53 protein-coding genes (1 of these 53 only partly in view) are annotated in these 55,947 nt (G+C 61.4%); 23 read left to right on the top strand and 30 right to left on the bottom strand.

What is annotated here, in order from left to right; translation table 11 throughout:
* Positions 1-130: 130 nt before the first annotated feature.
* From HU767_RS00005 to HU767_RS00015, 3 genes are all read right to left on the bottom strand, one after another.
* On the bottom strand, positions 131-1,144 hold the full coding sequence (locus HU767_RS00005; RefSeq protein ID WP_186705354.1) for an alpha/beta hydrolase: 1,014 nt from the start codon (positions 1,142-1,144) through the stop codon (positions 131-133).
* A 36-nt stretch (positions 1,145-1,180) separates the two neighbouring features.
* Entirely contained in the window at positions 1,181-1,600 is a 420-nt protein-coding gene (locus HU767_RS00010; RefSeq protein WP_186728124.1) for an organic hydroperoxide resistance protein, read from the bottom strand.
* Between the two features lie 389 nt (positions 1,601-1,989).
* Entirely contained in the window at positions 1,990-2,451 is a 462-nt protein-coding gene (locus HU767_RS00015) for a MarR family transcriptional regulator (protein WP_186728125.1), read from the bottom strand.
* Positions 2,452-2,597: 146 nt separating this feature from the next.
* On the opposite strand from HU767_RS00015, the gene HU767_RS00020 reads away from it, so the two are divergent.
* Positions 2,598-3,347, top strand: coding sequence for a sulfite exporter TauE/SafE family protein (locus tag HU767_RS00020; RefSeq protein ID WP_186705351.1), 750 nt, complete (start codon positions 2,598-2,600; stop codon positions 3,345-3,347).
* Here HU767_RS00020 and HU767_RS00025 read toward each other — a convergent pair.
* Positions 3,337-4,191, bottom strand: a complete 855-nt coding sequence (locus tag HU767_RS00025) for a LysR substrate-binding domain-containing protein (RefSeq protein WP_027912697.1) — start codon at positions 4,189-4,191, stop codon at positions 3,337-3,339. The two genes, HU767_RS00020 and HU767_RS00025, sit on opposite strands and share 11 nt — an antisense overlap.
* Positions 4,192-4,288: 97 nt before the next feature.
* Here HU767_RS00025 and HU767_RS00030 point away from each other — a divergent pair, with 97 nt between their 5' ends.
* Together HU767_RS00030 and HU767_RS00035 are read left to right on the top strand one after the other, a co-directional pair.
* A complete protein-coding gene (locus HU767_RS00030) occupies positions 4,289-4,507 on the top strand; it encodes a DUF1127 domain-containing protein (protein WP_039588913.1) in 219 nt (72 codons plus the stop codon).
* Between the two features lie 64 nt (positions 4,508-4,571).
* Complete coding sequence (locus tag HU767_RS00035; protein ID WP_186705350.1) at positions 4,572-5,801, top strand: winged helix-turn-helix domain-containing protein; 1,230 nt, start codon at positions 4,572-4,574, stop codon at positions 5,799-5,801.
* Between the two features lie 134 nt (positions 5,802-5,935).
* Here HU767_RS00035 and HU767_RS00040 read toward each other — a convergent pair whose 3' ends face one another.
* Positions 5,936-7,282 carry a 3-deoxy-7-phosphoheptulonate synthase class II gene (locus HU767_RS00040; RefSeq protein WP_053183144.1) on the bottom strand — a complete coding sequence of 449 codons (1,347 nt, stop codon included), beginning with the start codon at positions 7,280-7,282 and terminating at the stop codon, positions 5,936-5,938.
* A 143-nt stretch (positions 7,283-7,425) separates the two neighbouring features.
* Between HU767_RS00040 and HU767_RS00045 the strand changes: the two genes are divergently transcribed.
* Positions 7,426-8,181, top strand: coding sequence for a spermidine synthase (locus tag HU767_RS00045; protein ID WP_186705349.1), 756 nt, complete (start codon positions 7,426-7,428; stop codon positions 8,179-8,181).
* A 486-nt stretch (positions 8,182-8,667) separates the two neighbouring features.
* Entirely contained in the window at positions 8,668-10,341 is a 1,674-nt protein-coding gene (locus HU767_RS00050; protein WP_014337279.1) for a DEAD/DEAH box helicase, read from the top strand.
* Positions 10,342-10,537: 196 nt separating this feature from the next.
* On the opposite strand, the gene HU767_RS00055 is transcribed toward HU767_RS00050, so the two are convergent.
* Complete coding sequence (locus HU767_RS00055) at positions 10,538-11,305, bottom strand: class III extradiol ring-cleavage dioxygenase (RefSeq protein ID WP_186728127.1); 768 nt, start codon at positions 11,303-11,305, stop codon at positions 10,538-10,540.
* A gap of 102 nt (positions 11,306-11,407) precedes the next feature.
* On the opposite strand from HU767_RS00055, the gene HU767_RS00060 reads away from it, so the two are divergent.
* Positions 11,408-12,061: a thiopurine S-methyltransferase gene (locus HU767_RS00060; RefSeq protein WP_186705347.1), complete on the top strand. Its 654-nt coding sequence runs from the start codon at positions 11,408-11,410 to the stop codon at positions 12,059-12,061.
* 92 nt (positions 12,062-12,153) lie between these two features.
* Here the strand turns inward: HU767_RS00060 and htpX are convergent, their stop codons facing one another.
* Positions 12,154-13,041, bottom strand: a complete 888-nt coding sequence (htpX, locus tag HU767_RS00065; protein WP_186705346.1) for a protease HtpX — start codon at positions 13,039-13,041, stop codon at positions 12,154-12,156.
* 303 nt (positions 13,042-13,344) lie between these two features.
* Complete coding sequence (locus HU767_RS00070; RefSeq protein WP_018603142.1) at positions 13,345-14,556, bottom strand: pyridoxal phosphate-dependent aminotransferase; 1,212 nt, start codon at positions 14,554-14,556, stop codon at positions 13,345-13,347.
* A 220-nt stretch (positions 14,557-14,776) separates the two neighbouring features.
* Between HU767_RS00070 and msrB the strand changes: the two genes are divergently transcribed.
* The 3 genes from msrB (at position 14,777) to HU767_RS00085 (ending at position 16,368) form a co-directional block, all read left to right on the top strand.
* Positions 14,777-15,169: a peptide-methionine (R)-S-oxide reductase MsrB gene (gene msrB / locus HU767_RS00075; RefSeq protein ID WP_186705345.1), complete on the top strand. Its 393-nt coding sequence runs from the start codon at positions 14,777-14,779 to the stop codon at positions 15,167-15,169.
* Positions 15,170-15,424: 255 nt separating this feature from the next.
* Positions 15,425-15,910, top strand: a complete 486-nt coding sequence (locus HU767_RS00080) for a glutathione peroxidase (protein WP_186728128.1) — start codon at positions 15,425-15,427, stop codon at positions 15,908-15,910.
* Positions 15,907-16,368, top strand: coding sequence for a MarR family transcriptional regulator (locus HU767_RS00085; RefSeq protein WP_072408019.1), 462 nt, complete (start codon positions 15,907-15,909; stop codon positions 16,366-16,368). Before HU767_RS00080 ends, HU767_RS00085 begins: the two co-directional genes overlap by 4 nt.
* Here HU767_RS00085 and HU767_RS00090 read toward each other — a convergent pair.
* Entirely contained in the window at positions 16,352-18,673 is a 2,322-nt protein-coding gene (locus tag HU767_RS00090; RefSeq protein ID WP_186728130.1) for a response regulator, read from the bottom strand. The genes HU767_RS00085 and HU767_RS00090 overlap by 17 nt on opposite strands.
* 163 nt (positions 18,674-18,836) lie before the next feature.
* Here HU767_RS00090 and HU767_RS00095 point away from each other — a divergent pair, with 163 nt between their 5' ends.
* Both HU767_RS00095 and HU767_RS00100 read left to right on the top strand, forming a co-directional pair.
* On the top strand, positions 18,837-19,727 hold the full coding sequence (locus tag HU767_RS00095) for a DUF815 domain-containing protein (protein WP_186728132.1): 891 nt from the start codon (positions 18,837-18,839) through the stop codon (positions 19,725-19,727).
* A complete protein-coding gene (locus HU767_RS00100) occupies positions 19,724-20,206 on the top strand; it encodes a GAF domain-containing protein (protein WP_186728133.1) in 483 nt (160 codons plus the stop codon). The genes HU767_RS00095 and HU767_RS00100 overlap by 4 nt, the downstream gene beginning before the upstream one ends.
* A 125-nt stretch (positions 20,207-20,331) precedes the next feature.
* On the opposite strand, the gene HU767_RS00105 is transcribed toward HU767_RS00100, so the two are convergent.
* The 7 genes from HU767_RS00105 to HU767_RS00135 all read right to left on the bottom strand — a co-directional run bounded on the left by HU767_RS00105 (position 20,332) and on the right by HU767_RS00135 (position 30,681).
* The gene (locus HU767_RS00105) at positions 20,332-23,280 is read right to left on the bottom strand and encodes an HD domain-containing phosphohydrolase (protein WP_186705341.1); all 2,949 of its coding nucleotides are present in this window, start codon (positions 23,278-23,280) and stop codon (positions 20,332-20,334) included.
* Between the two features lie 116 nt (positions 23,281-23,396).
* Positions 23,397-27,017, bottom strand: a complete 3,621-nt coding sequence (locus HU767_RS00110) for a transporter substrate-binding domain-containing protein (protein ID WP_186728135.1) — start codon at positions 27,015-27,017, stop codon at positions 23,397-23,399.
* Positions 27,018-27,025: 8 nt separating this feature from the next.
* Entirely contained in the window at positions 27,026-27,652 is a 627-nt protein-coding gene (locus HU767_RS00115) for a response regulator transcription factor (RefSeq protein WP_186705339.1), read from the bottom strand.
* A 458-nt stretch (positions 27,653-28,110) separates the two neighbouring features.
* A complete protein-coding gene (locus tag HU767_RS00120) occupies positions 28,111-29,439 on the bottom strand; it encodes a deoxyguanosinetriphosphate triphosphohydrolase (RefSeq protein WP_186705338.1) in 1,329 nt (442 codons plus the stop codon).
* Between the two features lie 203 nt (positions 29,440-29,642).
* Complete coding sequence (locus HU767_RS00125) at positions 29,643-29,978, bottom strand: hypothetical protein (protein WP_053120523.1); 336 nt, start codon at positions 29,976-29,978, stop codon at positions 29,643-29,645.
* Positions 29,975-30,364, bottom strand: coding sequence for a phage holin family protein (locus HU767_RS00130; RefSeq protein WP_060738527.1), 390 nt, complete (start codon positions 30,362-30,364; stop codon positions 29,975-29,977). Before HU767_RS00130 ends, HU767_RS00125 begins: the two co-directional genes overlap by 4 nt.
* Before the next feature lie 2 nt (positions 30,365-30,366).
* A complete protein-coding gene (locus tag HU767_RS00135) occupies positions 30,367-30,681 on the bottom strand; it encodes a YqjD family protein (RefSeq protein ID WP_092166820.1) in 315 nt (104 codons plus the stop codon).
* Between the two features lie 328 nt (positions 30,682-31,009).
* Between HU767_RS00135 and HU767_RS00140 the strand changes: the two genes are divergently transcribed.
* Positions 31,010-32,218 (top strand): ammonium transporter, encoded by a 1,209-nt coding sequence (locus HU767_RS00140; protein WP_186728137.1) that lies wholly within the window; start codon positions 31,010-31,012, stop codon positions 32,216-32,218.
* Here the strand turns inward: HU767_RS00140 and HU767_RS00145 are convergent.
* Entirely contained in the window at positions 32,215-33,927 is a 1,713-nt protein-coding gene (locus HU767_RS00145; protein ID WP_186728138.1) for a monovalent cation:proton antiporter-2 (CPA2) family protein, read from the bottom strand. The genes HU767_RS00140 and HU767_RS00145 overlap by 4 nt on opposite strands.
* Before the next feature lie 188 nt (positions 33,928-34,115).
* On the opposite strand from HU767_RS00145, the gene HU767_RS00150 reads away from it, so the two are divergent.
* The 3 genes from HU767_RS00150 to HU767_RS00160 all read left to right on the top strand — a co-directional run bounded on the left by HU767_RS00150 (position 34,116) and on the right by HU767_RS00160 (position 35,726).
* Complete coding sequence (locus HU767_RS00150; protein ID WP_186705335.1) at positions 34,116-34,352, top strand: glutaredoxin family protein; 237 nt, start codon at positions 34,116-34,118, stop codon at positions 34,350-34,352.
* 91 nt (positions 34,353-34,443) lie between these two features.
* On the top strand, positions 34,444-34,764 hold the full coding sequence (locus HU767_RS00155; protein WP_186705334.1) for a transcriptional regulator: 321 nt from the start codon (positions 34,444-34,446) through the stop codon (positions 34,762-34,764).
* A gap of 71 nt (positions 34,765-34,835) precedes the next feature.
* On the top strand, positions 34,836-35,726 hold the full coding sequence (locus tag HU767_RS00160; RefSeq protein WP_186728139.1) for a pseudouridine synthase: 891 nt from the start codon (positions 34,836-34,838) through the stop codon (positions 35,724-35,726).
* 306 nt (positions 35,727-36,032) lie between these two features.
* Here the strand turns inward: HU767_RS00160 and HU767_RS00165 are convergent, their stop codons facing one another.
* Entirely contained in the window at positions 36,033-36,254 is a 222-nt protein-coding gene (locus HU767_RS00165) for a YgdI/YgdR family lipoprotein (protein ID WP_186705332.1), read from the bottom strand.
* A gap of 75 nt (positions 36,255-36,329) precedes the next feature.
* Positions 36,330-36,932, bottom strand: a complete 603-nt coding sequence (gene mobA, locus HU767_RS00170; RefSeq protein WP_186728140.1) for a molybdenum cofactor guanylyltransferase MobA — start codon at positions 36,930-36,932, stop codon at positions 36,330-36,332.
* 78 nt (positions 36,933-37,010) lie between these two features.
* On the opposite strand from mobA, the gene moaB reads away from it, so the two are divergent.
* Positions 37,011-37,550: a molybdenum cofactor biosynthesis protein B gene (moaB, locus tag HU767_RS00175; protein ID WP_053120541.1), complete on the top strand. Its 540-nt coding sequence runs from the start codon at positions 37,011-37,013 to the stop codon at positions 37,548-37,550.
* Between the two features lie 22 nt (positions 37,551-37,572).
* Positions 37,573-38,760, top strand: a complete 1,188-nt coding sequence (glp, locus tag HU767_RS00180; RefSeq protein WP_186728278.1) for a gephyrin-like molybdotransferase Glp — start codon at positions 37,573-37,575, stop codon at positions 38,758-38,760.
* A 59-nt stretch (positions 38,761-38,819) separates the two neighbouring features.
* Here the strand turns inward: glp and HU767_RS28705 are convergent, their stop codons facing one another.
* A complete protein-coding gene (locus HU767_RS28705) occupies positions 38,820-39,128 on the bottom strand; it encodes a hypothetical protein (protein ID WP_225917545.1) in 309 nt (102 codons plus the stop codon).
* Positions 39,129-39,437: 309 nt separating this feature from the next.
* Here HU767_RS28705 and yegS point away from each other — a divergent pair, with 309 nt between their 5' ends.
* Positions 39,438-40,355 (top strand): lipid kinase YegS, encoded by a 918-nt coding sequence (gene yegS / locus HU767_RS00190; protein ID WP_186728141.1) that lies wholly within the window; start codon positions 39,438-39,440, stop codon positions 40,353-40,355.
* Here yegS and HU767_RS00195 read toward each other — a convergent pair.
* The 3 genes from HU767_RS00195 to HU767_RS00205 all read right to left on the bottom strand — a co-directional run bounded on the left by HU767_RS00195 (position 40,339) and on the right by HU767_RS00205 (position 42,576).
* The gene (locus HU767_RS00195) at positions 40,339-40,998 is read right to left on the bottom strand and encodes a response regulator transcription factor (protein WP_186705329.1); all 660 of its coding nucleotides are present in this window, start codon (positions 40,996-40,998) and stop codon (positions 40,339-40,341) included. The two genes, yegS and HU767_RS00195, sit on opposite strands and share 17 nt — an antisense overlap.
* A complete protein-coding gene (locus tag HU767_RS00200) occupies positions 40,995-41,888 on the bottom strand; it encodes a sensor histidine kinase (protein ID WP_186705376.1) in 894 nt (297 codons plus the stop codon). The genes HU767_RS00195 and HU767_RS00200 overlap by 4 nt, the downstream gene beginning before the upstream one ends.
* 220 nt (positions 41,889-42,108) lie before the next feature.
* Positions 42,109-42,576 carry a hypothetical protein gene (locus tag HU767_RS00205; RefSeq protein WP_186705328.1) on the bottom strand — a complete coding sequence of 156 codons (468 nt, stop codon included), beginning with the start codon at positions 42,574-42,576 and terminating at the stop codon, positions 42,109-42,111.
* A gap of 479 nt (positions 42,577-43,055) precedes the next feature.
* Here HU767_RS00205 and HU767_RS00210 point away from each other — a divergent pair, with 479 nt between their 5' ends.
* Positions 43,056-43,979, top strand: coding sequence for a chemotaxis protein CheV (locus HU767_RS00210; RefSeq protein ID WP_053120553.1), 924 nt, complete (start codon positions 43,056-43,058; stop codon positions 43,977-43,979).
* Positions 43,980-44,049: 70 nt separating this feature from the next.
* Positions 44,050-44,859 carry an MOSC domain-containing protein gene (locus HU767_RS00215; RefSeq protein WP_186705327.1) on the top strand — a complete coding sequence of 270 codons (810 nt, stop codon included), beginning with the start codon at positions 44,050-44,052 and terminating at the stop codon, positions 44,857-44,859.
* 166 nt (positions 44,860-45,025) lie between these two features.
* Here the strand turns inward: HU767_RS00215 and HU767_RS00220 are convergent, their stop codons facing one another.
* The 6 genes from HU767_RS00220 to HU767_RS00245 all read right to left on the bottom strand — a co-directional run bounded on the left by HU767_RS00220 (position 45,026) and on the right by HU767_RS00245 (position 52,904).
* Complete coding sequence (locus tag HU767_RS00220) at positions 45,026-45,310, bottom strand: pyrimidine/purine nucleoside phosphorylase (protein ID WP_014337306.1); 285 nt, start codon at positions 45,308-45,310, stop codon at positions 45,026-45,028.
* Positions 45,311-45,403: 93 nt separating this feature from the next.
* Complete coding sequence (locus HU767_RS00225) at positions 45,404-45,946, bottom strand: exonuclease domain-containing protein (protein ID WP_186705326.1); 543 nt, start codon at positions 45,944-45,946, stop codon at positions 45,404-45,406.
* Positions 45,947-46,008: 62 nt separating this feature from the next.
* Entirely contained in the window at positions 46,009-47,979 is a 1,971-nt protein-coding gene (locus HU767_RS00230) for an acetyl/propionyl/methylcrotonyl-CoA carboxylase subunit alpha (protein ID WP_186728142.1), read from the bottom strand.
* 155 nt (positions 47,980-48,134) lie between these two features.
* Positions 48,135-49,292, bottom strand: coding sequence for a citronellyl-CoA dehydrogenase (gene atuD, locus HU767_RS00235; protein WP_186728143.1), 1,158 nt, complete (start codon positions 49,290-49,292; stop codon positions 48,135-48,137).
* Between the two features lie 26 nt (positions 49,293-49,318).
* Positions 49,319-50,935, bottom strand: a complete 1,617-nt coding sequence (atuC, locus tag HU767_RS00240) for a geranyl-CoA carboxylase subunit beta (RefSeq protein ID WP_186728144.1) — start codon at positions 50,933-50,935, stop codon at positions 49,319-49,321.
* Between the two features lie 178 nt (positions 50,936-51,113).
* Complete coding sequence (locus HU767_RS00245) at positions 51,114-52,904, bottom strand: acyclic terpene utilization AtuA family protein (RefSeq protein ID WP_186728145.1); 1,791 nt, start codon at positions 52,902-52,904, stop codon at positions 51,114-51,116.
* 180 nt (positions 52,905-53,084) lie between these two features.
* On the opposite strand from HU767_RS00245, the gene HU767_RS00250 reads away from it, so the two are divergent.
* The 3 genes from HU767_RS00250 to HU767_RS00260 all read left to right on the top strand — a co-directional run bounded on the left by HU767_RS00250 (position 53,085) and on the right by HU767_RS00260 (position 55,686).
* A complete protein-coding gene (locus HU767_RS00250; RefSeq protein WP_186705321.1) occupies positions 53,085-53,708 on the top strand; it encodes a TetR/AcrR family transcriptional regulator in 624 nt (207 codons plus the stop codon).
* Between the two features lie 117 nt (positions 53,709-53,825).
* Positions 53,826-54,602, top strand: a complete 777-nt coding sequence (locus tag HU767_RS00255; protein ID WP_186705375.1) for an ABC transporter substrate-binding protein — start codon at positions 53,826-53,828, stop codon at positions 54,600-54,602.
* A 70-nt stretch (positions 54,603-54,672) separates the two neighbouring features.
* Positions 54,673-55,686 (top strand): GNAT family N-acetyltransferase, encoded by a 1,014-nt coding sequence (locus HU767_RS00260; RefSeq protein ID WP_186705320.1) that lies wholly within the window; start codon positions 54,673-54,675, stop codon positions 55,684-55,686.
* Positions 55,687-55,822: 136 nt separating this feature from the next.
* Here the strand turns inward: HU767_RS00260 and HU767_RS00265 are convergent, their stop codons facing one another.
* Positions 55,823-55,947 carry the 3' portion of an RNA polymerase factor sigma-70 gene (locus HU767_RS00265; protein ID WP_092327046.1) on the bottom strand. Its footprint extends 424 nt past the window's final position, so 125 of the gene's 549 nt are visible here — the last part of the coding sequence; its start codon lies off the right edge, out of view — the gene reads right to left on this strand; the stop codon is at positions 55,823-55,825.

A 55,947-nucleotide genomic window follows, 5' to 3' on the forward strand; every position in this document is an offset into this window, starting at 1 on the left:
CGTCATCGGGTCAATGCGGTATGACTGGATGACCGAGTTGCCTGGGGTGGGGCTGCTACGCAGCCCAGCGGGAGCAAGCTCCCTCGCCACAAAAGCTTCGGCGTGCAGCCACTTCAGCTTCGGCGTGCAATTACTTCAAGTGTTGCTTGAGCTCTTGCGACACCTGCAACATCGCCGAACGCACCGCAGGCACCTGGCTGACGACGTTGAGCAAGCCATAGTCGTGGATCATGCCGTTGTAACGTACAGCTGTGACCGGGACCCCCGCCGCGTCCAGTTTGCGGGCATAGGCTTCGCCTTCATCGCGCAAGACATCCGCTTCGGCAGTCTGTACCAGCGCGGGCGGCAGGCCCTTGAGTTGCGCGGTGGTTGCCCGCAATGGCGAGGCATAGATCTCGCCGCGTTGCCCGGCGTCGGTGGTGTAGTTGTCCCAGAACCACTTCATCATGTTTTTGCTGAGGAAGTGCCCTTCGGCGAACTGGTTGTAGGACGCCGTCTCGAAGCTGGCATCGGTCACCGGCCACAGCAACGCCTGGAAGCGGATCGCCGGGGTGCCCTTGTCCTTGGCCATCAGCGCCACGACCGCGGCCATGTTGCCACCCACGCTATTACCCGCTACCGCTAGGCGCTTGCCATCGACATTGATCTCCTTGCCATGCTCGGCGACCCACTTCGTCGCCGCATAGGCCTGGTTGATCGCCACCGGATAATGCGCCTCGGGTGAAGGCGTGTAGTTGACGAATACCGCGACAGCACCCGAACCCGCCACCAGATCCCGAACCAGTCGTTCATGGGTCGGGAAATCGCCCAATACCCAGCCACCACCATGGAAGAACATGAACACGGGCAACTCACCCTTGACCCCGGCTGGGCGAACGATGGTCAGGCTGATCGGTTGGCCATCGACCTGGATGGTTTTCTCACTGACGTCGGCCTTGGGCAAGGTCAGTTTGACTCCCGCCTGGGCACCCACCAATACGGCGCGGGCGTCCTTGGGCGACAGTTGTTCCAAGGGCTTGCCGGTGCCGGCATTGAGAGCGTCGAGAAACGCCTGGGTGTTGTGTTCGACGATGCCGTCGGCGAAGGCGCTGCTGACGCTGAGGGCGAGAAGGGTGGCGGTCAAGGCTTTGCTGAGCGTGTTCATGTGTATCTCCTTAAGTTCGGGTCCAGGGGGCTATGGTCAGACGGCGACATGCAGGCGCACATCGACGTTGCCGCGGGTGGCGTTGGAGTACGGGCAGACTTGGTGAGCCGCGTCCACCAGGCTTTGTGCGTCGGCTTGGTCCAGGCCCGGCAGGCTGATGTGCAGGTCGATGTCGAGGCCAAAACCGCCGGGGATCTGGCCAATGCCGACATGGGCGGTGATCGAGGCGTCGTCCGGGATCTTGCGTTTGCTTTGGCCAGCCACGAATTTCAAGGCGCCGATGAAGCAGGCCGAATAGCCGGCGGCGAACAGCTGCTCAGGGTTGGTAGCCGCACCGCCTGCACCGCCGAGTTCCTTGGGTGTAGCGAGTTTGACATCGAGGATGTTGTCGCTGGAGATCGCACGACCGTCACGGCCGCCAGTGGAAGTTGCGATTGCGGTGTAGAGAGTTTGCATGATGATCGCCTCGTTTCTGGGTAGGTGTTTTACGCTAAATGTTTGCGCGCTAAGTAGGTGTGAAGAGAATGTATAGCGCTAATATTTTGTGCGCAATGTAAATTTTCGAGGCGAGATGGAATTGGCGATCTGAAAAAGCCTGAAAGCCTTTAGCTAGAGCGGTTATTGAGCGTATAAAAATTTTTAGGAGGGCAGGGTAGACAGGGTTGGCGCTATCGCGAGCAGGCTCGCTCCCACAGTGGGTCTGTGTCGGACATGAATTTTGTGTTCACCGCAGATCCAGTGTGGGAGCGAGCCTGCTCGCGATAGCGGTGGATCAGTTGGTAGGGGTCTTGGATGTACCGGCGCCTTCGCGAGCAAGCCCGCTCCCACAGGTGTTAGCGGTGTTTTTAGAGGCTGTCTTGCAAATGCCCGCGCAGCTCTTGCAGGTCGAGTTGCAGCTTCTTCAACTGCTCCAGGGTCTGGCCGCTGGCGGCGAGGATGCATTGGGGGATGTCGAGGGCTTTTTCCCGCAGGGCACGGCCCTGTTCGGTGAGTTCGACAATCACCACGCGTTCGTCCTCACGGCTGCGGGTGCGGCTCAACAGGCCTTCGGCCTCCAGGCGCTTGAGCAATGGCGTCAACGAGCCGGGGTCGGTCAGCAAGCGTGTGCTGATTTCACCGACGGTCAATCCGTCCTTTTCCCACAGCACCATCATCGCCAAGTATTGCGGGTAGGTCAGGCCCAAGGCCTGTAGCAGCGGTTTATAGACTTTGGTCATCAGCAGTGACGTGGAGTGCAGGGCGAAGCAGACCTGGTTGTCGAGCAGCAGGGCTTCGCAGGCTTCGGGGGTGTCGCGCAGGGTGTTCATGGCAAAACCTTCAAATCAATGATCGTTATGAATCTAGCGGGCAAATCTTTAATGCGCCAGATAATTCTGACGGCCTGATCAGATGGCCCGTTTCCCCGCTGCCGCCGACTGCGTAGGATATGCGCCCTAAGGAAAGGGGAATCGTCTTGTTCGAATTTGTGCAGTTTTTGCTGTTTGGTGCCGTTTTGGGCACCTTGGGAGGATTGTTCGGGATCGGTGGCGGCCTGATTGCCATTCCGGTACTGGGCGTCTGGTTCGGCCTCGACCAGCAACTGGCCCAAGGTACGGCGCTGGTCATGGTGGTGCCCAACGTCATGCTTGCGTTGTGGCGCTATCACCAGCGCAATCGCATTGAGTTGCGCCATGTCCTGCCGTTGGCTTCCATGGGTTTCTGCTTTGCCTGGCTTGGCTCGATCTGGGCGGTGGGGATTGACGCGGACCGCATGCGGATCGGCTTCGTAGCGTTCCTGATCGCGCTGACACTCTACAATCTGGTCCGCATGTTCGCCGCCACTGCACCGGCATCGGCGCAGATGCGTCATGGCTGGCCATGGCTCGCCGTGCTGGGGGCCGCATCCGGCACCATGGGCGGTCTGTTCGGTGTCGGTGGGGCCGTGGTCGCCACGCCGATCCTGACCAGCATTTTTGGCACCACCCAGGTGGTTGCCCAAGGCTTGTCCCTGGCGCTGGCCTTGCCCAGTACGGGCGTGACCCTCGCCACGTACGCGTTTCACCACGAAGTGGACTGGAGCATCGGCCTGCCGCTGGCCATCGGTGGCCTGCTGAGCATCAGTTGGGGAGTGAAAGTCGCCCACGCGCTGCCGGAGCGGCTGTTGCGCGGGCTGTTCTGCGGTTTCCTGGTGCTGTGCGCGGTGCTGCTCGCCTTTAAAGTTTGAAACCTTCGACGATGTGTTCGGCCAGGCACTCGGTGATCGGCGACGGGTTGTGCAGGTTGCGGATCAGCATGATGCTGGCCTCGGGCAGTTCCGGCAGGTCTTCGGCCTCGCCGAGTACGCGCATGTCCGGGGTCAGCAGGCTTTCCAGTTGCGCCGTGATTGCCAGGCCGGCCCCCACCACCGCCATGAGCGCCGACAGGCTCGAGCTGTTGTACGCCACGCGATAATCGCGGCCCATGGCATCCAGTGCGTTGCACGCCCATTGCCGGCAGAAACAATCGCTGTTGAACATCGCCAGCGGCAGCGGTGTTTGTTCGTGGACGTTGAAGCAGGCGGCCTCGGCCCAGACAAAACGTTCCTTGCGTAGCAGCTGGCCGATCTCGTCCCCCGGTTTACGGGTGACGATGGACAGGTCCAGGTCCTGGCGCAGCAGCAACTGCTTGGACGATTCGCAGTGCACTTCGATTTCGATCAAAGGGTAGAACTGGGCGAAGCGTTGCAGGATGCCCGGCAGGAAGCGCATCACGTAATCGTCCGGCGTGCCGATGCGCACCGTGCCGACCATGTGCGGTTCGCGCAGGGTATTGAACACCTCGCTGTGCAGCTTGAGGATCCGCCGGGCATAACCCAGCAGCACCTGGCCTTCGGCGGTGAGCTTGACCTGGCGCCCGTCACGCTCGAACAGTCGTCGCTGCAACACGTCTTCTTCCAGCCGCTTCATCTGCATGCTCACGGCAGACTGGGTGCGATTGACCAATTCCCCGGCCCGGGTGAAACCGCCCTGGTCGGCGATGGCGACAAAGGTGCGCAGCACTTCCGTATCGATGCTCGGGTAACTCGACAATTGATCAATCTCCGAGATGTATTGCATAAGAAACATTCGTTGGATTGATCTTAGCGCTAGCGCGAGACTTGAGCCATCCCCAACGGAGGACATCACGATGAAAGGTCAAAAAGGTTATCTACTGATAGACAAACTCTCCCACGGCTTCTCGGTCAGTGCTCTGCTGCATAAGGTTAGTCGCTGGTACGAATTGCACCACGAACGTGAGTTGCTGGCCGGCATGAGCGACGAAGCGCTCAAGGACATTGGCGTGAGTCGTGCCGACGTAGAGCAGGAAGTGGTTCGGCCATTCTGGGATGACCCAATGCACAAATGAGCCATCCTTTCCTACACAAACCTCTTATTGGTGAGGTAGGTTGCGAGCAGACAAGGAGATCTCCATGCCCGCGACTGTGTCCTTTACCCTCAAACAGGCCCGGCGTCTGGCGTTGGCCGCCCAAGGATTCGATGGGCGGTCGCCGCCAGCTTCGGTGCAACCCTCGCGCCTCAACCGCCTGATCGAACGCCTCGGCGTCCTGCAGATCGACTCCGTCAATGCGTTGGTGCGCTCGCATTACCTCCCGCTGTTCTCCCGCCTCGGTCACTACAATCGCGATTTGCTCGATCAAGCTGCCTGGAGCCAGGGCCGACGTCGCACGCTGTTCGAATACTGGGGCCATGAGGCCTCGCTATTGCCGATGTCGATGTATCCGCTGATGCGCTGGCGCATGAATCGGGCGTCGGGTGGCGAAGGGATCTACCAGCAATTGGCGCGTTTCGGCCAGGAACGCCAGGATGTCATCCGCCGCGTCCTGGCGGCGGTCCAGGAGCAGGGCGCTCTTGGCGCAGGCAGTTTGTCCACACGCCAGGAAAAGGCCGGGCCGTGGTGGGACTGGAGCGCTGAGAAGCATGCGTTGGAATGGTTGTTCGCGGCAGGCGAAGTCACGGTAGCCGGGCGGCGTGGGTTCGAGCGGCTCTATGACTTGCCCGAGCGGGTACTGCCGGCTTCGATCCTGCAGCAACCGCTGCCGGACGAAGCCCAGGCCCAGCGCGCCTTGCTGGTACATGCCGCCGAAGCCCTGGGCATCGCGACCGAGAAAGACTTGCGCGACTACTTTCGCCTCGACCCGGCCGACAGTCGCGGGCGCTTGGCCGAGTTGGAGGAGGCTGGCGAACTGCTGCGCTGTCAGGTGCAAGGCTGGAAGCAACCGGCCTGGTGCCGACCCGCGGTGAAAATCCCTCGCAAAGTTGCCGCCAGTGCCTTGCTGTCGCCGTTCGATTCGCTGGTCTGGGAGCGCGGTCGTACCGAGCGGTTGTTCGACTTTCGCTATCGGTTGGAGATCTACACACCGGTGCAAAAGCGGGTGTATGGCTATTACGTCCTGCCATTTCTGCACAACGAACGAATTGCCGCCCGGGTCGATCTGCGGGCGGAGCGGGCCTTGGGACAGTTGGCGGTGCATGCCGTGCACGAGGAGGCGCCGGGGCTGGACGAGGAGGGGATGCAGGCTCTTGCACTGAACCTGTGGCGCATGGCTCGGTGGTTGGGGCTGGAGCGGGTTCAGCTCAATTGCCGGCGGGAGGGTGGGGTGCGGTTGGCGGTGGCATTGGCACAGATTGATGGTGACTGAGCGGGCCCTTTCGCGAGCAAGCCCGCTCCCACATTGGGCCGAGTCGGTCACTGATTTTGTGAACTCAACAGTTCCTTTGTGGGAGCGGGCTTGCTCGCGAAAGCGATAAATCAAACGCTACAAAGCTGTCTGAATTACCGCCGAACCTGTTTCAATGTCTCGGCAATCAAAAACGCCAGTTCCAGCGACTGATCGGCATTCATCCGTGGGTCGCAGTGGGTGTGGTAGCGGTCCGACAGCCCGTCTTCGGTAATCGGCCGTGCGCCGCCGATGCATTCGGTGACGTTCTGTCCGGTCATTTCGATGTGAATCCCGCCGGCGTAGGTGCCTTCGGCTTCGTGAACCTGGAAGAACTGCTTCACTTCACCGAGGATCTGCGCGAAGTCCCGGGTCTTGTAACCACTGCTGGCCTTGATGGTATTGCCGTGCATCGGGTCGGAGCTCCACAGCACTTGCTTGCCTTCACGCTGCACGGCGCGCAACAGTGGCGGCAAGTGTTCGCCAACCTTGTTGGCGCCCATCCGGGCGATCAGGTTCAGCCGGCCGGGATCGTTGTCCGGGTTGAGCACGTCGATCAGACGGATCAGGTCGTCCGGGTCCATGCTCGGGCCGACCTTGACGCCGATCGGGTTGTTCACCCCGCGCAGGAATTCGACATGGGCGCCGTCCAACTGACGGGTACGGTCGCCGATCCACAGCATGTGGGCCGAGCAGTCGTAATAGTCGTTGGTCAGGCTGTCACGGCGCACGAAGGCTTCTTCGTAGTTGAGCAGCAGTGCTTCGTGGGCGGTGAAGAAACTGGTTTCGCGCAGTTGCGGCGAGCTGTCCATGCCGCAGGCACGCATGAATGCCAGGGTTTCGTCGATGCGGTCGGCCAAGTGGCTGTATTTTTCCGCCAGGGCTGAATTGGCGATGAAATCCAGGTTCCACTTGTGTACTTGGTGCAAATCGGCAAAACCGCCTTGGGCGAAGGCGCGCAGCAGGTTCAAGGTGGCGGTGGACTGGTGATAGGACTGCAACAACCGCTCCGGGTCAGGGACGCGGCTTTTTTCGTCGAAACCGATGCCGTTGACGATGTCGCCGCGATAGGCCGGCAGGGTCACGCCGTCGATGGTTTCGTCGTTGGCCGAGCGCGGCTTGGCGAACTGCCCGGCCATCCGCCCGACCTTGACCACCGGGCAACCGGCGGCAAACGTCATGACGATCGCCATCTGCAGCAGCACCTTGAAGGTGTCGCGGATCTTGGCCGCCGAGAATTCGGCGAAGCTTTCGGCGCAGTCGCCGCCTTGCAGCAGGAACGCCCGGCCCTGGGTCACCTCGGCGAACTGACGGCGCAACTCCCGGGCTTCACCGGCAAACACCAGTGGCGGATAACTGGCCAGGGTCTGCTCCACCTGCAACAGGTGCGCGGCGTCGGGGTAGCGGGGTTGCTGCTGGATCGGCAGGGCGCGCCAGCTGTCAGGGCTCCAGGGTTGGCTCATCATGATCTCTAGGTGATTTACGCTCGGACGGCCATGTTATCAGCAAATTAGTGCGTGACCTGTTCCGCTTGCTTCGCGGACAATCGCGCCTTTGCCCCCCGTATGCGCAGGCTCATGCCCGCCCGGCAACATCAGGAGATGAAATGACTGAGGAGCGCGTCGAGCATTTGCTCGCCGAGGTGCACGACGAGTTCGGCATGATCCGCGTATTCGAAGTGGCCGATTACCGATTTCTCGAGTTTGGCGATGCCATCGAGCAGAGCTGCGTGTTCACGGCCGATCCCAGCTGGCTCGAATATGACTACACCCGCGCCATGCTCATCGGTGCGTTGTGTCACGAGCAGCCGGAAAGTGCGCTGTTCCTGGGGCTCGGCGCCGGTACGCTGACCCAGGCCTGCCTCAAGTTCCTGCCGCTGGAAGATGTCGAAGCCATCGAGCTGCGCCCCGACGTGCCGCGCCTGGCCATCGAATACCTGGGGCTGGACGACGATCCGCGACTGTATATTCGCGTTGGCGATGCCTTGGAATTGCTCGAAACGGCGGAGCCAGCGGACTTGATCTTCGTCGACCTCTACACCGATGTCGGCCCAGGCGTCGGGCACTTGGCCTGGCGGTTTCTGGAAAACTGCCAGAAACGCCTCAACCCCGGCGGCTGGCTGGTGATCAACCAATGGGCTACCGACGACGGCAAGCCGTTGGGCGCGGCGCTGTTGCGTGGTTTGTACCACCGGCATTATTGGGAGCTGCCGGTGAAGGAGGGCAACGTGATCCTGATCGTGCCGGCGGACCTGGATCAGGAACTGGATATGCAAGGGCTGGTGGCCAGGGCCGAAGGGTTGGCACCGCGATTGGGCTATTCGTTGCAGTCGTTGATCAAGGCCATTCGCCCGGCGACCTGATCAAAGTCAGGAATCTTATGGCCGGTGAGTTCCCCTGTGGCGAGGGAGCTTGCTCCCGCTCGGCTGCGAAGCAGACGCCTGGGTTGATCTCTGAAATTGAAGGGGGCCGCTTCGCGACCCAGCGGGAGCAAGCTCCCTCGCCACAAGGGCGGAGGCGTCTGGAGGTGAACCGTTTTAGCCGGCTGTCCTCGGGCCTGGGGCAGCGAGCCCCATAACGGGGTTTGGCAATAAAAAAAGCTCCCTTTTTTGGCGAATTCCGGTATAGTGCGCGCCGGCCTTTAGCCGGGCCGCGTCAAGGTAGCGCAATTCTCCGAAGTCAGCTTCGGTTGCATGTCCGCACAACGGATGCTTCCACGACGTTCTTTTTCCATTCATTCGTTTTCGCAAATCCCCGCCGACAAAGCAGCCAGGGCGACTCTTGAGTCTCAACACGGCATGCGCAGCTTTGGAGCATGGGTCTTTGCGGATGCACTTAGAGGCAGACCCATGACCCAGGAAACCGGCGGCTTCGCCGCTTTTAATCTCAACCCGAACATTCTTGCTGCCGTCACTGCGACCGGCTACGAAGAACCTTCGGCGATTCAGCAGCAATCGATCCCGATCATCATGGCCGGCCACGACATGATTGGCCAGGCGCAAACCGGTACGGGTAAAACCGCTGCGTTCGCCCTGCCGATCCTGCATCGCATCGATCCTGCCAAGCGCGAACCGCAAGCCCTGATCCTGGCGCCAACCCGTGAGTTGGCGCTGCAAGTAGCAACCGCTTTCGAAACCTACTCCAAGCAAATGCCTGGCGTTACCGTTGTGGCCGTTTACGGCGGCGCCCCGATGGGCCCACAACTGAAAGCCATCCGTAACGGCGCGCAAATCGTTGTCGCCACCCCGGGTCGTCTGTGCGACCACCTGCGTCGTGACGAAAAAGTCCTGGCTACCGTGAACCACCTGGTTCTCGACGAAGCCGACGAAATGCTCAAGCTGGGCTTCATGGATGACCTGGAAGTCATCTTCAAGGCCCTGCCAGCGACTCGCCAGACCGTATTGTTCTCGGCCACCCTGCCGCAATCGATCCGTGCCATTGCCGAGCGCCACCTGCGCGATCCGCAACACGTGAAGATCCAGACCAAGACCCAGACCGTCACCGCGATCGAACAGGCTCACCTGCTGGTTCACGCTGACCAGAAGACGTCCGCCGTTCTCAGCTTGCTGGAAGTGGAAGACTTCGACGCCCTGATCATGTTCGTACGCACCAAGCAAGCGACCCTGGACCTGGCCAGCGCCCTGGAAGCCAAAGGCTACAAAGCCGCCGCGCTGAACGGTGACATTGCCCAGAACCAGCGTGAGCGCGTGATCGACTCCCTCAAGGATGGCCGCCTGGACATCGTTGTGGCGACCGACGTCGCGGCCCGTGGCCTGGACGTTCCGCGCATCACCCACGTATTCAACGTGGACATGCCGTACGATCCTGAGTCCTACGTTCACCGTATCGGCCGTACCGGCCGTGCCGGTCGCGAAGGCCGTGCGCTGCTGCTGGTCACCCCGCGTGAGCGCCGCATGCTGCAAGTGATCGAGCGTGTGACTGGCCAGAAGGTGGCTGAAGTTCGCCTGCCGGACGCCCAGGCCGTTCTCGATGCCCGCATCAAGAAACTGACCAACAGCCTGTCGCCACTGGTGGCTGACGCCGAATCGACCCACGGTGATCTGCTTGATCGCCTGACCGCCGACATCGGTTGCACCCCACGCGCCCTGGCCGCCGCACTGCTGCGCAAGGCCACCAATGGCCAAGCGCTGAACCTGGCTGCAATCGAGAAGGAACGTCCGCTGGTGCCGAACAACGCACCGCGTGGCGATCGTCCTGAGCGCACCGGTGATCGTCCGGATCGTGGTGATCGCGAGCGTCGTGCACCGATCCCGCTGGCCGAAGGTCGTGCGCGCTGCCGTACTGCGCTGGGTGCCCGTGACGGCATCGCCGCCAAGAACCTGCTGGGTGCCATCCTCAACGAAGGTGGCCTGGCCCGCGAAGCGATCGGTCGCATTCAGGTGCGTGACAGCTTCAGCCTGGTAGAGCTGCCGGAAGATGGTCTGGAGAAGTTGCTGACCAAGTTGAAAGACACCCGCGTGGCTGGCAAGCAGCTCAAGCTGCGTCGCTACCGCGAAGATTGATCGGCTCTCGGGCTGATTGATCGAACATGAAAAATCCCCGACTGGTTCGGGGATTTTTTTCGCCTGTCGTTTGGGGCTCCTTCAGGGGGAGTGGTGTGGACGCCAATCGCGAGCAGGCTCGCTCCCACACTGGACTTCGGCGCTCACCAAACCCCTGTGGGAGCGAGCCTGCTCGCGATTGAAGCGACGCGGTCCATCAGTCGAACCGATAGATGTCCATCCCCAGCGTCCCCATGGTGAACCCCCCATGGGCAACACTGAATTTCCCACCCGCACCCCGGGCAAAATACAGCGGCAGCAAGTGCTCGTCGCTGGGGTGGCTGCGCACGGCATTGGGCGCCTGGCGGCGGTAGTCGTGCAACGCGGTCTCGTCGTTGGCTGTCAGTTGCTCGACCATCCAATCGCGAAAGGCCTTGGCCCAGGGCTCGATACTGTCAGGGCCGGCATTCCAGTCCAGGTCGCGCAGGTTGTGGGTGATGCTGCCGGAGCCGATCAGCAAGACGCCTTCGTGGCGCAGGCTCGCCAAGGCCTGGCCCACCTGGGTCTGTAACACCGGCCCCTGGCGACTAGGCAGGGAAACCTGTACCACCGGGATGTCGGCGTCGGGGTACATCAATGACAATGGCACCCAGACGCCATGGTCGGACGGCCGTTGAGGGTCGAGGCGTGTCGGCAGGTGCGCGGCGTTGAGCATGTCTGCGACTTGCATCGCCAGTTGTGGATTGCCTGGCGCGGGGTATTGCACTTCATACAGCGCCGGTGGAAAACCGCCGAAGTCGTGCCAGGTGCGCGGTTGCGGGTTGGCGCTGACCAGCAGGTCATTGCTTTCCCAGTGGGCGGAGACGATGACGATGGCCTTGGGCTTGGGCAATTGAGCGGCAAGGCTGGCCAGCGCCGGGCCGCTGGCGCCGGGCTCCAGGGCGAGCATCGGTGAGCCATGGGAGATAAACAGGCTGGGCAGCATGGACGGACTCCTGAGCGTTAAGATGGGTCATCTTCCGTCAGGTCTATGATCTAAATCTAATATAAGTTTTAGCCCGTTTTGATCGATTTTTTGGAGTGAATCATGGAGCCCGAGTTTTGGCACAAGCGCTGGTCATCGAACCAGATCGGTTTTCACTTGCCGGAGGTGAACCCCTACCTGCAACGGTTCTGGCCGCAGCTGGGGTTGGCCCAGGGCAGTCGGGTGCTGGTGCCGCTGTGTGGGAAAAGCCTGGATCTGTTGTGGCTTGCCGATCAGGGGTATTCGGTGTTGGGGGTGGAGTTGTCGGAAAAAGCTGCGGCTGATTTTTTCCTTGAACATCAGCTTGAGCCGAGCATCAGTGAAGAGGGCGCGTTCAAAGTCTTTCGGTCCGGTGATATCGAAATTCGCTGCGGTGATTTTTTTGCCCTGGAGCCGGAGGATGTGGCCGATTGCACGGCGCTGTATGACCGTGCGGCGTTGATCGCCTTGCCGGTGCCGATGCGGGAACGGTACGCGACTCATCTGCAGAAGATCTTGCCAAACGGAGTCGGATTGTTGATTACCCTGGATTACAACCAGGATGAAATGCCGGGTCCACCTTTCTCCGTGGGAAATGATGAGGTGCAGCGGCTGCTGGGGAATGGCTGGCGGCTGGAAGTCTTGCAGGAGCAGGATGTGCTTGGGGAGAGCTGGAAGTTCTTGCAGGCGGGTGTGAAGAGGCTGGATGAGCGGGTGTATCGGATTTTCGGCCGTTGATGTGTTGGCTGGGATGGCGTCAGGTCGGCAGTACACAAATGAGCAGACAAGAAAAAGCCCGCATTACTGCGGGCTTTCTTTTGAGTTACCTATCAGCCCCGACGACGAAGTGCGTCAATACGCTCTTCCAGCGGCGGGTGGCTCATGAACATGCGAGCCAGGCCCTGCTTGATGCCGCCGTTGATGCCAAAGGCATTCAGGGTGTCGGGCATGTGCACCGGCAGGCCTTGCTCGGCGCGCAGGCGCTGCAGGGCGCCGATCATGGCGCTGGTGCCGGCCAGGCGTGCACCGGCGTCGTCGGCGCGGAACTCGCGTTTGCGCGAGAACCACATGACGATGGCGCTGGCGAGGATGCCCAGTACCAGCTCGGCGAAGATGGTCGCCACGTAGTAGGCGATGCCCTGGCCTTCTTCGTTCTTGAAGATCACCTTGTCGACGAAGTTACCGATGATCCGGGCGAAGAACATCACGAAGGTGTTCACCACGCCCTGGATCAACGCCAGGGTCACCATGTCGCCGTTGGCGACGTGGCCGATCTCGTGGGCCAGCACGGCCTTGACTTCATCGGGCGAGAACCGCTCGAGCAAGCCCTGGCTGACGGCAACCAGGGCGTCGTTCTTGTTCCAGCCGGTGGCGAAGGCGTTGGCCTCGTAGGCCGGGAAGATACCGACTTCCGGCATCTTGATACCGGCTTCGCGGGACAACTGCTCGACTGTCTGCAACAGCCATTGTTCGTGACGCGTGCGCGGCTGGCTGATGATCTGGGTACCGGTGCTCATCTTCGCCATCCACTTGGAGATGAACAGCGAGAACAGGGAACCGGCGAAACCGAACACCGCACAGAAGATCAGCAGCTGAGTGAGGTTGAGGTCAACCCCATTGGCCGCCATGAACCCGTTGAAGCCGAAGAGGCTCAGGGTGATGCTGGCAATCAGCACGACCGCCAGGTTAGTGGCCAAGAACAGCAGGATGCGCATCATGGTTGTGAAAATCTCCTCATGCTAAAGATGTAGCGTTATGCGGGGTATATAAGGTGCTGCCGCAGGCTATTCAACTCGCCGACTATTTCAAACTGTGTCCTACAGCCGTCCTAAATGTTTGAAAGACTTTTCTGAAAGTGACAAGGGAAAAGAAATGCGCTGCCTGCGCCCCATGAACGTTGAGCCCCGCTGCACGTTGGCCGTCCTGCACCGAGTGTAGAAGGCCCGACGAAACCGGCCCGAACGGATATGTTGCTGAATCAAACAGCGTGCGAGGTGAGGACGCCTCGCACGCAGTCCGGCTTATTGACGGTAGGACTTTAGGAAGTTGCCGATCCGGCCAATGGCCTGGTCGAGGTCATCGACCCGTGGCAGGGTCACGACGCGGAAGTGGTCCGGCCATGGCCAGTTGAACGCCGTACCCTGGACCACCAGCAGCTTTTCGGACAGCAGCAGGTCGAGGACGAATTTTTCATCGTTGTGGATCGGGCAGACCTTCGGGTCGATCCGTGGGAAGGCATACAGCGCGCCCATGGGCTTGACACAACTGACGCCGGGGATGTCGTTGAGCAATTCCCAGGTGCGATTGCGTTGTTCCAGCAGCCGGCCCTGGGGCAGGACCAGGTCGTTGATGCTTTGGTAGCCGCCCAGTGCCGTCTGGATCGCGTGCTGGCTCGGCACGTTGGCACATAGGCGCATGTTGGCCAGCATGTCGATGCCTTCGATGTAGCTCTGGGCATGGTGCTTGGGCCCGGAAATGGCGATCCAGCCGGAGCGGAAACCGGCAACCCGATAGGATTTGGACAGGCCGTTGAAGGTCAGGCACAGCAGGTCCGGCGCCAGGGATGCGGTGCACACGTGCACGGCGTCGTCGTAGAGGATCTTGTCGTAGATCTCGTCGGAGAACACCACCAGGTTGTGCTGGCGGGCCAGTTCCAGCATGCCCAGCAACACTTCCCTGGAGTACACGGCGCCGGTCGGGTTGTTCGGGTTGATGATCACCAGGGCCTTGGTGTTCGGGGTGATCTTGGCCTTGATGTCCGCCAGGTCGGGGAACCAGTTGGCCTGTTCGTCGCACAGGTAATGCACCGGGTTGCCGCCGGAAAGGCTTACGGCAGCGGTCCACAGCGGATAATCCGGTGCCGGCACCAGTACTTCGTCGCCGTTGTTGAGCAGGGCCTGCATGGACATCACGATCAGCTCGGACACGCCGTTGCCCAGGTAGATGTCCTCGATGCCGATCCCTTCGACCTGCTTTTGCTGGTAATACTGCATTACGGCCTTGCGCGCGCTGAACAGGCCCTTGGAGTCGCTGTAGCCCTGGGCGGTCGGCAGGTTGCGGATGACGTCCTGGAGGATTTCATCGGGCGCTTCGAAACCAAAGGGGGCCGGGTTGCCGATGTTCAGCTTGAGGATGCGATGGCCTTCCTCTTCCAGGCGTTTGGCGTGCTTGAGCACCGGGCCGCGAATGTCGTAGCAGACGTTGGCGAGCTTGTTCGATTTGCTGACCTGCATGGCGATGTGTTCCCGAAAATGAACGATCCAGGCGGCGTGTGAACTACCGTACTGGGGATCCTGCGTCTGTGCCCAGGCCTGACGCGGTATAGGCGCCACAATCCGTTTGAATGCGCATGACGTGACTGCCAGACTGGCGTCTGACGAGGCGCAATCATACGTGCCGCCCGATCTGCGGAAAAGCGTCGGATCGGGCTTTTTCAATTGCCGAGGTAGGACGATGGAAAAGTTGCAGAAAACCCTTGAAGAATGGCGCGCCATGCTCGACCCGGAGCAGTACAACGTCTGTCGGTTGAAGGGCACCGAGCGGCCATTCTCCGGTAAATACAACGAAACCAAGACTGACGGTGTGTACCACTGCATCTGCTGCAACGAGCCGCTGTTCGATTCGAAGACCAAATTCGATTCGGGCTGTGGCTGGCCGAGTTTCTACGCGCCGATCGAAGGCAGCGCGGTGGTAGAGGTAAGGGACGTCAGCCACGGCATGATCCGCACCGAGGTGGTCTGCGCCCAATGCGATGCCCACCTGGGCCATGTCTTCCCCGACGGCCCGCCGCCTACGGGGTTGCGGTACTGCATCAATTCGGTGTGCCTGGACCTGGTCCCCCGGTAGGGCCTGTTCACCACGACCCCTGTGGCGAGGGAGCTTGCTCCCGCTGGGCGGCGCAGCCGCCCCAAAACGGCTTGGCGCGGTTTTTCAAGAAGACCGTGTCGGCCGGTTTACGACGGCTGCGCCGCCGAGCGGGAGCAAGCTCCCTCGCCACAGAGTCCCGTAGGTTCTCAAGGCCGTGGGGCGAACAATTAGATTGCATACAATTTAATTGCTCGCTATCTTCTGCGTCCTCTTCTTCCAATCCGGAGTCTTGCCATGAGCGACAACCTGCTGAACATCCCGTGCACCACCATCAAGGGTGAGCAAAAGACCCTCGCTGATTTCGCCGGCAAGGCTGTGCTGGTGGTCAACACGGCCAGCCAGTGCGGATTTACCCCGCAGTACAAAGGGCTGGAGGCGTTGTGGCAGACCTACAAGGACCAGGGCCTGGTGGTACTGGGCTTTCCCTGCAACCAGTTCGGCAAGCAAGAGCCGGGCAATGAAGGGGCGATCACCGAGTTCTGCGAACTGAATTTCGGCGTGAGTTTTCCCCTGTTCAAGAAAGTCGAAGTCAACGGCGCCAACGCCCATCCGCTGTTCGTCCAGCTTAAACAGCGGGCCCCTGGCGTGCTGGGGTCCAAAGGCATCAAGTGGAATTTCACCAAGTTCCTGATCGGCAAGGACGGCCAGGTGGTCAAGCGTTTTGCCCCGACCACCAAACCCCAGGACCTGACCGGCGAGATCGAAGCACTGCTCAAATGAATGATCTGTCAGCCGATTCGTTAAAGCTCGACAGCCAGTTGTGCTTCAAGCTGTACGCCGCTTCCCGTGCGGTGATCCGTGGCTACAAGCCGATGCTCGATCAACTTGGCCTGACCTATCCGCAATACCTGGCGATGCTGGTGTTGTGGGAGTGGCAGGACACGGCCCCGCCACAGCCGACGGTCAAGGCCCTGGGTGAGCGTTTGCTGCTGGATTCCGGCACGCTGACGCCGCTGCTCAAGCGCCTGGAACAGTTGGACCTGGTCCAGCGCCAGCGTTCAGCCCGGGACGAGCGGGAGGTGCACTTGAGCCTGTCGGCTGCGGGGCGCGCCTTGCGCGAGCAGGTCGGCCCGCTCAAGGCCCGCCTGTTGTGCGACAGCGGTGTCGATCTGGACCGCCTGGGCGCGTTGCGAGACGGTCTCGATCATTTGCTGGGCCAGATCAAAGCGCTGACGTAGTGGGCACCCACTGGTCCAGCACGGCCGCCAGTTCTTCGCGGCGGAACGGCTTGGACAGGTAATCGTTCATGCCGGCCGCCCGGCAGCGCTCACGTTCCTCGGGCATCGCGTTGGCCGTCAGTGCAACGATCGGCAGGTCCGACCAGCGTCCGCTGCGGCGAATCTGCCGGCTGGCTTCGTAACCGTCCATCACTGGCATGTTGCAGTCCATCAACACCAGGTCGAACACCCGCTGTTCCAGTTGATCCAGGGCTTCGACGCCGTGGGCCGCGACGGTGACTTCACAGCCCAACTTGACCAACATGCCCTTGGCCACCAGTTGGTTAACCGGATTGTCCTCCACCAGCAATACCTGTCCGCGCCTGGACGGCACCAGGGTTTCGATCTGTGCGTCGTTGATGGTGGTCGCCTCGTTTTGCATGGCGCGTCGCAGGATCTGGTACAGCGCATGGCGTGCCAATGGTCGGGCCTGTTGTACCAGCGGTGCGAGGGCAGCCGCTTCTTCGCTGGGCATGAAGCTGCCATAGGCGGTGACCAGCAGGATCGGCGCATCAAAGGTCGGCCGCAGGTTGAACAGGCATTCCGGGCAGTCAGTGATCAGCACGTCAGGCTTGAGCCCCAGCAGCCCGTCATCGATGGAGCGCCGCACATAATCCAGGCCCCATCCTGGCAGTAGCATGCCTAGCAACTCGGCCAGGCCGCTGCTGCTGGCGGTGATGGCGACGACATTGCCGTGCAGCGGTTCGACCGGCGTTGCCGGAAGATGGCAGGGCAGCGGCAGCTCTGCACAGAACTGACTGCCGAAGCCGGCTTCGGAACTGATCGTCAATCGGCCCTGCATGGCTTCGCAGAGGTTGTAGGTCAATGCCAGGCCCAGCCCGGTGCCGCCAAACTGACGGGTAATCCCGGCCCCGGCCTGGGTGAACGGTTGCAGGATCCGCGCTTGGGCCTCCTGGGGAATACCGATACCGGTGTCGCAGACTTCGATTCGCACGCCGCCTTCGTAATGGCTCAACTTCACGTCGACCCGGCCAAAGCGCGTGAACTTCAATGCGTTGGACAGCAGGTTGCTGACGATCTGCCGCACTCGGGTCGGGTCGCCGATGACTTGTGCCGGGAACTGCGGCTCGATCAGGCAAGCCAGTTCGACACTGGGGGCCGCGTTCTGGGAAAGCAGGTTCGCGGTGTCCTCCACCAGGGCGCCGAGGTCGAACGGGATGCGTTCGAGTTCCAGTTGACCGGCGTCGAATTTCGACAGGTCAAGGATGTCGTTGAGCAGTTCGACCAATACCTTGCCCGAGTCATGGGCAATCGAGAGCTGCTGCTGTTGCTCGGCCGTCAGGGGACCGTCCAGGGACAGGGCGATCATTCCCAGCAGGCCGTTGAGCGGCGTGCGGATCTCATGGCTCATGTTGGCGAGGAACACGGAGCGGGCTTCGGCCATGTCCAGGGCCGTGCGCCGGGCTACCTCCAGCTCTTCGTTGGACTGGCTGAGGCGGGCGTTGATGGCCTTGAGTTCGGCGGTGCGTGCCGAGACGATGTTCTCCAGTTGCGCCAGGTATTCAGTGAGGCGATTTTCGGCCGTGCGCCGTTGTTGAATTTCCGTGGAGATATTTTCGAACTGCTGGTTGGCGACGGACACCAGCACGCCGATTTCATCGGACTGGTGGCCGGAAGGGCATTCCAGGCGGTTCTGTTCGTTGCTGCTTGGATCGCGGCTGCTCAACTCGCGAATGACCCGCACCAGGGGCTTGGTCAGCATCACGTAGAACAGCGCCAGCAGCAGCCCGGTCAGGATCAGGCTGCGGGCGAAACCGTTGAGCAAGGTGACCTCGGCGCGGCGCAGGAAACGGCTGCCGAACGCATAGGTGTCGACGTCCAGTCGCAGTATGCCCAGGGATTCGGCGGGTAAATGGTCCAGGTAGAGCCGGTCCTCGAACTGACGCTGGGCGCCGAACAGGAAGTCGCTGATGAACCGGTAGCTGCTTTGCAGTTCGGGCCGCTTGACGCTGGCCAGCACGGTATTGTTGTTGTCGATCAGCTCGGCCCCGATGATGGCCGGTGAGCGCAACAGGCCCATGGACAGCTCCTGGGCGAGTTCGGCGTCGATGTTGTAGGCGATGCGCGAGGCCGGGTTGTGGCTGATTTCCAGCAACGACAGGATTTCACGGTTGATCGACGCGTCTTCGCTGGCATAATCGATGCCGATCTGCATCAGGCTGAGCAAGGTGCCCAGCACGAAGCCCACCAGGACGGTCAGGCGGGCCTGCTTATAGGAAAGCCGTTGAGTGAATCGGATGTCCATGGAGTGATGAACCACTTACGTTTCCCTTCGCCGGTCAAGCATAGCTGATCATCTCTGAATACCGGTGCAACCGGTTGGTTTTGTGTGAAGTAGACCCGCCATTGGATACGGCGTTTCGTTGCTGGAGCGCCATCATTACTGTGAACCTGTCCGAGGAGAAGATGTGGACTCGCGATTGAATGCTTTTCTTGGGCGCGCCGATGCCGTGCTGGCCCGGATCGAGCCGTTGCTGCCGGCGCCCCGGCCCACCATCGACTGGAGCCAGACCCTGGCCGCCCGCTGGCAGCGGGACGGGCGCAACGGCTACCTGCTGCCGCTGCAAGTCAGCCTCGACATGCGCCTGTCGGACCTGATCGGCGTGGATCGCCAGGTCGAACAACTGGGGCGCAACACGCGGCAGTTCATCGATGGCATGCCCGCCAACCATGCCTTGCTCTGGGGCTCGCGTGGCACCGGCAAATCGTCCCTGGTGCGCGCCTTGTTGGCCGAACATGCCCAGCATGGCCTGCGGTTGATCGAGATCGAACGCGATCACCTGGCCGACTTGCCCCGGGTGGTCGAGCAGGTGGCGAAACTGCCACAGCGCTTCGTGTTGTTCTGCGACGACTTGTCGTTCGAGTCCGGCGAAGGCGATTACCGCGTGCTCAAGAGCGTGTTGGATGGTTCGCTGGAACAGGCGCCGGACAACGTGCTGCTGTATGCCACGTCCAACCGTCGCCACCTGGTGCCGGAAAAGGAAAGCGACAACGAAAACTGGAAGCGGGTCGACGGCGAACTTCACCCCAGCGAAGCCGTGGAGGACAAGATCGCCTTGTCCGACCGCTTTGGTTTGTGGCTGTCGTTTTATCCGTTTACCCAGGAGCATTTCCTCGACGTCGTGGAGCACTGGATCGGCGAACTGGCGGCCAAGGCCGGGCTGGCCTGGGAGCGCGATGAAGCCCTGGAGATACAGGCCGTGCGCTGGGCAACCGGTCGCGGCAACCGCAACGGACGTTGCGCTTATCAGTTTGCCCGTTACTGGGTCGGCCTGAAATTGTTGGAGCACAAGGCATGATCGATTTGAACGCTGCCGGCGAAGGCCTCGATGGCTACGGCTTGTTATCGGCACAGCTGGAATCCTTGCTGGCCGATGAGCGTGATTTCATCGCCAATGCCGCGCAGTTCTCGGCCTTTCTGTTCACGCAACTGGAAGACCTGAACTGGGCTGGTTTTTACCTCAATCGCAATGAAGAACTGGTCCTGGGGCCGTTCCAGGGCCAGATCGCCTGCGTGCGGATTCCCTTTGGCCGCGGCGTCTGCGGCACGGCGGCAGCGACCCGGCAGACCCAGCGCGTCGAAGATGTCCATGCCTTCCCTGGGCACATCGCCTGCGACAGTGCGTCGAACAGCGAGCTGGTGGTGCCGCTGGTCAAGGACGGGCGCCTGATCGGCGTGCTCGATCTGGATAGCCCGAAATTGGCGCGTTTCAGCGACCATGACCAGGCCGGCATTGAAGCGTTGGCTGCGATCTTCCTGCGCCTGACGGATTGCTGATCCACGTCCTGTAGGAGCTGGCGAAGCCTGCGATCTTTTGTTCCCTTGATTGTTCGCTTGAGATTCAAGTGTCAGGGGAAAGATCGCAGCCTCGCTTCGTTCGGCAGCGCCTACAGGAATTGCTTTCATGCCTTCAGCCCGGCCTTGGCCAGCAGGCTGTCGGGGTCGACTTCATCGATCTGGTGCGGGTCGAGGAACTGCTCGGCGTAGCTCAGGTAGATCTTTTCCTCGATGAACAGCCCGAACAGTTCGGGATCGATATGGGCGTCACGGCACATGGTGGCCATGATGCCCAGGGCCTCGCTCAGCTTCTTCGCTTTCTTGTAGGGGCGGTCGGCCGCTGTCAGTGCTTCGAAAATGTCGGCAATCGCCATCATGCGTGCCGGCAGGCTCATTTCCTCGCGTTTGAGGCGCTTGGGATAACCGCTGCCGTCCATCTTCTCGTGATGACCGCCGGCGATCTCCGCCACATTGTTCAGGTGGCTGGGGAAGGGCAACTGGCTGAGCATCAGGATCGTCTGCACCATGTGATGGTTGATGACGTAGCGCTCCTCGCGGGTCAGCGTGCCGCGCGTGATGCTCAGGTTGTAGAGCTCGCCGCGGTTGTATTTCCAGGCCGGCACATCGAGCTGGAAGCCCCACGGGTTGTCTGCCGGGATCAGTTCGGCCGCGTGGCGCTCGAACAGGTGCTCGGGCTTGTCCGCCAACAGCGGCTCGGTGACCGGTAGCGTCGGCTTGGGCGTACGGGCCTGGCGCCGGTTCTCTTCCCAGGAAACCCCCAGGCGATCGTCGAGGGTCCGGGTCCACGGGCGTTGCGCGATGTGTTGCAAGCGTTGCAGGTCGGCCTCGGCCATGGCTTCGGAGCCCAGGTTGCAGCGCGCGACAAAAGCGAAGTCGTCATCCAGGGCCGTCAACGTCGCGTCACGCTGTTGCTCCAGGGACGACGACTCGCCACCGTTTGCCACGGCCCGCCAGTAATCGATCCAGGCGTCGCGCTTGAGTACTTCGAAGCGGGTGCGTATTTCGTGGATCCGGTCGTGCAGGGTTTCCAGTTTGGTGGCTTTGTCGACGACGTATTCAGGGGTGGTGACCTTGCCGCAGTCGTGCAGCCAGGCAGCGATGTGCAGGGCCTCCCATTCATCCTCTGTGGGCCGGTAGGCGTCGAATGCCGGCGCCTGGCTGGCGGCGGCGGCCTGGGCGAGCATCAGGGTCAGGACCGGCACCCGCTGGCAATGGCCACCGGTGTAGGGGCTCTTGGCATCGATCGCGCCAGCCAGCAACTGGATGAAGGCGTCCAGCAGTTGTTTTTGCTTGGCTTGCAGGCGCTGGCCTTCGATGCTCACGGTGGCGGCGCCGGACACGGCCTGGAGGAAGGCGATGCGGTCGGGCTGGAGTTTTTCCAGGTCGGCTTCGGTGCCGCTGTCGGTGATCAGCAACACCAACACGCCGACGGTTTCCTGGTGACGATTGCGCAGGCGGATGCCAATCAGATGGGCTCGAGGCGAGTCCAGTGCCCGCAGGATGCCCTGCAGGTCGGCCGCCTGCTCGAAGCCCAGGGAGGTCACCAGATTGTCCGAGACGGCCAGTTGCTGGAGCCATTGCGGGCTGTCGCCAGCCAGCAATTCAAGATTGCGCAGCTTGAAGGTTTCGAGGTCCCTGGGCGTGCCATCGATCACCAGCCCGTAGGGCTTGAGCCGATTGTCGTCGTTCTCGCGCAGGTAGATCAGGCCGGCCTGGGCCTGGCCGATTTTTACGGTTTCGAACAACACCCGCTCCAGCAGTGGGATGAAGCGTGTTTCGGCGCGCAGGCTGGCGGTGATTTCAAAGAAACTCGCCAGGGTGTCTTTCATGCGCGCCATCGAGACGCTCAACTGGTCGACCTCCAGCACCGGGGAGCGGCGTGACACCGGGTAGTTGAAATCGAAGCTGCGAATGGCGTCGGCTTCCTGCACCAGTTCGCGCAACGGCTTGACCAGGATCCTCGACGTCAACCAGCCCAGGGGCAGGCACAGCAGCAGGGTGGCGAGGGTGATGAGCGCGCCTTGCCAGCGCATGCGATAGGCGTTGTCCAGCAGCTCGTCTTCAGGCACCAGCAACGCCAGTTCCAGGCCTTGGGGACCGCCTTCCTGCATGTGGCTGCGGGAAACGATCCACTGGCGTCCAGCCGCTTCCAGGCGGGTCGTGTCAGCGTTGTCATCGAGGACGGCGGCGATGGCCGGGCTGAGGTCGCGGGCCTTGATCAGGCGCGCCGACTGGGCGTCGGCGAGCAGCCGGTCGCTGTCGGGATAACCCACGGCGTTGCCCTTGGGGTCGAGCAGGACGATCTCGGTGCCGGTAGTGACCTTGTGCTTGGCCAGGGTCTGGGACAGGGCCGCCAGGGTCAGGTCGGCGCCGATGACCGCTTGCTCGCCGCTACGCCGGGCCAGGGTGGTGCCGACATTGTGGGTGGAGAAAAAAACGTAGGGTTCGGTGGTGATCTGCTCGGCGCTGTCGGCGGCGCTGCGAAACCAGCCACGGTTGCGCGGATCGTAGGTTTCGTCGGCAATGTCCCGGCGATTGATGAGCGTCAGGGTCTCGTCGTAGAACAGCGACTGGGAATGGACCGGGCCTTGTTCGGAGGCTCGCTCAACGGTCCAGACCTGATAGGCCGCCTCGGCGGGTGCCTGCAGGGCGGTTCTCAGGGCTGGGGTGCGCAATGGCCGAACCATCAGGAAGTTGCCACGCTGATCGCCCAGGTACAACGACGCCAGGTTCGGGTTGTCCCGTAGTGCCTGGCTGAAGGGCGCGAGCAGGGCCAGGCGTTGCGCCATCTGCGGCGTACGTGTCGCCGGGTAATCGGCCAACAGGCTCAACAGGTGGCGGATGGGTTCGTAGGTGTCATACAGGTCCAGGCGCACGTCCTGCTCAATGCGGTTGAACAGTTTTTCACTGCTGGAAAGGATGATTTGCGTGGTTTGCCGGTAGTTGAAAATGCCCAGCACCACCCCGGTCAACAACAAAAGCAGGGTAAACATCACGCTGATATGGACGTGCAGGGGGAACCGGCGTTTGTCCGGACGCGGTGCGCTGGGCATTGCAGTCACTCCATGGGGGCAGGGGGCGTTCTCGATGGTGTTTCCGCGTGCAAGGGAAACCGATCGAGAACCCCCCAGGTACGCACTGCTGAGCGAATAGCATAGTAAACACTGGGTTATTTTGCCTTGGCGATTTCCGTTTCCAGGGCCCGCTCCAGTTCGGTCATGGCGCGGTCGAGGGCATCGATGCAGTCGCTAATGCGTTCGGGTGCCTGTGCCTGATGACACGCCTGTTCCAGCGCCTCGCACCGCTGGATCAAAGAGGTCGCCTGGACGATGCGGGCGACGCCTTTGATCTTGTGCGCCGTCTCGGTCAGCGCTTGCCGGTTCGCTCCCCGGGCGACGTCGAGCAACTCCTGGCGATCCGCGCGGCTGCTGCTGAGTAACTCCGCCAGCAAGCGCCGGTTCGACGAAGGGTCGCCGCCGGTCAACGCCTGGAGGCTGTGGAGGGAGAAAACCGCTGGATGGCCGACCGGTTTGACGGTCTTGATCCACTGGCTCAGGGCGCTCAAGCTGATCGGTTTGAACAGGCAATCATCCATTCCGGCGTCCAGGCAGCGTTGTTTTTCCTCCGGCTGGGCATTGGCGGTGAACCCCAGGACCGTGCAGGGCGCCCGTCGTTGTTCGGACTCCTCGCGACGAATCGACCGGGCCAGTTCGTAGCCGCTCATGATGGGCATGTTGCAATCGGCAATGACCAGATCGAAATCGCCTTTTTGCCAAACCTCGAGCCCATGGGCGCCATCGTGGGCGACCTGGTAGTGATGGCCGAGGTATTCCAATTGCTGGGACATCAGCAGGCGGTTGGCCGGGTGATCGTCCACGATCAGGACGTTCAAGATGGCCTGTGCCGTTTCGATGACCGGTTCCAGTGGGGCGCTGACCGGCGCCGTTGACAGGACGGTGAGGTGCAGGCGGACCTGGACCTGGGTGCCGACGCCGGGTTGGCTGCTCATATGGAGGTTGCCGCCCATCATCTGGCACAAGTTGCGACTGATCACCAGCCCCAGTCCCGCGCCTTTGCGGGCCATCCGGCTGCTGTTGTCGACCTGGGCAAAAGGCTCGAACAATCGATGCAGATCGGCCGGGCCGATGCCGATGCCGCTGTCGTTGACTTCCAAATGCATGTCCAGGACATCGTCCCGCTCGGTTGGGGATAGCCGGACCTTGACCACGACCTGGCCCTGCTCGGTAAATTTAAGGGCATTGCTGATCAGGTTCGACAGCACCTGCTTGAATCGCAAGGGGTCTATCGACACGTCAGGGTTTCCCTCGGCGGCGTCGAACTGCAACGACAACACCAGGTTTTTTTGCCGGGCCACGCCCTCGAAGACCCGTATGACCGATTGCAGCAGGGCCCTGAGATTGACGCGTTCGGGGGCCAGGCTCAGATGGCCGGATTCGATACGGGCGATGTCGAGGATATCGCCGATCAGCTCGAGCATGCCGGACGCCGACTCGTACGCGACTTCGATGGTCGAGCGGTCCAGGTGGCCCTTGTCGGCGTGTTTCAGGGCCAGCTCGAGCATGCCGATCACCGCGTTCATGGGGGTGCGGATTTCATGGCTCATGGTGGCGAGGAACGTGCTTTTGGCGCGGTTCGCGTCATCGGCCCGCTGCTTGGAGGCGCGCAATTCCTCGAATAACTGCCGTCGTTCACTGATGTCGATCCAGCCGCCAATGATGCCTTGCACTTCGGCGGCGGAGTTTCGGTAGGGGAGGATCCAGTGATAGATCGTCAGCTTCCGGTCGCCGATGTGCAGCGGGCGGTCGACGATCAGGGCGCTGCCTTCGGCCATGACGCGTTGGTAATCCGCCTGGTACTCCTGCGCTTCGAAGGCGTTGCTCATGGAGCCTGGCATCGAGTCCTTGCCGATGACGTCTTCACGCCGGGCGTTGAACGCTTCCAGGTAACTGTCGTTGCAGCTTTGCAGCATACCGTTGCGATCCCTCACGTAGATGGGGTGCGGGGTGCCGTTGAGCAGTGCGTGCATGAATTCCAGTTGATCGTTGAGCGCCAGTTCCGCCCGTTGACGTTGCCTGATCTGGCGCCGCATGTAGGCGTTCCAGGCCAGGGACAGCAGCAGCAACAGGCCAACCCCCGCGACGACCTGGAAGAACAGGCGATTATAGGTGCGCCAGGTGTGTTCCGAGGGCGAGACGTAACCGCGCCAGCGGTTGTTGATGACGCCCAGTTCGTCAGGGTCGATGCTGGTCAGGGCCTTGTCGAGGATGGCGTTCAACTCGCTGGCGTGTCTGGCGGTGGCCAGCGCGAACAGGGCTTGCTGGGTGCCCACCGTGCTGCTGATTTGCAATCTGTCCCGCCAGGCGTGGGAGGAGATGAAGTAGTTGGCCATCACCTGCGAGTGCACGCTGCCGTCGACCTGGCCATGGGCGAGCATTTCCACGGCGCGCACGGAGCCGTCCGTTTCGATGATCCGGATATTCGGGTACTGGCTGCGTAGCCAGTCAATGACGGGGTTGCCTTTGGCGATCGCCAGGCTGGCTTGGCCGAACTGATCGAGTGTCGTGGGGGTGTCGGACTGTTTGCGAGTCAGCAGGACGAACGCGCTGTCGATGTAGGGGCGGCTGAATTTCAACTGGCGTTGCCGTTCACTGCTGGGCAACAGTGCGGCGATCATGTCGGCTTGATCGTTCAGGACGGCAGCGATCATCTCACTGTCGTTCTGGCGGCGCTGGATGTCCAGGCGCAAGCCGGTGCGCAACCGAATCAGTTCAAGCAGGTCGGCACTGATGCCGCGAAAATCGCCGTCCGGATCGAAGAAGGTGAAGGGGGCGGAGGTTTCGTTCACCACCACCCGGACCACCGGATGCCTGTCCAGCCAACGTTGCTCGCGGTCGGTCAGTTGTACCCGGTGATCGGTGAGGTACAGGTCGCTGCCCGCACTCCAGCGTTTGGAGATGGCCGCCTGCTCGGCAATGGGGACCTGGTTCAGTATGGTGTTGATGATTTCCAGCAAGCGGGTATCGCCACGGCGAACGGCGAAACCGAATCCATAGGTTTCATGCTTGCCGAAGCTGGCCATGCGGATATTGCTCAGGTAGCCCTTGCTGATCATGTAGTGGGTGGACAGGGTATCGCCGAGAAATACATCGGCCTGGCCAAAGGCGACGGCATTGATGGCGTTCTGGTAGGACGGGTAGGTGGTGATGATCGCCTTGGGGTAGAGTTTTTCGATTTCCCGCAGCGGCAGGTAGTGATAGACCATGCTCAGCCGCAACCCCTTGAGGTCTTCATTCAGGGATCGGCTTTCATTCGTTCGGGTGACGAGCACGGGTTGATCCACCGCGTATGGCGTCGATAGCACAATGTCGGGGTCGCGGGCTTCGAAACCGTTGGCGGTGCCAAGCATATCGATGTGCCCGTTCTTGAGAGCCGCCATGGCTGCCTCACGGGAAGCGAAGCGCAGGACGCTGATGGGCCGGCCGGTGGCCTTGGCGACAATGTTGGCATAGTCGGCGGTCAGGCCTTCGTAGTCGCGTCCACTGGCGGAGAGATCGAAGGGCGGGTAATCAGGTGCGGAGGTGCCCAGGACCAGTTCCTGTCGGTCTTTTAGCCAGGCGCGGTGAGCGTCATCGAGTTTGATCTCGGCCTGAGCCGTGGACGACCGACCCAGCAGCGTGTACTGCCCGGGCGTCTCTGGCGTCGCCGCGAGCGCTCCTGAGTACAACGCTACGCTGATCAGCAAGAGACATTCGGTTATGCGTCTGAGCATGATGTTTCTCACACCAGCGCGTTGCGCTTCGCCATTTCAATCAGCTCGACCAGGGACTTGACCTTGAGTTTCTGCATCAGACGTTTTTTATAAGTGCTGACGGTTTTATTGCTGAGAAACATCCCCTTGGCTATTTCCTTGTTGGTACGGCCCTGGGCAAAAAGTTGCAGCACCATCAGTTCCCGATCGTTGACGCTTTTGAAAAGGTCCAGCTCTACACTGCGTGGATCATCCGGGCGTACCGGGTTCAGCGCCTGGCTGGGAAAATAGTTGTAGCCGGACAATACCGCTTTGATCGCACTGACGAGTTCGCTGAGGTCTTCCTGCTTACAAACGTAACCAGAGGCACCGGATTGCATGCATCGGATCCCGAAGAGCGTCGGCGATTGTGCCGTGAGCACCAACGTCTTGAGCGGCGTGGTCATGGCGTTGAAGCGTGACAGGATTTCCAGCCCGTCGAGTTTGGGGATGCTGATGTCCAGGATAACCAGGTCTGGCATGCACTCGCGCACCATTTGCATCGCGTCGACGCCGTTGTCAGTTTCTCCTACGACCTTATAACCCTCATGTTCCAGGAGCATGCGAACGGCGAGGCGAATGACCGGATGATCGTCGACAATGAAAACGGAGTTCATGAATAAATACCCTGCGAACTTGAATAAAGCGCGCACCTTAGCCCACTTACAGCCAGGGCCGTACGAAGAGACAGGCATGCAACTTCAATTTCAGAAGTTTCCTACAAAAAAAGAGGCAAGATATTACGGCGTAAACGGTTTTTTAGTAGGTGGATGACAATAAAGAGGGGGAGTTGTTGGCAACGAGTGAAGGAATATTTCTTTGATTGTGTTTTTTGCGCAAACAAAGGAAGCGTTTAAATCAAGGTTTGTGTAAGCCATACATTTATTTATCTAGTTCCAACTTCCTGTGGCGCAGCGCTACAAAATTCACATTCACCGCCGTACCCTGTGGGAGCGAGCTTGCTCGCGATGACGGTGGCACATCCTGCATCGATGAGCACAGATCTACCGCCATCGCGAGCAAGCTCGCACACAGGTTTTGTGCCAGGTGGCGCACACCGTCGACTCCCCGCCTTTTATTGACGCGTACGGCCCGTCATCTCCTGGGCCATCTCGCTGGCGTAGCTGTCAGTCATGCCGGCGATGAAATCGATCATGCGCAAGAACGCACCATGCAAAGGGCCGTTGGGATCCGGCGCATTGTTCCCCAGCAGGTCGAGGATGCGGCGATTCTTGAACGAAGGCGTGCGCCCGCCGTGCTGTTCGAGGGCGGCGCCGCAAAAGCCGTTGAGCAGGATTTCCAACGTGGTGTAGGCACCGATTTCATGCAGGGTCTTGCGCTTGTCCTGGAAGATTTTCCGGCGTGCCATGTCCTTGGCATTCAACACGCAACGTTTTGCCGGGCCGTGCATATGTTCCACCAGGTCACCTGGCAGCGTGCCGGCCAGCAACGCTTCCTGCTGTTCGACAAACGCCCGGGCGGCGGCGTTGGTCAAGTGTTCGATGGCCTTGCCCCGCAGGATCGCCAGCTTGCGCCGCCGAGAGTCCTGCGGCCCGAGCTGCCGGTAGGTGTCCGGAAGATCGTCGCCTACCAGGTCCAGGAGCAGCGATTCCACCTGGGGGTATTCCAGAAGATCCATCTCCACGCCGTCTTCCAGGTCGATCAGCGCGTAGCAGATGTCATCGGCGGCCTCCATCAGATACACCAAGGGATGCCGTGCCCAGCGTTGATCCTCGATCTGTGGCAAACCGAGCTTGTGGGCAATCTGTTCCAACAGTGGCAGTTCGCTCTGGTAGCAACCGAACTTATGCTTCTTGTAGCCCAGGGAGTCGGCGTGACGGGCGGTCCAGGGGTATTTCAGGTAGGTGCCGAGGGTGGCATAGGTCAGCCGGGTTCCGCCGTCGAACTGATGGTATTCAAGCTGGGTAAGGACGCGGAAGCCCTGGGCGTTGCCTTCGAAGTTGAGAAAGTCGTTGCGCTCGGCTTCGCTCATGGCATCAAGCCAGCCACGCCCGGCGGCCTGCTGGAACCAATAGCGAATGGCGTCCTCGCCGGAATGACCGAACGGCGGGTTCCCAATGTCGTGGGCCAGGCAAGCCGATTGCACCACCATGCCCAGGTCGCTGGGCTCGCACCAGTCGGGCAGGGCGTTGCGGATGGTTTCGCCCACACGCATGCCCAGGGAGCGCCCGACGCAACTGACTTCCAGGGAATGGGTCAGGCGCGTATGGATGTGGTCGTTGCTGGATACCGGATGCACTTGCGTCTTGCGTCCGAGGCGGCGGAAGGCACCGGAAAAGATGATGCGGTCGTGGTCCTTGTGGAAGGGACTACGGCCCAGCTCTTGTGGGCTGTGCAGCGGTTTTCCGAGACGTTCGCGAGTCAGCAGGGTATGCCAATCCAAGGCCGGTTGCTCCGTTCGATGAGGTCGATGCCCTAGCTTCCCGGTTCGTGGGGTGGCGTGCAAGGCCTATAGGCCTGCGCAGGCTGGATACATACCCTTTGTGGCGAGGGAGCTTGCTCCCGCTGGACTGCGAAGCAGGCCAAATTTTGTGAGTGCTTCGCACTCAAGCGGGAGCAAGCTCCCTCGCCACAGGTGTAGGTTTTTCAGGGTTTGCGCAGGGTCTTGGCCAGCTTGATCAGCGGCAGCAATGTGGTTGCCAGGCGGATCAAGCCTGTTACACCACCGCCACCACCACGGCGGGTCCGTTTGCCAGTGAGAAAGCCCAGCAGGGACACCGCCGCCACGCCCCACAGTGGCGCATGCTTGATGCCGAAGCCTTCGTGCCAGCTTTGCGTCAAGCCGCGCACTCGATGCAAAGGTTGCAACAACTGGCGCGTCTCTTGCCGGATTTCCTGGCGATGCATTTCCATGCGCAGGCGCACTAGTGCCTTGCGCATTTCCTGTCGTGTCCGGGCTTGGGGGATATCAGGCAGGCTCATGGCAGCAGGCGCTCCCGGTCATTGGCCAGTTCTTCGAGGGTGGCATTGAAAGGGGAGGACTCGTCATAGATCGCCGCCTTGAGCCGCAGACCGCAAAACAGGGCCGCCAGCAGGTAAAACAGACACAGGCCGATAATGCCCGACAGACGATAGGTGTCCCACACCAGGATCAGCACCAGCGCCGAAAGCCCGACCAACAGCAGCAAGCCGAATACCAGCGCAAGGCCGGCGAACAGCAGGAGGCTGACGGTGCGTGCCTTCTGTTCCTGCAGTTCCATGCCGAACAATTCGACGTGACTGTGCAGCAAGCCTAGAAACGCCGCGCCCAGGCGGCGCGCTGTAGGTTGTGTGCCCGCTTCGGACGAGCCGGATTCGTCGATACCCATGATCAGCGCCGTGTTGCCAACAGACCAATCAGAAAACCAACGCCCGCGGCGATGCCCACCGATTGCCAAGGGTTGGCCTGTACGTACTCCTCGGTGGCGACTACCGCAGCCTGGCCGCGTTCGCGCATGGAATCTTCGGTCAGCTTGAGTGTTTCGCGGGCGCGCAGGAGGGTTTCGTGGATCTGGCTGCGTAGTGCATCGGCTTGATCGCCTGCCAGCGTCGCGGTGTGATCGAGCAAGCGCTCCGTGTCGCTGACCAGCGTCTGGAAATCTTCCATCAGAATTTCTTGAGCAGTCTTTGCCTGGGTTCTGGCCATCGGTGAATCTCCGTAAGTGACGTCTGAAGCGTTCGAGTATGAGCCTTGCCGGAAGGTTCAGTGCAAGTGGCTGGTACAACTTTTGCTCAGGCTTGCGCCATGTACTGGTGCGTTAGCCCGTGCCAGTGCGCTGAAGCTGGGCGCAAGCCCGTAAAACCTTAACCCAAATAATTAAAACCCGCGAAGCGGGGCTTCGTTTGCCCGTTATGGCGCACCAAAGCGGTTCATCGACCTGCACTCGGTCGTTGGTCCGTTTCAACTTGGTGCGTTTGTGAGGTGAGCGAACCGGCTTGGTGCTTTTTTCAACTTTTTCAGGTCTGCCAACACCATGGAAAATATGCAAAGTGCCGTGGACAGTCTGGTCCACAGCTCCAACACGCTGTTCATCCTGCTCGGCGCGGTCATGGTCCTGGCCATGCATGCCGGCTTCGCGTTCCTGGAGGTGGGAACGGTCCGGCAAAAGAACCAGGTCAATGCGTTGTCGAAAATCCTCAGCGATTTTGCGGTCTCGACCCTGGCCTATTTCTTTGTCGGCTATTGGATTTCCTACGGCGTGACCTTCCTGCAACCGGCAGCGGTGCTCAGTGCCGATCATGGCTACAGCCTGGTGAAGTTCTTCTTCCTGCTGACCTTTGCTGCGGCGATCCCGGCCATCATTTCCGGCGGTATTGCCGAGCGCGCGCGGTTCGCCCCGCAGTTGTGCGCCACGGTGCTGATCGTGGCGTTTGTCTATCCGTTTTTCGAAGGTTTGGTCTGGAACGGCAATTTCGGCCTGCAGGCGTGGCTGCAAGCCCGGTTCGGCGCCAGTTTCCATGACTTCGCCGGTTCCGTGGTGGTGCATGCCATGGGTGGCTGGCTGGCGCTGGCCGCCGTGCTCTTGCTCGGCCCGCGTAATGGCCGCTACCGGGACGGTCGCCTGGTGGCGTTCGCGCCTTCGAGCATTCCATTCCTGGCCCTGGGCTCGTGGATCCTGATTGTCGGCTGGTTCGGCTTCAACGTGATGAGTGCCCAGACCTTGCCAGGGGTAAGCGGGCTGGTCGCGATCAATTCGTTGATGGCGATGGTGGGCGGTACCGTGGCGGCATTGATTGTCGGGCGCAATGACCCAGGGTTCCTGCACAACGGCCCGCTGGCCGGGCTCGTGGCCGTCTGCGCCGGTTCCGACCTGATGCACCCGGTGGGTGCGCTGGCCACCGGTGCCATTGCCGGTGCCCTGTTTGTCTGGTGCTTCACGGCAGCCCAGGGCAAATGGAAGATCGACGATGTGCTCGGCGTCTGGCCGCTGCATGGGCTGTGCGGGGTTTGGGGCGGCATTGCCTGTGGCGTCTTTGGCCAGAGTGCCTTGGGCGGCCTGGGTGGGGTCAGCCTGATCAGCCAGTTGATCGGCACGGCGCTGGGCGTGGTCATCGCCCTGGCCGGTGGGTTCGCGGTTTATGGCGCCATCAAGGTTGTGCTGGGGCTGCGCCTGACCCAGGAAGAAGAGTATTACGGCGCCGACCTGTCGATTCACAAGATTGGCGCCGTCAGCCAGGACTAAGGTTCCTTATCCTGGTTACCAGGATAAAAGCCGTGTAGCAGGCGGTAGCGGTCGTGGCGGACCTGATCCACGTGATGCCGGACCTGCTGTTCAGGCAGGCCGAGCATGATCAAGGCGTGGGAGGCCAGCATCAGGCTCGACTCCAACAGCTCGGGGACCACTTCGCTGGCCCCGGCCGCCTGCAACTCGGCCAGTTGGCTGTCGTCACGGGTGCGCACCAGAATCGGCACCTGTTGATTGATCCGCCGGGCCGCCTGGAGCACGGTGATGGCGATGTCGGTCTTGTCCACCGCGATCACCAGCAGCCGGGCGCGGTTCAAGCCAACGGCGCTGAGCAAGTCCCCTCGTCGGGAATCGCCATAATGCACGCAGTTCTCGCCGACGGTGGCTTCCTGGATGATCACCGGGTCGTCATCCAGGGCGACGAACGCCTGGCCTTCGCGACGCAGGAAGCGTCCGATGGACTGGCCGACGCGTCCGTAGCCGCAAATCACCACATGATTCGACAACCCGGCATTGAGTGCGCTGATCTGGTCCAGTTTTGCCTCTTCGTTGGGTTTGCGATGCAGGCGTGCGGCGATGCGTGGCGCCGCGCGCAGCAGCAACGGGGTCAGCAGCATCGAGCAGAACGTCGCAGCCAGCAGCAGGCCGCTGATGTCGGCGGGCATGAGTCGGTTCTGCTGCATCAGCGCCATCAAGGCAAAGCAGAATTCGCCGCCCTGGGCCAAGGCCAGGCCGCTGCGCCAGGCGGTTTCACGGTCGCTGCCGCGCCATTTCACCAGGACGGCGACCACGCAGCCCTTGATGAGCATCAAGCCGAGGGTCAATCCCAGGATCAACAGGCCATCATCAAGGAACAGTTGCAGGTCGATCAGCATGCCGATGCTGACAAAAAACAGCCCCAGCAGGATGTCACGGAACGGACGTATATCGGCCTCGATCTGATGCCGGTAGTGGCTTTCCCCCAGCAGCATGCCCGCCAGGAAGGCGCCCAGGGCCGGCGATAATCCGAGCAGGTGGGTCAGCCATGCCGTCAGCAGCACGATCACCAGGGCCAGCAGCACGAACAGTTCCGCGGACCGGGACGCCGCCACTTCATGGAACAGCCGTGGCAGCAGCAATCGGCTGGCCAACAGCAGGCCGCCAAACAACACCAGGGTCTTGCCCAGGGTCAGGGGCAGCGCCCAATACCATGGGTGCTCGCTGCTGCCGGCGAAGACCGGCACCAGGGTCAACAGCAGCACCGCGACAACATCTTGGAACAACAACACACCGATGGCGTTCTGGCCGTGGCTGCTGAAGATCTCGCCCAGGCTGGTCAACTCCTTGCTGACAATGGCGGTGGAGGACAAGGCCAGCCCGGCGCCGAGCAGCAACGCGGCGATCGCTGGGGCACCGCATACAGCGAGCAATCCTGCCAGCAGCGCTCCCGAGCACAGCACCTGCAGGCTGCCCAGGCCGAACACGACCCGGCGCAGTTCGAGCATTTTCGACAGGGAAAACTCCAGGCCCAACGAGAACAGCAGGAACACCACCCCAAGCTCGGCCAGGTCGGGCAATTCTTCGCTGTCGTTGACCCAGTCCAGCGCGGTAGGGCCGACCGCCAGCCCGACGCAGAGATAACCCAGCACCGGTGCCAGGCGCAGCCGCCTGAACAGGGCGATGACCACCAGGGACGAGGCGAGGATGATCAGCAGGTTGGCAAACAAGGGGAACTCCGTTTCAAGGTACAACGCACAGCGTAGAAGGGAAAACGCGACAAGCGTCGCTGGAAAAGCATTTGCGTTCAGTGATTTGCATCAGCGTTTTACCGAAACACCCTGAAGCGAGCCAGCGACTCGACGGTTTTCCGAGGCGAGCCTAGAATGACCGTCTATCTTTTTTGGGTCTACCCGCCATGCCTCCTGAATGCCAATTGTTCGGTACCCTGGGGTGCCATCTTTGCGAAGTCGCCGAAGCTGAACTGATGCCTTTGGTCGAACATGGATTGTTGGTGGAATTAGTGGACATTTCAGAACGTGAAGACTGGGTGGAGGACTATGGGCTGCGGATTCCCGTGCTGCGCAGGCTGGATACCGGTGCCGAGCTGGACTGGCCCTTCGATACCGAACAGATCGTGACATTCCTCCGTTGAACGGCTCGTTCGTCAGTTCCTGACACTGTGGTTGGCGAAAATATCGCGCTTCGGTTACTGTATGCCCATACAGCTATCTGGAGTGCACCCCTTGGTCAATGTCGAACAACTGAAAGCCAGCGTAAACAGGATGTCCGCGGACGTTGTGCATGAGGCGGTCCTGGAGCTTCGCCTGGATGGCTTGGTGACCGAAGGCAAGACACCCTTCAATAAACTGCATTTCAATACCTGCTTCGCCGAAATCGAAGCGTTGTTCCAGCGCGCCGGCTATCACAAGCAGTTGGATGTGGTGGGTTACCAGGGCTTGCTGTACGCGCTCTACGATCCGGGTCGCTGGGAGGCGGTGGACGTACTGCGCTGGTTGAAAGAGTTCACCGAAGCGGCGGCAAAACCGACATCGGCCACGGCGTAAAGCAATCATCGCTGGGCTGGCTGGGGCGACTGTCGGATAATGCCGGCATGCCAAATATCCAAGAGTTTTTAATGTCCGGTTCATTGTTTTCCGCCACTCATCATCAGGCCAGTACGTTGTACCTGCCGCCCGGTTCCTGGCCGACGGTGTTGGAATGCCTGTGCGAGCATTTCAGCGCCATCAGCCGTGAACAGTGGCTGGACCGGATCGCCCGGGGCCGGGTATTGGACGCGGAGGGCAAGGCGATCCCTGTCGGCTTGCCGTACCGCGAAGGTTTGCGCATCCACTACTTCCGGGAAGTACCCGACGAGAAACCGATCCCGGTGGTGGAGTCGATCCTATACGCCGACGAGCACCTGGTGGTGGCAGACAAACCGCATTTTCTGCCCGTCACTCCGGCGGGCGAGTATGTCGAGCAAACCTTGTTGCGACGGTTGATCCGGCGGCTGGACAATCCGCATCTGGTGCCCCTGCACCGCATCGATCGGCATACGGCCGGGCTGGTGTTGTTTTCGGCCAACCCGCAAACCCGTTCGGCGTATCAGTCATTGTTCCCGACACGGCGAATCGAGAAACGCTACCAAGCCATTGCCCGTGCGTTGCCTGGGTTGAATTTTCCCCTGGTGCATAAAAGCCGGATGATTGATGGCGAACCGTTCTTCCGGATGCAGGAAGGGCAGGGCGAGCCCAATACCGAAACGGCCATTGAAGTGTTGGAAAGGAAGGGTGAGTTGTGGCGTTATGGCTTGTATCCGGTTACGGGTAAGAAGCATCAATTGCGGGTTCACATGAATGCCCTTGGGGCGGGGATCTGCAATGATCCGTTTTATCCGGATGTGCTTCGGGATGTTGAGGATGATTATGCCAATCCTTTGAAATTGCTGGCTCAGGGGTTGCGTTTTGTTGATCCGGTGAGTGGTCGGGAGCGGGTGTTCGAGAGTGGTATTTCGTTGCAGTGGTAGTTGGTTTAGAACCCGCTATAACTGCGTGAGGTTTTGATTTTTTCGTTGGATCTTCAGCAGGCCCAAGGCCCATGTGCACCGCACAACCTGTGGGAGCGAGCCTGCTCGCGAAGAGGCCGGCCCATCCAACGCCACCGCAAACTGACACACCGCTTTCGCGAGCAAGCCCGCTCCCGCAGGGGTAACACGGTCTCACCAATAACCAGGTCGGCTAGCCTAAAACCAAAACCAAGCCCCAAAAAAAACCGGCGCTTCCCTCTTCAGGAAGCGCCGGTTTTTAACAACATCGGGCAGCAGCGTTACAGATTACAAATCCTTAACGGTACGAACCTGATCCTTGTTCACGCGAGTCTGCTTGCCATCCAGTTGTTCGAATTCGTAGAAGCCGCTTTCTTCATCGAAATGTGGGGTATCGACGGCCTGGATTTCGCGACCGTCATTCAAGGTGATCACCGTTGGCGAAGCGCACCCGGCAAGGGTGGCGAGGCCCAGAGCGAGCATGAACGTGGCGAGGGTCCGTTGTGTCATGGTGTTTCTCCGAAATGGATTCTTCAAGTTACTGACCTTCAGACGTATACATTGCGCGCAAGTTCCTGGCTAGTGTCAATCTGACACGCCTTTATGTCGGGCCAATAGTTCCGGGGTGTTCAGATTGGCCAGTCGCGGATCATCGGCAGGGCATTGCAAGGCAACGGCGTGCAGCGCGCGCATGATGCGGCCGGGGCTTCGTTCGCCTTCGCTCCAGGCCTGTTCGAAGCGTGCTGCCAGGGTCAACGGGATGACGCACAGCAGCGGTTCCCAATGCTCGCCGTGGCGCACCATCAACGGTTGGTCGGGGTGCTGGCTGGCCGTCCTGCGCATATTGTCGAGCAGGCTTGCGTCGATTTGCGGCACGTCGCATGGCAGCACCAATAGATAGGGGTATCTCGCGGCCTTCAGACCTGCGCGGATGCCCGCCAATGGCCCGGGAAAATCACCTTCCTCATCGTGCACCAACTGATCGGCATACGGCGCATAACGTTGCGCATTGCGGTTGCAGGAAATGATCAGGTCATCGCTCATGGCGCGGGTCTGGCGATGGAGATGGGCAATCAGCGGTTCGCCTTGCCATTGCACCAGCCCTTTGTCCTGGCCGCCCATGCGTTGTCCGCGCCCACCGGCCAGGAGCAGAATGGAGCAGGATGGCAGTGGCGTTTCCGAGGTCATGGCGTGTCTCCGCACGGGCGAAAAAATGAAGCGCTGTGATATAACACCGGGCTGTTTCCTTCACAACTGGACGAGCCTATGAAAGCCAAGGCTGATGTACCTTTCGTGCCGCTCAATATCGCGGTGCTGACTGTCAGCGACACCCGTACCCTGGAAACCGATACGTCCGGGCAGGTCTTCGTCGATCGGCTCACGGCGGCGGGTCACAACCTGGCGGCACGGGTCCTGCTCAAAGATGATTTGTACAAGATCCGGGCACAAGTCGCGACCTGGATTGCCGAGGACGTGGTGCAAGTCGTGCTGATCACCGGCGGCACCGGTTTCACGGGGCGTGACAGTACGCCGGAAGCCGTCACGTGCCTGCTGGACAAGCAGGTCGATGGCTTTGGCGAGTTGTTCCGGCAGATATCCGTGGCCGACATCGGCACTTCCACTGTGCAGTCCCGTGCGCTGGCCGGCCTGGCCAATGGCACGCTGGTATGTTGCCTGCCAGGGTCGACCAACGCGGTGCGTACCGGATGGGATGGGATCCTGGCCGAACAATTGGATGTGCGGCATCGGCCATGTAACTTTGTGGCTCATTTGAAACAGGCAGCCCCTTGTGAATCCCGTGGGTAAACCGGGTAAGGCCGGCGCCTTGATGGCCGTTGAGGTGGCGCTGGAACGGCTGCTCGAGATGGCGGCGAGCACACCGATTGTCCAACGCGAGCGTTTGCCGTTGGCCGAGGCATCAGGGCGAGTGCTGGCCGAGGATCTGGTATCGACCCTTGACTTGCCGCCATGGCCCAACAGCGCCATGGACGGCTATGCCTTGCGGCTGGCGGACTGGAGCGGCGAGCCGTTGGTGGTCAGCCAGCGGATTTTTGCCGGGCAGGCGCCGGAGCCGCTGGCCGCTGGCACGTGCGCGCGGATCTTCACGGGGGCGCCAGTCCCTGCTGGCGCTGATTGCGTCGAGATGCAGGAAAATGCCGTGGTTGAAAGCGACCAGCGGGTGCGGTTTACCGAGCCCATGGTCAGTGGACAGAACATTCGTCCTCAAGGACAGGAGACCACCGTTGGCGAGCAGGTCCTCTCTGCCGGCACTCGCCTGGGGCCGATCGAGCTGGGCTTGGCGGCATCCTTGGGCTGCGCATCGCTGGACGTGGTGCGCAAGGTCCGCGTCGCCGTTCTGTCCACGGGTGATGAGCTGGTCGAGCCCGGCCAGCCACTGGGGCCTGGTCAGATCTATAACAGTAACCGCGTGCTGCTGTGTGGTTGGCTACAACGCCTGGATTGTGAGGTGGTTGATGCCGGTATCCTGCCCGACGATTTGCCGGCCACCCGCGAGCGCCTGGCGCAGTTGTCGGATGTCGATCTGATCCTGTCCACCGGTGGTGTCTCGGTGGGGGAGGCGGACTTCCTCGGCATCGCCTTGCGTGAGGACGGTGAGCTGGCATTGTGGAAGCTCGCCATCAAGCCAGGTAAGCCGCTGACGTTCGGGCATTACCGTGGCGTGCCGGTCATAGGCCTGCCTGGAAATCCCGCGTCGACCCTCGTGACGTTCGCACTGCTGGCAAGGCCTTACCTGTTGAGACGCCAAGGCGTTCAGTCGGTGACGCCGCTCAAGTTCAAGGTGCCGGCCGGTTTCGCCTGGCCGAAGGCGGGCAGTCGCCGAGAATACCTGCGAGGCCGCATGGAGAATGGTCGAGCGGTCATCTACCGGAATCAGAGCTCGGGGGTCCTGCGCAGCGCGGCCTGGGCCGAAGGATTGGTCGAAGTGCTCGAAGGACAGACGCTGGTGGAGGGTGACGAAGTGGGCTTCATCCCCTTGAGCGAAGTCCTGGGCTAGCATGCCTACCAGGTGTTCTCCGGCCCGAGTGGGACGCTCGGGCCGTTGCGCGCCTCACCTTATCGCGTGAGCAGCATCACCAACTGATCGAATCGGTTGTTGGCGACCCAGCCCAGCAGGCCGAGCACCACCGCCGCGGCGCCAGCCGAATAGGCCAGCCTGTGGCGGATCACCTTGACGTCGGTACGAATTTCATCCATGTCTTTGCGGATGTATTTGAGGTGGGTTTCCAGTTCAACGACGCGCGGTTCCAAATCAATTCCTCCAGCGGGATTACTGCAACTTTTGCATTCGTTTCGAGTATCGGCCTGCCCGCTTCCAAAGGACGCGAGCTGCCGGGGAGACAGCTTGTATTCACGGTTATGCATGGGACGGTCCATCCCCATAACTGTTCGAGCGAGTGATCCGGCCCCTGCGGGCCGTAACGTATCCATCCATGGGAGCATGCTTCCTTGTGTGATGAGGTTTAAGCGATCCAGCAAAACATGAACCCAAGGTGTCTCAATACCACTGGAGGGTCAATTGAGCTGATTCGCCAGATCCTGTAAGAAAACTCTTCGAATCAGGGCGCGTTGATCGGACGAGCCGTCCTGGGCTTCTAAAATAATGAGGTGTACTGGGCTTTTTCGCTCGAATGAGCGGTCCCATGCCTGAACCTTCCAATGACGGAGACCACGATGAGCAAAGGCAAGGCGCTGTTGATTTTGCATGGCAAGCAAGCGCTCAACGAAGAGGTTCGCTCGGCCGTGATGCTCAAGCGCAAGCAGGGCTGGGACTTGGCGGTACGGTTGACCTGGGAAGCCGGTGATGCCCAGCGCTGGGTCGATGAAGCGTTGGCTGCCGGATATACGCGACTGATCGCTGGCGGCGGTGATGGGACCTTGCGTGATATCGCCGAAGCGATCGCCCGCAAGTCCAGCGATGCCAGCCTGGTCCTGTTGCCGCTGGGCACGGCCAACGATTTCGCCCGGGCGGCCGGTGTGCCGCTGGAACCTGCGCAAGCCATGGATTTATTGGACGTTGCGCCGCGGGCCGTTGACGTGGGCGAAGTCGGCGGGCGGATTTTCCTGAACATGGCCACCGGTGGTTTCGGCAGCCAGGTGACGGCGAACACCTCCGAGGACCTCAAGAAGGTCCTGGGCGGCGCTGCCTATCTGTTCACGGGCCTGTCGCGATTCAGTGAGCTCAGTGCCGCCTATGGTGAGTTGCAGGGGCCCGAGTTCCACTGGCAGGGCGATTTGCTCGCGCTGGGCATCGGTAATGGCCGGCAGGCGGGGGGAGGCCATGTGCTGTGCCCGGAGGCGTTGGCGGATGATGGATTGCTGGACATCAGCATCCTGCCGGCACCCCAGGAAGTGGTCAGCACCTTGAAGGACTTGCTCGCGGGCGGCCTGGGCATCGACAACATGTTTGTCCGCGCGCGCTTGCCCTGGGTGGAGATCAAGGTCGCGCAAGGCCTGGACATCAATCTCGATGGCGAGCCGTTGCAGGTCGATACCCTGCGCTTCACTGTCCGCCCAAAAGCGTTGCGGCTGCACCTGCCGTCCGATTCGCCGCTGTTGGGCGGCGCGACGGCGCTCAATCGTCCAGGCTGATGATTTGCTCGCGCACCGCGAACAGCACAAGGCCGGCCACGTCATGGATCTGTAGGCGCTTCATGATTTGCGCCCGGTGGGTTTCCACGGTCTTGATGCTCAGGTTCAGGCCGTTGGCGATTTCCCGGGTGGACTTGCCGCGCACGATCAGCCGCAGGATCTCCAACTGGCGTGCGGTCAGGTTATGGGTCTGGGCTGGGTCCGGCTGATGTTTCTGGACACGGGTCAGCGCCTGGTTGATCACGGTATGGGCGATGGCCGGGCTCAGGTAGCGTTCGTTGTTGCGCAGCGCCTCCAGGGCGTGTTTCAGCTCAGTGGCGGTGGTGTCCTTGAGCAGATAGCCATGGGCTCCGTATTCCAGCGCCTGCATGATCAGCGCCGGATCCGTATGCATCGACAGGATGAGCACCTTGCTGTGGGGGCGCACCCGCTTGAGCTGCTGCAAGGCGTCCAGGCCACTGGTGTCCTTCATGGAGATGTCCAGCAGCACGATGTCGGGGTTCAGTCGCTCCACCAACTCCACCAAATGCGTGCCGTCATTGGCTTCGCCGATCACGGCATAACCTGGGATATCCATGACCAGGGCTCGTACGCCGGCCCTGATCAGGGAGTGGTCATCTACCAGAAGCAAATTACAAATCAAAGGAGAACCTTATTCTTACTGGCTCGTTCCAGGGCACGCGGCGCCCAGGGAAAGCGTGCTTCGATGTGCGTGCCTTTGCCGGCCTCGCTAATGACCTTGAGGGTGCCGCCTAATTGTTCGACCCGCTCCGACATGCCTGCCATGCCCCGTTGACCTTCACGAGCGGGGTGGCTGGCGGGCGCAAAACCCAGGCCATCGTCGCTGATCAGCAGGGTCAGGCCGTCGGGCAAGCGTTGCAGGCGTACCAGCAGATTTGTCGCCCGGGCATGGCGCAAGATATTGGTGACCGCTTCCTGGGTGATCCGGAACACCGCCACCGACATCTCCTCCGGGATGCCCGTCATGCGCTGCTGGCAATCGAGGCTCCACTTCACCGGGACGTTGGCCAGGGTCTTGAGCAGATGTGCCCGCAGACTGGCTTCAAGCCCGAGACTGGTCAGTTCCCGCGGATTGAGGATCGCCGATACATCACGGACCTTGTTGAGGGTTTCGTCCAGGGTCTCGCACAGGAGTGCGCACTGGTCTTGCAATTCTTCCGGCATCCGCCGCTTGAGCCATTCGCCTTGCAGTTTCGCCGCGGTCAGCAACTGGCCAATGTCGTCGTGCAATTCACGGCTGAGCCGATGGCGCTCATTCTCCTGGACCTCCAGCAGCCGGTCGGCCAGCTCCTGGGGCTGGAATTTGATGGATTTGCGCGACAATCGATGGTGGATCCAGACACAGCTCAAGGCCGCGACGTTCAGGGCCAGCAGGCCCAGCGGCACCGTGTGGGCGTACAGGTAGGCCAGCAGGCAGCCGAGGGTCGAGCAGATGCACAGTAGTAATGTGAAGCGACGGGCGTTATCTCGGGAAGGAGGCCAGGTGATAAATGACTTGAGGCTGGCGTGCATAGCGGATGGAGCCAATGAATGTTCGCTGCGGGCAGGCCGGTCAGCGCATCTGACAGGCCAGGTCGGGTAAACGTATCAGGTCGAAGACGGCTTCGGTCGGCGGCTTTTACGGCGCTGTCTTGAAGTGGCTGACGCAGGAGATAGTACCACTTCGCCTATCGCGGGTCGCGCTCGGCATGGTGCCCTGAACACGCTAAAGCGCAGGCTAATTGCCATCAGATCAGGCTTGTTTCTGGGGGTAGGACACCAACGCCAACGGACGTGACGCGGCCAATGCCTCGCCGGGACTTTGGCCTACCTGGAAAGCGAATGCCTCGATCAAGGAGGTCTGCTCGCTGCTGTCCAGGCCCAACTGGCCGGTGGTGTGATCGACCAGCTCCAATTGCCAGGCCATCAGGGTGAAGCAATCCTTCAAGGCTTCCAGGGCCTGATCATGTAATTCCATGTTTTGCGCGTGGCTGAGCAAACCATGGATATGCATGGAAAACTCCGAAACGGCTTCCAGCGCCAGGGCATTGGCTTTGTTCGACAGCTTCAGCAAGGTGCTGAGCATGCAATCGATGGCGTCCTTGTCGTTGTTGATCAATTGCAGATGGCTCAGGCATTCCTCCGACTTGGCCAGCAGCGTCTCGGCCTCGATCAGAAATTCGGGAAGACGTTGATTCCAGTTTCTACGATCGTTCGGCATGCTTATCTCCACAACATCATGTCAGGCGAAAGGAAACCGCGTATGGCGAACGGCTGGATCTCAAGGACGACCGCGGACGGACGCGCGACGACACGCCCGAGCCGTTGCGCGAAGGCGAGTTCGCAAACGATTGCACGGATGGGATCGGCCGAAAGGCAGCAGGTCCGATGTCCTGTGGTCGCGCACAAAAGCCTGACTCCGTTCAGCAATGAGAATGGCGTCACATTAATGGCTATTGGAAAGCGGGAATATCAGGTTGGACCTGATTGTACCTAGGGGAATCCCTTAGGCAGCGGAACTTAGTGCGCAAACCGGAGTCGCGCAGCGGGAAAAACGGGGAATGAAATCGTGAAGCCAGTAAAACATGATGTTAATGTGATATCAATTCCCCGCGCTGTATTTTATCTGGGGTCAAGATTCGGCTCGTGCCGCCGATAGCTGTTTTATTGGATTCATCCGAACAAGCCCAGGAGTCATCGATGGCCGGCATTCTCGACACAGTAGATCAACGAACCCAACTGGTGGGTGAGAATCGCCTGGAAATTCTCATGTTTCGCCTGGCGGGTCGACAGCTGTTCGCCATTAACGTGTTCAAGGTCCAGGAAGTCCTGCAACTGCCGAAGCTGACGTTGATGCCGCAACGTCACCCGTTCGTGTGCGGTGTGGTCAATCTGCGTGGCCAGACGCTGCCGGTGATCGACTTGTCCCAGGCCATTGGCATGCGCCCGTTGGTGCCGGGCGCCAACAGCACCATTATCGTGACCGAATACAACCGTTCGGTGCAGGCATTCCTGGTGGGCGGCGTCGACCGCATCGTCAACATGAACTGGGAAGCCATCCTGCCGCCGCCGACCAGTGCTGGCCGCGAGCACTACCTGACGGCCATCAGCAAGGTGGACGATCAGTTGGTGGAAATCATCGACGTGGAGAAAGTCCTGGCCGAAATCGTGCCGTACAACGCCAAGGTCTCCCGGGACAAACTCGAAGATCCGGTGCTGGAACGTGCCCGCGGCCGCGAAGTGTTGCTGGTGGACGACTCCAATGTGGCGCTCTCGCAACTGCGCGACACCTTGGGTCAACTGGGCGTGAAAATGCACATTGCCAGCGACGGCCTGAAGGCGCTGAACATGCTCAAGGCCTGGGCCGATACCGGCGAGGTCATGACCGATAAATTGCTGATGATCTTCACCGACGCGGAAATGCCGGAAATGGACGGCTACCGCCTGACCACCGAAATCCGTAACGACCCGCGTTTGCGCGGGCTCTATGTCGTACTGCACACCTCGCTGTCGGGCAGCTTCAACGACTCGATGGTCAAGAAGGTTGGCTGCGACAATTTCCTCTCCAAATTCCAGCCGGACAAGCTGGTCGACGTCGTGCGCCAGCGGTTGATGCTCGACTGAAACCGATGGTGGTTTGCTTCAATGGCCGGCTCGTATAAGGTGGCTTTTTTTGCCCCCGGGGAAGTTGAGCATGTTGCGGCTGAGCGCGCTGTATCGGTATCCGTTGAAGTCCGGCAAGGGCCAGCCCTTGTCGGAAATCGGCCTGGACAAGCTCGGGCTGGACGGCGATCGGCGCTGGATGCTGGTGGACGAGGGCACGGGGCGATTCCTGACCCAGCGCGCCGTGGCGAAGATGAGCCAGCTTTCGGCCTTGTGGAACGAGGCGGGGGGCCTGACGCTCAGTGCGCCCGGCCATGGCGCCATCGACGTGTCGTTGCCATCTACCCAGGAAGAGCAGCGGCGCGGTGTGATCATCTGGCGTGACACCTTGCGTGTGCCGGATGCCGGTGACGAGGCCGCGGCCTGGGTCAGTGAATTCATCGGCAACCCTACGCGGCTGGTGCATGTGCCGGTGGAGCTGGCGCGCACCACCGCAGCCGGTTATGGCAAGGACGACGACAAGGTCGCCTTTGCCGATGGTTTCCCCTTGTTGCTGATTGGCCAGGCCTCGTTGCAGGACCTGTCGAGTCGGGTCGGTCGTTCGCTGGAAATGTTGCGCTTTCGTCCCAACCTGGTGGTCGAGGGCAGCGAAGCGTTTGCCGAGGACGGGTGGAAGCGTATTCGTATCGGCGAGGTGGAGTTCCGGCTGGTCAAGCCCTGCTCGCGGTGCATCATGACCACGGTCGATCCGCAAACCGGCGAGCGCGATCCGAATCGCGAACCCTTTGCCACGCTGCAGCAATACCGTTCGACACCGGACGGCGCGATGTTCGGCCAGAACCTGGTCAACGACAGCAACGGTCGGCTTGAAGTCGGCATGCCGGTTGAGGTGCTTGAGTAAAAAGCGCCGTGAATAAAAATGTGTGGCGAGGGAGCTTGCTCCCGCTGGGCTGCGAAGCAGCCCCTAGAACTGCCACCTCGGCGTGTCAGGCCGATTGTGCTAAGCCTTTTGGGACTGCTGCGCAGTCCAGCGGGAGCAAGCTCCCTCGCCACAGGTTGTGGTCGAATCAGCCGCGGTACTCACACAGGTACGCAGTGTCGACAGCCACTTTGAGCTGGAACTTGCTGTTGGCCGGTACATTGAACTGGCTGCCGGCCTCGAAGGTTTCCCAGTCGGTGCTGTCGGGCAGCTTCACGGTCAGGGCACCGGAGACGACGTGCATGATTTCCCGTTGGGCCGTGCCGAACTCATATTCGCCCGGAGCCATGACGCCGATGGTCGCTGGGCCTTCGGCAGTGCCAAAAGCGATCGACTTGACGGTGCCGTCGAAGTACTCGTTGACTTTGAACATGGGCGATTCCTCGAAAAAGGGGCTGAAAAAGGCCGGCCAGTATGCACAAGGCTGCAACATTCGTCATCTGCCGCGCCGGGTGGCGGGCACCGCTCAACCCGGCAGCACCAAGGGCAACAACCGCGCGGTATTGCGGGCATCTTCCAGGGCTCGGTGCTGTTGACCGCAGAATTGCAGGCCAGCCAGTTGCAGTGCGCCATTGAGCCCCAGCGGTCGTTCCAGCCGACGGGCCTTGGCGAAGCGTTGCTTGAGGTTCATGTGCGGCACTTGGCCGAGGACACTGTGTAACCGCTGTTGCTGCCATTCCTGCAGCAGTTGCTTGCGGTCGTAGTCGCCCCAACTGACCCAGCTTTCCAGCTTCGGATGATACGGCGCCAGCCAGCGCTCGAACGCCGGCCAGACTTCGGTCAAGGGCTCGGCGCTGTCGATATTGGCCTGGGTAATATGGGTCAGTTCACGACAGAAAGGCGTGAGCAGCGGGCGTCTCAGGGGCCGCACGAAGCGCTGGAAATGATCCACTTCGCGGCCGTCACGATTCACCAGCGTGGCGCCGATTTCGATAATTTCCATTTCGGTTACCGGCCAGCCACCCTCATCGGTGGTGGCCTCCAGATCAATCACCAGCCAGTGAGGCATCGCAGGGTTCCCGGTATCGGCGTGCTGATGGGTTTGAGCGTAGTCAAACCCCGGGCATCCGACTAGTGGGCTGTTTCGACACGCAACAAAACCTGACGGTTTTTCACTTGGTCACCCCGCTTGACCTGCAATTGCCTGACCACGCCGTCGACGCCGGCCATGAGTGGATGCTCCATTTTCATCGCTTCGAGCACCATCAGCAGTTGGCCCTGGCGCACCGGGCTGCCTTCGCTGACCAGCAACTCGACAATGGCGCCGTCCATGGGCGCCTTGAGCGTTCCGTCGCTGGCGGTGGCCTTGGCGGTGACCGGAGCCAGGGTCCGGTCTTGCAGGTGCAGGCTGCCGGGGCGGGTGGACAGCCAGAGGTCGTGGCCATCGAGGCGCCAGGCATGGCGCTGGCGAATCCCATCGATCATCAGCGACGCGCCATTGGCGTCAACGTCGAGCAGCCTCAGTTCGACCAGGCGTTCGGCACTGCGGATGTTCAAGGTCCCGTCGATTTTGGCCTCAAGGGCCAGCGTCCAGTCGTGTTCACCGAAGCCAATCCTATAATGCCGCGCCGTGCCGACGCTGTTGCGCCACCCGCCCAGGCCGGGGGCATGCCGTGCCTGCGAGGCCTGATAAAACGCTGCCGTGGCGATGGCCAGTTGCTCGGTCGAGGGCTCAATGGGCAGTAGTGCGGGATGATTGGCAAAGTGCTGACCGATGAAACCGGTACCGAAGTCGCCGTCGATGAAGCGCGGATGTGCCAGCAACCCGGCGAGCAAGCGCTGGTTGCTCTGGACGCCCAGCAGCACGCAATCTTCCACCGCCCGGAGCAATTTGCGCCGGGCGTCTTCGCGGGTGGCGCCATGGGCGATGAGTTTGCCCAACATCGAATCGTAGAACGGTGTGATGGCCTGGCCTGGCAGCAGGCCATGGTCGATTCGCACGCCGTCCTGTATCGGCGGCGCCCAGCCGATCAACCGCCCGGTCTGGGGCAGGAAATCCGCCGCCGGGTCCTCGGCGTACAAGCGCACCTGCAGGGCATGGCCGCTGAGCGTCACCTGGTCCTGGCGCAGGGGCAGCGGCCTGCCGGCGGCGACGTCCAATTGCCAGGCGACCAGATCCAGGCCGGTGATCGACTCGGTGACCGGGTGTTCGACTTGCAGGCGCGTATTCATCTCCAGGAAGTAAAACCGACCGTCCGCCGCGAGCAGGAATTCAACGGTCCCGGCTCCGACGTAGTTCACTGCACGCCCCGCTTCAAGCGCCGCCTCGCCCATGGCCCGGCGCAGGTCGGCGGTCATGACCGGGCAGGGCGCCTCTTCGATGATTTTCTGGTGGCGCCGCTGAATCGAGCAGTCCCGTTCCCCCAGGTGGATCAGTTGACCGTGATGGTCGCCGAAGATCTGCACTTCCACATGCCGTGGATCGATCAACGCCTGTTCGAGGATCAACTCATCGCTGCCAAAACCGTGCAAGGCTTCCGAGCGTGCGCTGCGCAATTGCTCCAGCATGTCTTCGGCGCGCTGGACCAGGCGCATGCCACGACCGCCGCCACCGGCGCTGGCCTTGATCATCAGCGGGTAGCCGATACGCTCGGCTTCGCGTTGCAGTGTGTCGTCGTCCTGGGCCGCGCCCTGGTAACCGGCGATGCAGGGAACACCGGCTGCGAGCATGGCGATTTTCGCGCGGCGCTTGCTGCCCATCAGGTCGATGGCTTGGGGGCTGGGGCCGATGAAAACCATGCCGGCTTCTTCGCAGGCTTGAGCGAACCCGGCATTTTCCGAAAGAAAGCCGTAGCCGGGGTGGATCGCGTCGGCGCCGCTGCGCCGGGCTGCGTCGAGCATGGCCAAGGGATTGAGGTAGGACTGTTGCACCGGGGCCGGGCCGATCAGCTCGGCTTCATCGGCCATGCGCACGTGCAGCGCATCGGCGTCGGCCTCGCTGAACACCGCTACCGTGCGGTAGCCCAGGGCCTGGGCGGTGCGCTGGATGCGACAGGCGATTTCGCCGCGGTTGGCGATGAGGAGTTTGCTGAAGGTGGGCATGGGTCATTCCTGGGTTTTTGCGCTGTCTGTTCGGGCCCTTTCGCGAGCAAGCCCGCTCCCACAGTTGACCGAGATCATCAGGTAGTCCCAGTTCAATGTGGGAGCGGGCTTGCTCGCGAAGCTTTTCAAACTCCACAACCGAGCGGACAGGGCACTCACTTGTTCTTCCCCGGCAAAATCCCCATGAGCTTGCAGATGATGCCCAGCATGATCTCGTCCGCACCGGCGCCGATGGACACCAGCCGTACGTCGCGATAGGCCCGGGCGACCGGGTTGTCCCACATGAAACCCATGCCGCCCCAATATTGCAGGCAACTGTCGGTGGTTTCCCGGGCCAGGCGCCCGGCCTTGAGCTTGGCCATGGACGCCAGCCGCGTGACGTCCTGGCCGTTGATGTACTGCTCGGTGGCCTGGTAGACCAGCGCCCGCAGGCATTCGATCTCGCTGGCCAGTTCCGCCAGGCGAAAGTGGATCACCTGGTTGTCGATCAGGGCCGTGCCGAAGGTCTTGCGTTCCTTGCAGTACGCGATGGTGCTGTCGACGCACTGTTCCAGGCCCTTGAGCATGTTGGCCGCGCCGAACAGGCGTTCTTCCTGGAATTGCAGCATCTGCATCATGAAGCCGGCGCCTTCCTGGCCAATGCGGTTGCGTTGTGGCACGCGCACGTCGTCGAAAAACACCTGGGCGGTTTCGGAGCTGCGCATGCCGAGTTTGTCCAGGTGCTGGCCGAGGCTGATGCCGGGGCTGTCCATCGGCACCATGATCAGCGATTTGTTGACGTGGGGCTTGTCGTCTGAAGTGTTGGCCAGCAGGCAAATGAAATCGGCGCTCGGCGCATTGGTGATCCACATCTTGCTGCCGTTGATGACGTAGTCGTCGCCATCCTTGCGCGCGGTGGTCTTGAGCCCGGCGACGTCGGAACCGGCGCCGACTTCCGAGACGCCGATGCAGCCCACCTGTTCACCGCGAATGGCCGGGCGCAGGAATGCGTCACGCAACTCATCGGAGCCGAACCGGGCCAGGGCCGGGGTGCACATGTCGGTCTGCACGCCAATGGACATCGGCACACCGCCGCAATGAATGGTGCCGAATTCCTCGGCCGCGACGATCGAATAGCTGTAGTCCAGGCCCATGCCGCCGAATGCCGTCGGCTTGGAAATGCCCAGCAGGCCCAGCTCGCCAGCCTTGCGGAAAATCGCGTGGATGGGGAAACGTCCAGCGCGCTCCCATTCGTCGACGTAGGGGTTGATGTCGCGGTCGACAAATTGGCGAACGGTGCGCCGCAGTGCTTCATGTTCTTGGGTGAAGATCATTCTTATTGTTCTCCTGGAGTCAGCGCTCAGAAACGGGCCACGCCAAAGCTGTTGGCTTGCAATGGCCGCTGTTCGGCCTCGTGACAGATGTCCAGCAGGTAGCCCAGCAATGTGCGGGTGTCACGCGGGTCGATGAGCCCGTCGTCCCACAGGCTGGCGCTGCCGTAGAGGGCGGTGGATTGGCTGTCGAGTTTCTGCGCGGTGGTGTGCTCGAGCAGGTCCAGCATCTTCGGGTCGGGGCTCAGGCCGTTCTTGAGTTGCGTGGCCTCGGTGATTATCCGCAGGACCTTGCCGGCCTGCACGCCGCCCATCACGGCGGTGTGGCTGTTGGGCCAGGCGAAGATGAAGCGCGGATCAAGCCCGCGGCCGCACATGGCGTAGTTGCCGGCGCCGTAGGAGCCGCCTACGACGACGGTCAGCTTGGGCACTCGGGCATTGGCCACGGCCTGGATCATCTTGGCGCCGTGCTTGATCACCCCTTGTCGCTCGGACTCGGTGCCGACCATGAATCCGGTGGTGTTGTGCAAGAACAGCAATGGCGTGCGGCTCTGGTCGCACAGTTGGATGAACTGCGCGGCCTTGCTGGCGCCCTGGGGCGTGATTGGTCCGTTGTTGCCGATCAGGCCACAGGCATGGCCGCGAATGTGCAGGTGGCCGCAAATCGTCTGGGCGTCGAATTCGCTTTTGAAAGCCAGGAAGTTCGAGCCGTCGGCGATGCGGGCGATGATTTCCCGCACGTCATAGGGCTTCTTCGGGTCGTCGGGCACCAGGCCCAATAATTCGTCGGCGGGGTAGAGCGGCTCGGTCCAGGTCCGTTCGGGTTGCGGCGGCAGTTGCGCATTCCAGGGCAGCAGGCTGAGGATCTCCCGGGCCAGGCGTACGCCGTCGGCGTCGTTCTCGGCCAGGTATTCGGCGGTGCCGGCCACCTGCGCGTGCATCAGCGCACCGCCCAGTTCCTCCTCGCTGGCCACTTCGCCGGTCGCCGCCTTGAGCAACGGCGGCCCGGCGAGGAACAACCGCGCCTTATCGCGCACCACCACCACGTAGTCCGACAAACCCGGCTGATAGGCCCCGCCGGCCGTGGCCGAGCCATGCACCACGGTGATCTGCGGCAGGCCCATGGCCGACATACGTGCCTGATTGGCGAAGCAGCGCGCGCCTTCGACGAAAATCTGCGCGGCGTAATTGAGATTGGCGCCGCCACTTTCGGCCAGGGTGATGACCGGCAGTTTGTTTTCCATGGCGATCTGTTGCAGGCGCAGGGTCTTGAGCAAGCCGCTGGGGGAAATCGTGCCGCCCTTGATCGCGCTGTTGTTGACCACCACCAGCACCCGCGTCCCGGACACGTAGCCGATCCCGGCGATCAGGCCGCCGCCGGCCTGGCTGCCATCCTTGTCGTCATGGAGTTTGTAGCCGGCCAGGCTCGCCAGCTCAAGAAATGGCGCGCCGGGATCCAGCAGCAGGTTCAGGCGTTGGCGCGGCAACAGTTGGCCGCGCCGCTCGAATTTGCCCTGGGCCTGGGCCGCTTTCTCCACCACGGCCTGTTCGAGCTGGCGCAGTTGTTCGACGCCGGCCCGCATCGCCGTGTAATGGCGTGCGAAGTCAGCGCTGTGGGGATCCAGGTGCGATTCGATGACCGGCATGCAGCCTCCTCGTGTTGGAACGGATTAGCCGAACCCCTGTGGCGAGGGAGCTTGCTCCCGCTGGGTTGCGCAGCGACCCCGGCTTTTTTGCGATTGCTGCGCAATCGAGCGGGAGCAAGCTCCCTCGCCACAGGTTTCACAGGTGCTGCTGATCGTTCATTTGCGATGGGGACCGTCCTTAGCCGACCTGATCGGCAACGTGTTGCGGCACCGGTATCTGGATCTCCAGCAATTGCTGGGCGAACGCCTTGCCCTGGGGGTCGATGCGCAGGCTGGCGACACCGCCGCCACCGAGGGCGTTTTCCAGCAGGAAATTCAAACTATGGGTGCCCGGCAGGTACCAGCGTTCGACCCGGCCCAATTGCGGGTCGAGCACGTGGCTCATCCAGTCGACCATCGCCTCCGGCGTCAGCGCTTCGGCGATCCAGGGCAGGTATTCGGGCTCGCGGGCAATCACGCCAATGTTGCTGTGGTTGCCCTTGTCGCCAGAGCGCGCCACCGCCAGTTTGATCAGCGGCACGCTGGCGTCGGCCCGGCCCTGGGGCTTGGGTAGGTCCGGGGCGACCGGCAGGCCGGTGATGTCCAGCGGTTCGAGGGCGGGCAGGGGACACGGGTGGCGCTGGCCGTCAAACTCGATGTCGAGCCGGCAAGTGGCTTTGTCGATCAGGAACGAGAACAGGCGAATCAACGGCGACACCGTCGGCCGGCCACCGACCAGGCCGGTCAGTCCCGGCGCCATGCCGGTGGCGGCCTGGGCGATTTCCCTGGAAAAGAGCACCAACGGTTGTTTGTCCGGGTGTCGTACCGCCAGTTTGATGACCACCTCACGGCTGTCCCGGCGCTGGCCGTGTGGGCCGTAAGTGGCTTCGCTGCCCAGCAGTTCGATGTTCACTTCGCTGAAGGGCGCCCAGCCACGCTGGCGCAATAGCTGCGAGGTCTTGGCGAGGAGCGCCTGGCTGACCCGTTCAGCCTTGGCCACGGCATCGATGCCGGCGATCAGGCACGTGGCGGTGCAGCGCCAGCCGTCCAACCAGGTGGCGCAGACCTTGTACCGGTCGCTGGGCGGCAGGCCCTTGGCCCCATGGACACGCACGGCGTGCTTGCCCTGCTGGGTCAATCTGACCTGGCTGAAATCACAGATCACGTCCGGCAGCAGGTAACCTTGCGGGTCGCCGATTTCGTAGAGCAACTGCTCGCCAACGGTCAGCGGCGTGACCAGTCCACCGCTGCCTTCGGGCTTGGTGACGATAAATTGGCCGTCGGCGTTGGCTTCGACGATGGGGAAGCCAATGTGCTCGAAGTCCGGCACGTGCTGCCAGTCGGTAAAATTGCCGCCGGTGCACTGGGCGCCGCACTCGATGAGATGCCCCGCCAGCGCGGCCTGGGCCAATCTGTCGTAATCGTCCCAGGCCCAGCCGAACTCATGCACCAGGGCGGCGCTGACCACGGCGCTGTCCACCACCCGCCCGGTGATCACCACATCGGCGCCCAGGCGCAACGCTTCGACGATACCGGGCGCGCCGAGGTAGGCATTGATGGACACGCACGCGGGCGGCAGGGGGTCGCCGCTGGACATCTCGCGGATGCCTTGGGCGGCGAGCCGTTCGCCTTGCGGTTGCAGGTCATCGCCCAGCAGCACGGCGATTTTCAGTGGTACGCCGGCCTGATCGCAGGCAGCTTGCAAGGCCCACGCGCAGGCCTGGGGATTGACTCCGCCGGCGTTGCTGATGACGCGGATCCGGTCGTCATGCAATCGCTTGAGCAGCGGGGCGAGGACCTCGATGAAGTCCGTGGCATAGCCGCTCGACGGGTCCTTCAAGCGCGCTCCGGCCATGATCGACATCGTCACCTCGGCCAGATAGTCGAATACCAGGTAATCCAGCTTCCCGCCCTCGACCAGTTGCGCCGCCGCGGTGCAGGTATCGCCCCAAAAGGCACTGGCGCAACCGATACGGATCGTTTTTGGCATGGCGTTCCCTCCGGCAAAGGTGGTTCGAGACTACCAAGCAAGCGCTTGGTTTGTAAACGCTGTCCCGTACTTGTGGCCGAGCGCTTGCTTGGTTGCCTCGCTCGGCTTAAATTGCCCGCGCCACCGATGGTTTGACGGGCAATGGCGGCGCGTTGGTTGATCGACTGTAGGAGAGAATGGGTGGACGAGCAAAAAGCCTTGGACGTGATGCGTGAGCTGGTCGACAGCGGGCAACTGACCGACCCGGACAGTGCTCGCGGCAAACTGCTCCAGACCGCCGCCCATCTGTTTCGCAACAAGGGCTTCGAGCGCACCACGGTGCGCGACCTGGCCAGTGCCGTGGGCATCCAGTCGGGCAGCATCTTTCACCATTTCAAAAGCAAGGATGAAATCCTGCGGGCGGTGATGGAAGAAACCATCCGCTACAACACTGCACTGATGCGCGCCGCCCTGGCCGAGGCCGACAGCGTACGCGGGCGGGTGCTGGCGCTGATCCGCTGCGAATTGCAGTCGATCATGGGCGGCACGGGCGAGGCCATGGCCGTGCTGGTCTACGAATGGCGTTCGCTTTCGGATGACGGACAGCGGCAGGTACTGGCCCTGCGTGACATTTATGAAGACTTGTGGCTGGAGGTTCTGGGCCAAGCCAAGGAGGCCGGGTATATTCGCGGGGACGTGTCCATTACTCGACGGTTCCTCACGGGGGCGTTGTCCTGGACCACCACCTGGTTTCGCGCCGAAGGCAACTTGAGTCTCGATGAACTGGCCGAGCAGGCCCTGATCCTGGTGCTTGAAGAAAAATAATAATCGAACGGTGCTTTGAAGGGCCGTGTGGCTGGCTAAGCGGCTGAAACCGCCTAGCTTGATTGTAGTGACGGGACTTTTGGGGAGTGGGTTATCTTGACGTTTTCGCCGATGGGGATGACCTCGCGTGTGCTACTGGCTGCTTTGGCCGCTTTCCTGGCGTTGCCGATCGAGGCGGCGCAACAGGTGCGGATCGGCGCGGCGCATTTTCCGCCCTATACCGTTCGTCCCGAGAACGGCGCCGACACCGGCCTGCTGCCGCAGATGGTGGAGGCTCTGAACCAGTCGCAAAGCGACTATCAATTCGTACTGGTGCCGACGTCGATCCCGCGCCGCTTCAATGATTTCAAGCAAGGCCGGGTCGACATGGCGATTTTCGAGAACCCCGAATGGGGTTGGCAGGATGTGCCACACACTGCCGTGGACATGGGCCTGGAGGATGCGGAGGTCTTCGTCGCCCAGCGCCAGCCGGATCGCCAGCAAAGTTATTTCGCCGACCTCAGGGGCAAGCGCCTGGCGTTGTTCAGCGGTTACCACTACGCCTTTGCCGAATTCAACGCCGACCCCAAGTTCCTCGCCGGCCAATACAACGCCACGCTGACGTATTCCCATGACAGCAACCTGCTGATGGTGTTGCGCGGGCGGGCGGATATCGCTCTGGTGACCCGTTCGTACCTCAACGATTACGTGTTGCGCAACCCGGAAGTCGGCCCGCAATTGCTGGTGTCCGAACGCATCGATCAGGTTTACCACCATTACGCGTTGCTCCGCCCGCAAGCGCCCATTTCCAGTGAAGCGTTCGCACAGTTGCTGCAAAAGCTGCGAGACAACGGTCAACTGCTGAAGATTTTCCAGCCGTACCAGATCCAGCTGGTGCCCACGCATTCCCATTGACGGTGACACTAAATTTCCCTTCCCGGCTCACGTCCCACGTTGACTACCGACGAATACGCGAGCCGCTCTTATGTCCAACCTCAACCAGCCGACGACGCTGCCCTTGCCCGGTGGTCGTCGCCTCGGCGCCGATGAAACCGAACGCCACCTGAGCCTGATGCTCGAGGGCGCGCCGCTGATCCGGCTGCGCCTGGTGCGCGGTCCCGAGTTGCATGTGCATTTACAGGAAATCAACGACCGTCCGATGGGCCCGGCGTTGTGGGCGGCCTGCTATTGGCTGTTCGCCCGCGATCCCGAGTGTCAGCGCCTGACCTGGCACCTCGACGAGCGCCCTGGTGAAGCCTTGCTCAGCGGTTTACTGACGGGCACCGAACGTGCCGGTGAATACCGCTGCGAGCGCACACTGTTCTGGCAATTGCCGCAGCCGTGGCTGGGGGAGTCGTTCAGCGGCAGTTACCCGCAACAGATGGTCATCACCGATGGTCGTCGCCATCCACGCCGGCCGACGAAACCGCGCGGCGAGGTGTACCGGCGTTTCGATGCGCGGCTGGGGGCCTGGGTGTCCTTGCGCACCCTGGAAGTCGAGCAGGACCTGGAACGTTTCAACCGCTGGCAGAACAGCCCGCGGGTGGCGAGTTTCTGGCAGGAAGAGGGCAGCCTGGAACAGCATCGCGAGTACCTGGGCAAGCTGCAGGCCGATCCGCGGGTCTTGACCCTGATCGGTTGCTTCGATGATCAGCCGTTCGCTTACTTCGAAGCCTATTGGGCCAAGGAAGATCGGATCGCGCCGTTCTATGAGGCCGACCACTATGACCGCGGCATCCATATGCTGGTGGGCGAAGAGCAGCACCGCGGGCCGCACAAGGTGGCGAGCTGGCTGTCGGCGCTGGTGCACTACCTGTTCCTGGACGACCCGCGCACCCAGCGCGTGGTCGCCGAGCCCCGGGCCGACAATGCGCGGATGATCGGACACTTGCATAACCAGTGCTTTCATTGCGAGAAGGAATTCGATTTTCCCCACAAGCGCGCGGCGCTGATGATCCTGGGGCGTGAGCGGTTCTTTGATCGGTGTGGGTTGATGTGAGGTTTGGCGACAGGTGAACTTCTGTGGGAGCGGGCTTGCTCGCGAAAGGGGCGGACCAGTCACCATTGATGTCGACTGTCAGGCCCCATTCGCGAGCAAGCCCGCTCCCACAGGTGCCTCGGTGAACCAGTAAGCATTACCGCCGGGCGAACGTATCCCCGCGAACCCCCGACACCTTGCGGCAATGCACCAGCGCGTCGCGGATCATGAAGTTCACCAGGGTCGGCGAGACGCCCAGTTCCTTGGCGATGTCCTTCTGCG

The sequence above is a fragment of the Pseudomonas sp. SWRI179 genome, from assembly GCF_014268705.1.
Taxonomy (GTDB): domain Bacteria; phylum Pseudomonadota; class Gammaproteobacteria; order Pseudomonadales; family Pseudomonadaceae; genus Aquipseudomonas; species Aquipseudomonas zanjanensis.

Excerpts from the sequence above, each read along its gene's own strand:
- HU767_RS00165 (WP_186705332.1), bottom strand. The coding sequence starts at position 36,254 with ATGACACAACGGACCCTCGCCACGTTCATGCTCGCTCTGGGCCTCGCC.
- HU767_RS00260 (WP_186705320.1), top strand. The coding sequence starts at position 54,673 with ATGTCCAACCTCAACCAGCCGACGACGCTGCCCTTGCCCGGTGGTCGT.
- atuC (WP_186728144.1), bottom strand. The coding sequence starts at position 50,935 with ATGCCGGTCATCGAATCGCACCTGGATCCCCACAGCGCTGACTTCGCA.
- HU767_RS00045 (WP_186705349.1), top strand. The coding sequence starts at position 7,426 with ATGACTGAGGAGCGCGTCGAGCATTTGCTCGCCGAGGTGCACGACGAG.
- HU767_RS00200 (WP_186705376.1), bottom strand. The coding sequence starts at position 41,888 with ATGCACGCCAGCCTCAAGTCATTTATCACCTGGCCTCCTTCCCGAGAT.
- HU767_RS00030 (WP_039588913.1), top strand. The coding sequence starts at position 4,289 with ATGAAAGGTCAAAAAGGTTATCTACTGATAGACAAACTCTCCCACGGC.
- HU767_RS00055 (WP_186728127.1), bottom strand. The coding sequence starts at position 11,305 with ATGCTGCCCAGCCTGTTTATCTCCCATGGCTCACCGATGCTCGCCCTG.
- HU767_RS00110 (WP_186728135.1), bottom strand. The coding sequence starts at position 27,017 with ATGCTCAGACGCATAACCGAATGTCTCTTGCTGATCAGCGTAGCGTTG.
- yegS (WP_186728141.1), top strand. The coding sequence starts at position 39,438 with ATGAGCAAAGGCAAGGCGCTGTTGATTTTGCATGGCAAGCAAGCGCTC.
- HU767_RS00135 (WP_092166820.1), bottom strand. The coding sequence starts at position 30,681 with ATGGCCAGAACCCAGGCAAAGACTGCTCAAGAAATTCTGATGGAAGAT.
- HU767_RS00015 (WP_186728125.1), bottom strand. The coding sequence starts at position 2,451 with ATGAACACCCTGCGCGACACCCCCGAAGCCTGCGAAGCCCTGCTGCTC.
- HU767_RS28705 (WP_225917545.1), bottom strand. The coding sequence starts at position 39,128 with ATGCATAACCGTGAATACAAGCTGTCTCCCCGGCAGCTCGCGTCCTTT.
- HU767_RS00210 (WP_053120553.1), top strand. The coding sequence starts at position 43,056 with ATGGCCGGCATTCTCGACACAGTAGATCAACGAACCCAACTGGTGGGT.
- HU767_RS00140 (WP_186728137.1), top strand. The coding sequence starts at position 31,010 with ATGGAAAATATGCAAAGTGCCGTGGACAGTCTGGTCCACAGCTCCAAC.
- HU767_RS00035 (WP_186705350.1), top strand. The coding sequence starts at position 4,572 with ATGCCCGCGACTGTGTCCTTTACCCTCAAACAGGCCCGGCGTCTGGCG.
- HU767_RS00090 (WP_186728130.1), bottom strand. The coding sequence starts at position 18,673 with ATGGACATCCGATTCACTCAACGGCTTTCCTATAAGCAGGCCCGCCTG.
- HU767_RS00060 (WP_186705347.1), top strand. The coding sequence starts at position 11,408 with ATGGAGCCCGAGTTTTGGCACAAGCGCTGGTCATCGAACCAGATCGGT.
- moaB (WP_053120541.1), top strand. The coding sequence starts at position 37,011 with ATGAAAGCCAAGGCTGATGTACCTTTCGTGCCGCTCAATATCGCGGTG.
- mobA (WP_186728140.1), bottom strand. The coding sequence starts at position 36,932 with ATGACCTCGGAAACGCCACTGCCATCCTGCTCCATTCTGCTCCTGGCC.
- HU767_RS00255 (WP_186705375.1), top strand. The coding sequence starts at position 53,826 with ATGACCTCGCGTGTGCTACTGGCTGCTTTGGCCGCTTTCCTGGCGTTG.
- HU767_RS00050 (WP_014337279.1), top strand. The coding sequence starts at position 8,668 with ATGACCCAGGAAACCGGCGGCTTCGCCGCTTTTAATCTCAACCCGAAC.
- msrB (WP_186705345.1), top strand. The coding sequence starts at position 14,777 with ATGGAAAAGTTGCAGAAAACCCTTGAAGAATGGCGCGCCATGCTCGAC.
- glp (WP_186728278.1), top strand. The coding sequence starts at position 37,573 with ATGGCCGTTGAGGTGGCGCTGGAACGGCTGCTCGAGATGGCGGCGAGC.
- HU767_RS00115 (WP_186705339.1), bottom strand. The coding sequence starts at position 27,652 with ATGAACTCCGTTTTCATTGTCGACGATCATCCGGTCATTCGCCTCGCC.
- HU767_RS00085 (WP_072408019.1), top strand. The coding sequence starts at position 15,907 with ATGAATGATCTGTCAGCCGATTCGTTAAAGCTCGACAGCCAGTTGTGC.
- HU767_RS00010 (WP_186728124.1), bottom strand. The coding sequence starts at position 1,600 with ATGCAAACTCTCTACACCGCAATCGCAACTTCCACTGGCGGCCGTGAC.
- HU767_RS00105 (WP_186705341.1), bottom strand. The coding sequence starts at position 23,280 with ATGCCCAGCGCACCGCGTCCGGACAAACGCCGGTTCCCCCTGCACGTC.
- htpX (WP_186705346.1), bottom strand. The coding sequence starts at position 13,041 with ATGATGCGCATCCTGCTGTTCTTGGCCACTAACCTGGCGGTCGTGCTG.
- HU767_RS00245 (WP_186728145.1), bottom strand. The coding sequence starts at position 52,904 with ATGCCAAAAACGATCCGTATCGGTTGCGCCAGTGCCTTTTGGGGCGAT.
- HU767_RS00125 (WP_053120523.1), bottom strand. The coding sequence starts at position 29,978 with ATGAGCCTGCCTGATATCCCCCAAGCCCGGACACGACAGGAAATGCGC.
- HU767_RS00220 (WP_014337306.1), bottom strand. The coding sequence starts at position 45,310 with ATGTTCAAAGTCAACGAGTACTTCGACGGCACCGTCAAGTCGATCGCT.
- HU767_RS00130 (WP_060738527.1), bottom strand. The coding sequence starts at position 30,364 with ATGGGTATCGACGAATCCGGCTCGTCCGAAGCGGGCACACAACCTACA.
- HU767_RS00215 (WP_186705327.1), top strand. The coding sequence starts at position 44,050 with ATGTTGCGGCTGAGCGCGCTGTATCGGTATCCGTTGAAGTCCGGCAAG.
- HU767_RS00225 (WP_186705326.1), bottom strand. The coding sequence starts at position 45,946 with ATGCCTCACTGGCTGGTGATTGATCTGGAGGCCACCACCGATGAGGGT.
- HU767_RS00100 (WP_186728133.1), top strand. The coding sequence starts at position 19,724 with ATGATCGATTTGAACGCTGCCGGCGAAGGCCTCGATGGCTACGGCTTG.
- atuD (WP_186728143.1), bottom strand. The coding sequence starts at position 49,292 with ATGATCTTCACCCAAGAACATGAAGCACTGCGGCGCACCGTTCGCCAA.
- HU767_RS00205 (WP_186705328.1), bottom strand. The coding sequence starts at position 42,576 with ATGCCGAACGATCGTAGAAACTGGAATCAACGTCTTCCCGAATTTCTG.
- HU767_RS00070 (WP_018603142.1), bottom strand. The coding sequence starts at position 14,556 with ATGCAGGTCAGCAAATCGAACAAGCTCGCCAACGTCTGCTACGACATT.
- HU767_RS00230 (WP_186728142.1), bottom strand. The coding sequence starts at position 47,979 with ATGCCCACCTTCAGCAAACTCCTCATCGCCAACCGCGGCGAAATCGCC.
- HU767_RS00160 (WP_186728139.1), top strand. The coding sequence starts at position 34,836 with ATGTCCGGTTCATTGTTTTCCGCCACTCATCATCAGGCCAGTACGTTG.
- HU767_RS00040 (WP_053183144.1), bottom strand. The coding sequence starts at position 7,282 with ATGAGCCAACCCTGGAGCCCTGACAGCTGGCGCGCCCTGCCGATCCAG.
- HU767_RS00005 (WP_186705354.1), bottom strand. The coding sequence starts at position 1,144 with ATGAACACGCTCAGCAAAGCCTTGACCGCCACCCTTCTCGCCCTCAGC.
- HU767_RS00080 (WP_186728128.1), top strand. The coding sequence starts at position 15,425 with ATGAGCGACAACCTGCTGAACATCCCGTGCACCACCATCAAGGGTGAG.
- HU767_RS00150 (WP_186705335.1), top strand. The coding sequence starts at position 34,116 with ATGCCTCCTGAATGCCAATTGTTCGGTACCCTGGGGTGCCATCTTTGC.